This is a genomic window from Microbacterium thalassium (assembly GCF_014208045.1).
GTDB classification, from domain to species: domain Bacteria; phylum Actinomycetota; class Actinomycetes; order Actinomycetales; family Microbacteriaceae; genus Microbacterium; species Microbacterium thalassium.
This window is the reverse complement of sequence record NZ_JACHML010000001.1, coordinates 1600144-1657814: the sequence shown is the minus strand read 5'-3', so window position 1 is coordinate 1657814 and position 57671 is coordinate 1600144. Positions and strand designations below refer to the sequence as shown.

General features: G+C 71.4%; 48 protein-coding genes (2 of these 48 only partly in view). 21 read left to right on the top strand and 27 right to left on the bottom strand.

The genetic code is table 11. The features are described from left to right. On the bottom strand, positions 1 to 551 hold the 5' portion of the coding sequence (locus HD594_RS17845) for a helix-turn-helix domain-containing protein (protein ID WP_184750366.1). The gene continues 370 nt to the left of window position 1, outside the view; the window shows 551 of its 921 coding nt (coding positions 1–551); it begins with the start codon at positions 549 to 551; the stop codon falls past the left edge of the window. 147 nt (positions 552 to 698) lie between these two features. On the opposite strand from HD594_RS17845, the gene HD594_RS07605 reads away from it, so the two are divergent. The 4 genes from HD594_RS07605 (at position 699) to HD594_RS07590 (ending at position 6012) form a co-directional block, all read left to right on the top strand. After that, entirely contained in the window at positions 699 to 2171 is a 1473-nt protein-coding gene (locus HD594_RS07605; protein ID WP_246413922.1) for an aldehyde dehydrogenase family protein, read from the top strand. Positions 2172 to 2287: 116 nt separating this feature from the next. Further along, on the top strand, positions 2288 to 3373 hold the full coding sequence (locus tag HD594_RS07600; RefSeq protein ID WP_184750365.1) for a sugar ABC transporter substrate-binding protein: 1086 nt from the start codon (positions 2288 to 2290) through the stop codon (positions 3371 to 3373). 60 nt (positions 3374 to 3433) lie between these two features. Further along, entirely contained in the window at positions 3434 to 4957 is a 1524-nt protein-coding gene (locus HD594_RS07595; protein WP_184750364.1) for a sugar ABC transporter ATP-binding protein, read from the top strand. Further along, the gene (locus HD594_RS07590; protein WP_184750363.1) at positions 4954 to 6012 is read left to right on the top strand and encodes an ABC transporter permease; all 1059 of its coding nucleotides are present in this window, start codon (positions 4954 to 4956) and stop codon (positions 6010 to 6012) included. The genes HD594_RS07595 and HD594_RS07590 overlap by 4 nt, the downstream gene beginning before the upstream one ends. A gap of 16 nt (positions 6013 to 6028) precedes the next feature. On the opposite strand, the gene HD594_RS07585 is transcribed toward HD594_RS07590, so the two are convergent. From HD594_RS07585 to HD594_RS07555, 7 genes are all read right to left on the bottom strand, one after another. Then, complete coding sequence (locus HD594_RS07585) at positions 6029 to 7576, bottom strand: hypothetical protein (protein WP_184750362.1); 1548 nt, start codon at positions 7574 to 7576, stop codon at positions 6029 to 6031. A gap of 106 nt (positions 7577 to 7682) precedes the next feature. Further along, positions 7683 to 8462, bottom strand: a complete 780-nt coding sequence (locus HD594_RS07580; RefSeq protein ID WP_184750361.1) for a glucosamine-6-phosphate deaminase — start codon at positions 8460 to 8462, stop codon at positions 7683 to 7685. Beyond that, complete coding sequence (locus HD594_RS07575) at positions 8455 to 9390, bottom strand: ROK family protein (protein ID WP_184750360.1); 936 nt, start codon at positions 9388 to 9390, stop codon at positions 8455 to 8457. The genes HD594_RS07580 and HD594_RS07575 overlap by 8 nt, the downstream gene beginning before the upstream one ends. A gap of 43 nt (positions 9391 to 9433) precedes the next feature. Continuing rightward, positions 9434 to 10405: a carbohydrate ABC transporter permease gene (locus tag HD594_RS07570; protein ID WP_184750359.1), complete on the bottom strand. Its 972-nt coding sequence runs from the start codon at positions 10403 to 10405 to the stop codon at positions 9434 to 9436. Further along, positions 10402 to 11379, bottom strand: coding sequence for a carbohydrate ABC transporter permease (locus HD594_RS07565; RefSeq protein ID WP_184750358.1), 978 nt, complete (start codon positions 11377 to 11379; stop codon positions 10402 to 10404). The genes HD594_RS07570 and HD594_RS07565 overlap by 4 nt, the downstream gene beginning before the upstream one ends. Before the next feature lie 228 nt (positions 11380 to 11607). Then, the gene (locus tag HD594_RS07560; protein ID WP_184750357.1) at positions 11608 to 12885 is read right to left on the bottom strand and encodes an extracellular solute-binding protein; all 1278 of its coding nucleotides are present in this window, start codon (positions 12883 to 12885) and stop codon (positions 11608 to 11610) included. Positions 12886 to 12957: 72 nt separating this feature from the next. Next, the gene (locus HD594_RS07555; protein WP_184750356.1) at positions 12958 to 14151 is read right to left on the bottom strand and encodes an ROK family transcriptional regulator; all 1194 of its coding nucleotides are present in this window, start codon (positions 14149 to 14151) and stop codon (positions 12958 to 12960) included. A gap of 275 nt (positions 14152 to 14426) precedes the next feature. On the opposite strand from HD594_RS07555, the gene HD594_RS07550 reads away from it, so the two are divergent. Next, positions 14427 to 15911 (top strand): L,D-transpeptidase family protein, encoded by a 1485-nt coding sequence (locus tag HD594_RS07550; RefSeq protein WP_184750355.1) that lies wholly within the window; start codon positions 14427 to 14429, stop codon positions 15909 to 15911. A 90-nt stretch (positions 15912 to 16001) separates the two neighbouring features. Here HD594_RS07550 and HD594_RS07545 read toward each other — a convergent pair whose 3' ends face one another. Then, positions 16002 to 18224, bottom strand: coding sequence for an NADP-dependent isocitrate dehydrogenase (locus HD594_RS07545; protein ID WP_184750354.1), 2223 nt, complete (start codon positions 18222 to 18224; stop codon positions 16002 to 16004). A gap of 149 nt (positions 18225 to 18373) precedes the next feature. Here HD594_RS07545 and HD594_RS07540 point away from each other — a divergent pair, with 149 nt between their 5' ends. After that, entirely contained in the window at positions 18374 to 18826 is a 453-nt protein-coding gene (locus HD594_RS07540) for a GNAT family N-acetyltransferase (protein WP_184750353.1), read from the top strand. Positions 18827 to 19067: 241 nt separating this feature from the next. After that, positions 19068 to 19949: an endonuclease domain-containing protein gene (locus tag HD594_RS07535; protein ID WP_221446578.1), complete on the top strand. Its 882-nt coding sequence runs from the start codon at positions 19068 to 19070 to the stop codon at positions 19947 to 19949. A 157-nt stretch (positions 19950 to 20106) separates the two neighbouring features. Here the strand turns inward: HD594_RS07535 and HD594_RS07530 are convergent, their stop codons facing one another. The 5 genes from HD594_RS07530 to HD594_RS07510 all read right to left on the bottom strand — a co-directional run bounded on the left by HD594_RS07530 (position 20107) and on the right by HD594_RS07510 (position 26879). Further along, positions 20107 to 21924 (bottom strand): ABC transporter ATP-binding protein, encoded by a 1818-nt coding sequence (locus HD594_RS07530; protein WP_184750352.1) that lies wholly within the window; start codon positions 21922 to 21924, stop codon positions 20107 to 20109. After that, a complete protein-coding gene (locus HD594_RS07525) occupies positions 21921 to 23765 on the bottom strand; it encodes an ABC transporter ATP-binding protein (protein ID WP_184750351.1) in 1845 nt (614 codons plus the stop codon). Before HD594_RS07525 ends, HD594_RS07530 begins: the two co-directional genes overlap by 4 nt. 385 nt (positions 23766 to 24150) lie before the next feature. Beyond that, complete coding sequence (locus HD594_RS07520; protein ID WP_184750350.1) at positions 24151 to 24642, bottom strand: methylated-DNA--[protein]-cysteine S-methyltransferase; 492 nt, start codon at positions 24640 to 24642, stop codon at positions 24151 to 24153. Beyond that, positions 24639 to 26111: a DNA-3-methyladenine glycosylase 2 family protein gene (locus HD594_RS07515; protein ID WP_184750349.1), complete on the bottom strand. Its 1473-nt coding sequence runs from the start codon at positions 26109 to 26111 to the stop codon at positions 24639 to 24641. Before HD594_RS07515 ends, HD594_RS07520 begins: the two co-directional genes overlap by 4 nt. A gap of 99 nt (positions 26112 to 26210) precedes the next feature. After that, entirely contained in the window at positions 26211 to 26879 is a 669-nt protein-coding gene (locus tag HD594_RS07510; protein ID WP_184750348.1) for a TetR/AcrR family transcriptional regulator, read from the bottom strand. 94 nt (positions 26880 to 26973) lie between these two features. Here HD594_RS07510 and HD594_RS07505 point away from each other — a divergent pair, with 94 nt between their 5' ends. From HD594_RS07505 to HD594_RS07495, 3 genes are all read left to right on the top strand, one after another. After that, entirely contained in the window at positions 26974 to 28011 is a 1038-nt protein-coding gene (locus HD594_RS07505) for an NAD(P)-dependent alcohol dehydrogenase (RefSeq protein ID WP_246413919.1), read from the top strand. Positions 28012 to 28082: 71 nt separating this feature from the next. Continuing rightward, entirely contained in the window at positions 28083 to 28823 is a 741-nt protein-coding gene (locus HD594_RS07500) for a DUF4386 domain-containing protein (protein ID WP_184750347.1), read from the top strand. A 97-nt stretch (positions 28824 to 28920) separates the two neighbouring features. Then, complete coding sequence (locus HD594_RS07495; protein WP_184750346.1) at positions 28921 to 30345, top strand: dihydrolipoyl dehydrogenase family protein; 1425 nt, start codon at positions 28921 to 28923, stop codon at positions 30343 to 30345. Between the two features lie 22 nt (positions 30346 to 30367). Here the strand turns inward: HD594_RS07495 and purH are convergent, their stop codons facing one another. The 4 genes from purH to HD594_RS07475 form a co-directional block, all read right to left on the bottom strand. Beyond that, positions 30368 to 31975 (bottom strand): bifunctional phosphoribosylaminoimidazolecarboxamide formyltransferase/IMP cyclohydrolase, encoded by a 1608-nt coding sequence (gene purH / locus HD594_RS07490; protein WP_184750345.1) that lies wholly within the window; start codon positions 31973 to 31975, stop codon positions 30368 to 30370. Positions 31976 to 32007: 32 nt separating this feature from the next. Next, positions 32008 to 32610, bottom strand: coding sequence for a phosphoribosylglycinamide formyltransferase (gene purN / locus HD594_RS07485; protein WP_184750344.1), 603 nt, complete (start codon positions 32608 to 32610; stop codon positions 32008 to 32010). A gap of 9 nt (positions 32611 to 32619) precedes the next feature. After that, the gene (locus HD594_RS07480) at positions 32620 to 34026 is read right to left on the bottom strand and encodes a cell division protein PerM (RefSeq protein ID WP_184750343.1); all 1407 of its coding nucleotides are present in this window, start codon (positions 34024 to 34026) and stop codon (positions 32620 to 32622) included. Between the two features lie 177 nt (positions 34027 to 34203). Continuing rightward, a complete protein-coding gene (locus tag HD594_RS07475) occupies positions 34204 to 34644 on the bottom strand; it encodes a nitroreductase family deazaflavin-dependent oxidoreductase (protein ID WP_184750342.1) in 441 nt (146 codons plus the stop codon). 65 nt (positions 34645 to 34709) lie between these two features. Between HD594_RS07475 and HD594_RS07470 the strand changes: the two genes are divergently transcribed. Beyond that, a complete protein-coding gene (locus HD594_RS07470) occupies positions 34710 to 37307 on the top strand; it encodes a hypothetical protein (protein ID WP_184750341.1) in 2598 nt (865 codons plus the stop codon). A gap of 80 nt (positions 37308 to 37387) precedes the next feature. Here HD594_RS07470 and sucD read toward each other — a convergent pair whose 3' ends face one another. Further along, positions 37388 to 38290, bottom strand: a complete 903-nt coding sequence (gene sucD, locus HD594_RS07465; RefSeq protein WP_184750340.1) for a succinate--CoA ligase subunit alpha — start codon at positions 38288 to 38290, stop codon at positions 37388 to 37390. Between the two features lie 36 nt (positions 38291 to 38326). Next, positions 38327 to 39490, bottom strand: coding sequence for an ADP-forming succinate--CoA ligase subunit beta (gene sucC, locus HD594_RS07460; protein ID WP_184750339.1), 1164 nt, complete (start codon positions 39488 to 39490; stop codon positions 38327 to 38329). 153 nt (positions 39491 to 39643) lie between these two features. On the opposite strand from sucC, the gene HD594_RS07455 reads away from it, so the two are divergent. After that, positions 39644 to 40315, top strand: a complete 672-nt coding sequence (locus tag HD594_RS07455; protein ID WP_184750338.1) for a TetR family transcriptional regulator — start codon at positions 39644 to 39646, stop codon at positions 40313 to 40315. Positions 40316 to 40345: 30 nt separating this feature from the next. Here HD594_RS07455 and HD594_RS07450 read toward each other — a convergent pair whose 3' ends face one another. After that, the gene (locus HD594_RS07450) at positions 40346 to 41572 is read right to left on the bottom strand and encodes an acetyl-CoA C-acetyltransferase (RefSeq protein WP_184750337.1); all 1227 of its coding nucleotides are present in this window, start codon (positions 41570 to 41572) and stop codon (positions 40346 to 40348) included. Between the two features lie 168 nt (positions 41573 to 41740). On the opposite strand from HD594_RS07450, the gene HD594_RS07445 reads away from it, so the two are divergent. The 9 genes from HD594_RS07445 (at position 41741) to HD594_RS07405 (ending at position 52800) form a co-directional block, all read left to right on the top strand. Then, complete coding sequence (locus HD594_RS07445; RefSeq protein WP_184750336.1) at positions 41741 to 42385, top strand: QsdR family transcriptional regulator; 645 nt, start codon at positions 41741 to 41743, stop codon at positions 42383 to 42385. 55 nt (positions 42386 to 42440) lie between these two features. Continuing rightward, positions 42441 to 45134 (top strand): cation-translocating P-type ATPase, encoded by a 2694-nt coding sequence (locus HD594_RS07440; RefSeq protein WP_184750335.1) that lies wholly within the window; start codon positions 42441 to 42443, stop codon positions 45132 to 45134. Positions 45135 to 45188: 54 nt separating this feature from the next. Further along, the gene (locus tag HD594_RS07435; protein ID WP_184750334.1) at positions 45189 to 46358 is read left to right on the top strand and encodes an AI-2E family transporter; all 1170 of its coding nucleotides are present in this window, start codon (positions 45189 to 45191) and stop codon (positions 46356 to 46358) included. Positions 46359 to 46498: 140 nt separating this feature from the next. Further along, positions 46499 to 46705 carry a hypothetical protein gene (locus HD594_RS07430; RefSeq protein WP_184750333.1) on the top strand — a complete coding sequence of 69 codons (207 nt, stop codon included), beginning with the start codon at positions 46499 to 46501 and terminating at the stop codon, positions 46703 to 46705. A gap of 61 nt (positions 46706 to 46766) precedes the next feature. Further along, entirely contained in the window at positions 46767 to 46961 is a 195-nt protein-coding gene (locus HD594_RS07425; RefSeq protein WP_184750332.1) for a hypothetical protein, read from the top strand. A gap of 270 nt (positions 46962 to 47231) precedes the next feature. Then, on the top strand, positions 47232 to 50189 hold the full coding sequence (locus tag HD594_RS07420; protein WP_184750331.1) for a helix-turn-helix transcriptional regulator: 2958 nt from the start codon (positions 47232 to 47234) through the stop codon (positions 50187 to 50189). A gap of 4 nt (positions 50190 to 50193) precedes the next feature. Further along, positions 50194 to 51240, top strand: a complete 1047-nt coding sequence (locus HD594_RS07415) for an ATP-dependent DNA ligase (protein WP_184750330.1) — start codon at positions 50194 to 50196, stop codon at positions 51238 to 51240. Further along, positions 51237 to 52514 carry a threonine/serine exporter family protein gene (locus HD594_RS07410; protein ID WP_184750329.1) on the top strand — a complete coding sequence of 426 codons (1278 nt, stop codon included), beginning with the start codon at positions 51237 to 51239 and terminating at the stop codon, positions 52512 to 52514. Before HD594_RS07415 ends, HD594_RS07410 begins: the two co-directional genes overlap by 4 nt. Positions 52515 to 52590: 76 nt before the next feature. Next, positions 52591 to 52800 carry a hypothetical protein gene (locus HD594_RS07405; RefSeq protein WP_184750328.1) on the top strand — a complete coding sequence of 70 codons (210 nt, stop codon included), beginning with the start codon at positions 52591 to 52593 and terminating at the stop codon, positions 52798 to 52800. Between the two features lie 19 nt (positions 52801 to 52819). Here HD594_RS07405 and HD594_RS07400 read toward each other — a convergent pair whose 3' ends face one another. The 6 genes from HD594_RS07400 to HD594_RS07375 all read right to left on the bottom strand — a co-directional run. Beyond that, positions 52820 to 53287: a nitroreductase family deazaflavin-dependent oxidoreductase gene (locus HD594_RS07400; RefSeq protein ID WP_184750327.1), complete on the bottom strand. Its 468-nt coding sequence runs from the start codon at positions 53285 to 53287 to the stop codon at positions 52820 to 52822. Further along, complete coding sequence (gene ligD, locus HD594_RS07395) at positions 53280 to 54305, bottom strand: non-homologous end-joining DNA ligase (protein ID WP_184750326.1); 1026 nt, start codon at positions 54303 to 54305, stop codon at positions 53280 to 53282. The genes HD594_RS07400 and ligD overlap by 8 nt, the downstream gene beginning before the upstream one ends. After that, positions 54295 to 55182 carry a hypothetical protein gene (locus HD594_RS07390; RefSeq protein WP_184750325.1) on the bottom strand — a complete coding sequence of 296 codons (888 nt, stop codon included), beginning with the start codon at positions 55180 to 55182 and terminating at the stop codon, positions 54295 to 54297. The genes ligD and HD594_RS07390 overlap by 11 nt, the downstream gene beginning before the upstream one ends. A gap of 75 nt (positions 55183 to 55257) precedes the next feature. Beyond that, complete coding sequence (locus tag HD594_RS07385) at positions 55258 to 56283, bottom strand: SseB family protein (protein ID WP_184750324.1); 1026 nt, start codon at positions 56281 to 56283, stop codon at positions 55258 to 55260. 42 nt (positions 56284 to 56325) lie between these two features. After that, complete coding sequence (locus HD594_RS07380; RefSeq protein ID WP_184750323.1) at positions 56326 to 57084, bottom strand: TetR/AcrR family transcriptional regulator; 759 nt, start codon at positions 57082 to 57084, stop codon at positions 56326 to 56328. A gap of 370 nt (positions 57085 to 57454) precedes the next feature. Beyond that, positions 57455 to 57671: the final stretch of an ATP-dependent helicase gene (locus HD594_RS07375; protein WP_184750322.1), read on the bottom strand. It continues 2228 nt past the right edge of the window; the window shows 217 of its 2445 coding nt (coding positions 2229–2445); the start codon falls outside the window, past its right edge; its stop codon occupies positions 57455 to 57457.

The following is a 57671-nucleotide window of genomic DNA, read 5'->3' as shown; positions in this document are numbered from 1 at the left end:
ATCATCACCGCGGCGAGGTCGCGCAGCGTCTCGGCGACCTGGACGCGACCATGCTCCAGGGGCAGCGCCCCCGCGTATGAGAACAGATTCCGCGCCGCGCGGGCGTCCCAGCCGCCCGGCACCGCGAGCCGCTGCATCGCCTGCTCGATCATCGCCGACGGCGCCCCGAGCGACGAGCGCGAGACCTGCACGATCAGCTGCTGCTGATCGCTCCAGGAATAGTCCAGGTAGTAGGGGCGATCGGTCGCGTAGACGCTCACCGAGCCCGGCCGGACCGACGCCGCGTGACCCTCCTGCGACACGATGCCGCGCGAGGACCGCTGCAGCGACAGATGGATGTCGTCGCTCTCGGCACGGTCGGCCAGCCGCTCGGTGCGCTCGGCGCTCGTGCCGCACGTGGTCACGAGAGACACCGACAGCCGCTCGTCGAGCGACTCGTGCTCCATCCGGCCCGCGAAGCGCGGCTCGAATCCCGCACAGCGCAGCGGCACGAAGCATCCGCTGACGATCGTCTCCCAATCGTCGGCGCTCTCCACATCGAGAACAACCACGTTGAGGCCTCCTGGTGCTCCCGGAGCCTAGCCCGGGACCGCGACGGCGGCCAGCCCGTTTCCGTCACGAGTGGGTAACGCGCCCCCGCACTGCACAAAACGCCGGTTCGCCGCAGGGGATCGCTGGAACCGTGGCAGACACCGACGATGGCGACGGGAGAGACGATGACGTTCTTCGCACAGGAGCTCTGGGAGGGCCGCGGCTATATCGGCGGCTGGGTCCGACTCGACGGGACGGCGACGGTGACGTCGCCCCAGACGGGCTCCGCGGTGGCCGAAATCGGCGTCGGCAGCGCCGCCGACATGGCCGAGGCGATCGAACGCGCCGATGCCGCGCAGCGCGAGTGGGCGCGCCGTCCGGCGCAGGAGCGCGCCGACGTCATGCACCGCGTCGCGGGGCTGCTGGAGGAGCACGCAGACGTGCTGTCGCGGTGGCTGATCGACGAGGCGGGCTCGGCACAGGGCAAGGCCGCGTTCGAGGTCGGCCTCGTGGTCTCCGAAGCTCGCCAGGCGGCGGCGACGGCCGTGATGCCGTACGGTCAGCTGCTCACGTCGATTCACCCGCGCCTGAGCCTGGCCCGTCACCGCCCCGTCGGCGTGGTGGGCGTCATCTCGCCGTTCAACTTCCCCGCGATCCTCGCGACGCGGTCGGTCTTCCCGGCGCTCGCACTCGGGAACGCGGTCGTGCTCAAGCCCGACCCCCGCACGTCGATCGCCGGCGGCCTGTTCCTCGCCGCGATCCTCGAAGAGGCCGGCCTTCCCGCGGGCCTGTTCGCCGTCGTCCCGGGAGGCGTCGACACCGCGACCGTGATGATCGACCACCCCGGCGTCCCGGTGATCTCGTTCACGGGCTCCACGGCGGCCGGCCGCGCGATCGGCGAGCGCGCCGGGAAGAACCTCAAGCGCGCGCACCTGGAGCTCGGCGGCAACAACGCCATGATCGTCATGCCCGACGTCGACGTCGCCGCCGCGGCCTCGGCGGGCGCCTGGGGGTCGTTCCTCCACCAGGGGCAGATCTGCATGACCACCGGACGGCACATCGTCCACGCGGACGTGTACGACGAGTACCTGTCCCTGCTGAGCGAGAAGGCGCGCGCGCTGAAGGCGGCGGACCCGTCCACGGGAGCGCCGCTGGGGCCGATCATCGACGTCCGCCAGCGCGACCGGGTGCATGACCTGGTCACCGCCACGGTCGGCGCCGGCGCAAGCCTGTCCGCGGGGGGCACGTACACCGACCTCTTCTACCAGCCCACCGTGCTCGGCGACGTCCGCCCCGAGCACGTCGCCTTCACGGACGAGATCTTCGGCCCCGTCGCCCCGGTGCTGCGCTTCGACGACATCGACGAGGCGATCGACATGGTCAACGCGACCGAGTACGGGCTGTCGGTCGCGATCCTGGCCGGCGACGCGTTCCGCGCGTTCGAGCTGGCCGACCAGATCGACAGCGGCATCGTGCACATCAACGACCAGACCGTCGACGACGAGGCGCAGGCGCCGTTCGGCGGCACCGGCCACTCGGGCACCGGAGCGCGCTTCGGCGGGCACGAGGCCAACATCGAAGCCTTCACCGACACGCAGTGGGTGACGGTGCAGTCCTCGATCCAGCAGTACCCCTTCTGACCCCGTCCGCACGGGCGGGGTCCCACCTGAAAGGCACCAGGAAGAAAGGAAATGCGATGATGCATGGACGATCGACGCGAACGGCGAGGGCTGCCGTTCTCGTAGCCACCGGCGCGGTGGTGCTCACCGCGTGCTCCGGCGGAGGCGGCGACACCGACTCCACCGACACCGGCTCCGACAGCGGCGACGCGGTCTCCGCCGCCGAGGAGTTCATCACACCCTGGCTGGGCGAGGGCGAGAAGAACCTCCTCATCACCGAGCCGCTCGACGAACCCGTCCCCGAGGGGACCCACGTCATCTACCTCGACGTGGGCACGCCCGTGAGCGCCGTGATGTGGGGCAACCTGCAGACGCCGGCCGAGATGCTGGGACTGGACCTCGAACGCGTCGAGGTCGGACGCGACGCGCAGAGCATCAACTCCGCCATGAACACGGTCGTCGAGCTCGAGCCCGACGGCGTGATCAACATCACGCTGGACCCGATCTTCTTCGAGTCCCAGATCGAGCAGCTCGACGCCCTCGGCATCCCCATCGCCAGCGGCTCGGTGATGAACACCGTGGAGTACGGGCTCCCCGAGGCGTTCAACGGCCCGGACTGGATGACCTCGAACGGCGAGGCGCTGGGCGCCGCGGCCATCGCGCGCTCGGGCGGTGCGACCGAGTACGTGTTCTACAACATCCCCGAGTTCCCGTTCTCGCCGTACGAGATGGAGGGCGTGCAGTCCAAGATCGGCGAGCTGTGCCCCGACTGCACGGTGCGCACGGTGGACATCCCCATCGCCGAGCTCGGCTCCACCGCCGCCGACCGCGTCGTCAGCGACCTGCAGGCGAACCCCCAGACCGAGTACTTCATCTCGGCCGTCGACGAGGTGCAGATCGGTCTTCCCGCGAAGCTCGAGCTCGCCGGCATCGATGTCAAGGGGATCGGCATGTGGACGGCGCCGCCGAACTACGAGCAGATCGCCGCGGGCGACGAGGACGCGACGCTGTCGGTCGACCTGAACCTCATGATGTGGACGATCCTCGATCAGCTGCTGCGTGAGATGGCCGGCCAGGAGTACCAGTGGCCCGACGCCCAGACACGGGCATCGACGCTCACGCGGATCACCGACCAGTCGAACGTCCCCGACGACCCGGTGACCGGCTACGTCTCCATCCCCGACTACCAGGACCAGTTCGCTGCGATCTGGCTCGTCGGCTGACGACCGCCGGGGAGGCGCCCAGCGCCTCCCCGGCACCCCTTCCCCCACAGGAGCACCCGAATGACGGAACCGGCCGCCGCACCCCCGCTGCTGCACGTGACCGGCCTGGTCAAGGTCTTCCCCGGACTGACCGCGCTCGACCACGTCGATCTCGACGTCCGCCCCGGAGAGATCGTCGCGATCGTCGGCCACAACGGCTCGGGCAAGTCGACGCTCGTGAAGATCCTCTCGGGCGCCTACACCGCCAACGCCGGGCGCATCTCGCTCGCCCCCGGAACAGAACTCCACTTCATCCACCAGGACCTCGCCCTCGTCGAGGACCTGTCGGCCACCGAGAACCTCGCGCTCGCCCGCGGCGGCGGTGCGGCCGCGCTCGCCCCGTACGGCGGACGCGGCAAGAGCGAGCGCACGCGCGAGCTGATCTCGCGCTTCGGGCCCCCCTTCGACGTCGACTGCCCGCTGCGACGGCTGAGCCCCGCGCAGCGCGCGATCGTCGCGATCAGCCGCGCGCTGGACGGCTGGACCCACACCGAGAACGTCCTCGTGCTCGACGAGCCGACCGAATCACTGCACCGCAGCGAGGTGGACGTGCTGTTCTCGGCCGTGCGGCGGCTCGCCGCCGACGGGGCCGGCATCATCTTCGTCTCGCACCGCCTCGACGAGGTGCTGGACCTCGCCGACCGGATCGTGGTGCTGCGCGACGGCGTCAAGGTCGCCGACGACCCCGTCGAAGACGTCGACGAGTCCCGGCTCGTCGAGCTGATCACCGGGGCGGATGCCGCGGCGATCGCCCACGAGCGCGGCGCGACCCGGCGGGGCGACGACGAGCCCGTGCTGACCGTCCGGGGACTGCACGGCGGCAGCGTCGAGCATCTCGACCTCGACCTGCGGCCCGGCGAGATCGTGGGCGTCGCCGGCGTGCTGGGCTCCGGCCGCGAGGCCGTGCCGTCGCTCCTGTACGGGGCGACCGCGGGGACCGCCGAGCGCTTCAGCGTCGCCGGCTCCCCCTACCCCACTCGGACGCCGGCCGAGAGCATCCGTCGCGGCATCGCGTTCGCGCCGGCCGACCGCGCCCACCTCGGGATGGTCCGCGAGCTCAACGCGCGCGAGAACCTCACGCTCCCGCAGCTGCGCACCCTCACCGGCCCGCTCGGCCGTCTCTCGCTGAGGCGCGAGCGCGCGGAGGCGGCGCAGCTGCTCACCGACTACGACGTCAGACCGCCCCGCGCCGAGCAGCGCATCTCGCTGTTCAGCGGCGGCAACCAGCAGAAGATCGTGATGGCCCGGTCGCTGCGCGACCGTCCCGCCGTGCTGCTGCTGGATGAGCCGACCCAGGGCGTCGACATCGGCGCCAAGTCCACCATCTACCGCGCGCTCGAGCGCGGCGCGGCGGAGGGCACTGCCGTACTCGTCAGCTCCTCCGACGCGAAGGAGCTGCTGACGATCTGCGACCGCGTCGTCGTGATGCGCGACGGACGCGCGGCCGCCGTCCTCAGCGGCCCCGACCTGACCGAGCATCGCCTCGTCGCCGAAGGCTACGGCCTGCCCGACTCCCCCGCATCCCGCCCAGAGGAGCACCCGTGACCCGATCCCGCGCCGACATCCTGCGCGCCCTGTCGTTCCGCAACATGAGCGCGATCTACATCTTCATCGCGCTGTTCGCCGTCTTCTCACTGTGGATCCCCGAGAAGTTCCTCCAGGTGGGCGTGTGGCGCTCGCTCCTGGACGCCGAGGCACTCACCGGACTCGCCGCGATCGCCGCGCTCATTCCCCTCGTCGCCGGTTCGCTCAACCTGGCGGTGGGCGCGCAGGTCGGCTTCTCGGCGATCCTGTCGGCCTGGCTGCTCGCCAAGGCGGGGCTCCCGATCGCCCTCCAGCTGCCGGCCGTCCTGATCGTGGGCGCGTTCATCGGCTACGTCACGGCGCTGGTGATCACGAAGCTGCGCGTCGAGCCGATCATCGCGACGCTCGGCATGAGCTCGATCCTGCTCGCCGGCATGGCCTGGGTCTCGGGCAGCCAGCAGATCCTCGGGCTCGACCCCGCCTACCGCGAGATCGCCACGACGCAGTTCTTCGGCATCACGGTGCCGGTGTACATCCTGCTGCTGGTGGCCGTCGTCACGTGGTACGTGCTGGAGCGGACCCCGGTGGGACGCCGCATGTACGCCGTGGGCTTCAACCCCGAGGCCGCGAAGCTCGCGGGCGTCGACGTCGAGCGGCTGCGGATCGGCTCGCTCACCGCCGGCGGGGCGCTGGCCGCCCTCGCCGGGGCCCTTCTGACCAGCCGGCTCAACGCGGGCGACCCGACCGTCGGCCCGAGCTTCCTGCTGCCGGCGCTGACGGCGGTCTTCCTCGGGTCGACGCAGTTCCGGGGCGGGCGGTTCAACGTGCTCGGCACCATCGTGGCGATGTACGTGCTCGCGGTCGGCATCAAGGGCCTCCAGCTCGCCGGGCTCCCGCGCTGGGTCAACGACCTGTTCTACGGCCTGTCGCTGCTCATCGCCGTCGCGCTCTCGCAGTGGGACAAGACCGCCAGCCGCGGCTCCGCGATCGATCGCGTGCTCAAGAGCGTCGGCAAGAAGGACGGCGCCCCGCCGCCCGAGCAGCCGGCCCCGGCATCCGCCTCCCGCGAGTCCTGAGCCGCCGAACGGACCGCTACGACCAGATCTGCGCGAGGTATGCGTCGGTCGGCTCGGGGGTGACGGCGTCGAACGTCTCGCTGGTCCATCCGGCGAGCGTGCCGTCGAACTCCCAGCCGCCCGGCGCGTCGCTCGCGCTGCTCGCTTCGGAGACCGTCGAGTTCTCGCCCTGCCAGTCGTTGCTCTCCGAGATCGAGCCGAACACGTGCGAGTCCCGCGCGTACATGTTGCCGGGGTCGCCGGTGCCGTTGATCGCCTGGGTGCGCTTGGGGTCGTAGGCGCCCTCGGGCAGCCCGAACCGCACGGTGATCGCCGTCCGCTGCGAGGTGAGGATGCTGTGATCGAGGGTCACGAACGGCTCGCCGGATCGAGGGTCCGACGGGCTCACGCCCCCGATCTGAAGCGCCGAGTTCAGAGAGCCGAAGAGCGTCGAGTCGCGGACCGTCAGACCCCGGTACCAGCCGGAGCCGTACATCTGCAGCGTGTCGTCGTGCGACTTGTTGCCCGATGCCCGGAACACCGGGGCGCTGTAGCAGCCCTCCCACACGCAGGAGTCCAGGACGCAGCCGTCCCCGGCGGCGTACCAGGAGATGTCGCCGCCGCCGACCCGCGGGTCGCGGACGACGACCTCATAGGCTCCGCAGTTCTCCGTGACGGTCGTGTACGAGGAGGTCATCCCGAATGCGCGGGCGAAGGTCGATTGAGCCCACGCGCTCCGCGAGCAGTTGGTGAGGAGCATCGCGCGCCCGTCGATGCGCGCGAAGGTGACCCCGTGCACGCTCCGCAGTCGCGCGGAGTCCGTGATGGTCACCGTTCCCCGGCCGTCCCGAGGGGACACCAGCACGTTCTGCGCCCATGAGACGCTGCCGGCGGTGTCGATCATTCCGTCGGCCGAACTGCCGGCACCGTCACCGGGAAGCGTCCCCGGCCGCACGCGGATGTGGACTCCCTCGGCGGCCTGCTCGTCGCTGACCGACCGGATCGCCGCCGCGATGGCCGGCCACGTGCAGTCCACCTCGAGGACGTTCGGCGCCACCAGCCCGATCCAGGGGGTGTGGGCGGGCCAGTGCGTGCCGTTCGGCCCGAACGAGCGCACGAGGTCCGGCCGCTCGCCGGTGTAGCCGGGGATCGTCACGGTCGCCAGGGCCACGACCTCCCCGTCGTCGATGACCGTCACCGTGAGCACGTCGCCGGTCGGCGCCGGGCGCGCATCGACCTGCAGCGTGAAGCCGATCTCCTCGCCGGGGAGCACCGCCCCCAGCGCGCGCACGCCGTCGGCGGCCGCGGGCGTCGCCACCGAACCCGACGACGCGGTGATGCCCAGGATCTGCGACCCGCCGTGTGTCGTGAGCTGCCACACCGCCGACGTCGACGCCACGGTCGCCGACGCGTTGGAGATCACGAGGTCGATGTCGTGAACACCGCTGGCGCTGACGGGGGCGAAGGACGCGCTGAGCTGCGCCGAGGCGGTGGGCTCGCTCGCGACGGCCGCGGGGACGGCCGAGACGGCCATGACCACGGGTGCCGCCCATACGCCGGCTGCGAGCAGTGTTCTGCGTGGCACGTCCACCGGCGCCCCTCCCCCAAGGTGCTGATGTCCTCAGATTAGGGGCGCCGGTCGCCCCGCTCGTTGCCGGTGTGTTTCAGCTGCGTGATGATCGGGAGAAGCCTCAGAGGCCCTGCCACTCCGGCTTGTTCGCGAAGGTGTAGCGGTAGTAGTCCGCGTGGGCGAGGCGTGATGCGGCGGCCTCGTCGACGACCACCGTGGCGTGCGGGTGCAGCTGGATCGCCGACCCCGGCACCGAGGCGCTGAGCGGGCCCTCGACGGCGCCGGCGACCGCCGCCGCCTTGCCCTCGCCGAACGCCAGGAGCACGAGGTGGCGCGCCCGCAGGATCGTTCCCAGGCCCTGCGTGATGCAGTGCATCGGGACGTCGTCGATCGACGGGAAGAAGCGCGCGTTGTCCTCGCGCGTCTGCGCGGTCAGGGTCTTCACGCGCGTGAGCGACGCGAACGAGGAGCCGGGCTCGTTGAAGCCGATGTGCCCGTCGGTGCCGATGCCGAGGATCTGCAGGTCGACGCCGCCCGCGGTCTCGATCGCCGCCTCGTAGTCGGCGCCCGCGTGCTCGATGCCCTCGAGCGACCCGTTCGGCACACGGATGCGCGCGGGGTCCAGGCCCAGCGGCTCGACGACCTCGCGCGTGATGACCGAGCGGTACGACTCGGGGTGGGCGGGATCGATGCCGACGTACTCGTCGAGCGCGAAGCCGCGCACCCGCGACACGTCGACGCCGGCGATGCGGGGCCGCAGCGCCTCGTAGACGGGCAGCGGCGTGGAGCCGGTCGCCAGCCCCAGCACCGTCTCGGGGTTCGCGCGGACGATCCGCACGATCTCGTCGGCGACGAGGGCGCCGGCATCCGCGGCGTCGGGCACGATGACGATCTCAGCCATGGGCGAGGACCTCCTCGGGGTCACGGGTGGCTCCCACGATCGCGGCGCCGAGCGCCGCCGCGGGCGACCCGACGGGCAGCACCTCGACGCGCTCGTCGAGGTGCAGGGAGCGCATGAAGGCGGATGCCGCGGCAGCGGTCCGCAGCTCCGCGCGGATGTCGTCGAGCAGGCGGTCGCCGAGCGCGGTCAGACCGCCGCCGAGCACGACCGTGTCGACGTCGGCGGTGAGCACGAGCACGCGGATCGCGGCGGCGACGCCGCTCGCGAGACCCGCACGCAGCTCGCGCGCCCGCTGGTCGCCGGCATCCGCGGCGTCGAAGACGTCGAGCACCGGGTACGGGGCCTCGCGCCAGCGTGCGGCGATGGCGCCGCCGCCGGCGAGGGCCTCGACGCAGCCGCGCTGGCCGCACCGGCACACGGGGCCGTGCAGGTCCACCGGGATGTGGCCGACCTCGCCCGCCGCCCCGCGCGAACCGCGCCACAGTACGCCGTCGGCGACGATGCCCGCCGCGACGCCCGTCCCCAGGTTGAGGTAGGCCATCGAGGCGACCTCGCGCCCCGCGGCACGGTGGATGGCATCGGCGCCGAGCGCCGCGGCCTTCACGTCGTTCTCGACCTGCACCGGCACGCCCAGCCGCGGGCCGACGGCCGCCGCGAGGTCGAGGTCGTCCACGCCGAGGTTCACCGCGTGCACGACACGGGTGGTGCCGGGCTCGACCTGGCCGGGGATGCCGACCCCCACGGAGCTGATGCGCTCGGACTCCATGCCCGGCTCGGCGGCCAGTGCCGCCACGACATCAGTGATCGTGCGGGCGACGGCATCCGGCCCCCACCCCGTCGGGCGGCGCAGGCGCGCGACGATGTCGCCCGAGGGCGCCACCGCGACGGCGTCGGTCTTGGTGCCGCCGACGTCCAGTCCCACTCTCATCGGCCGCCCTCCCCTCGGGAGGCGGCTGCGTTCCTCGCGCGCATCAGCCCTTGACCGCCCCGGCGACGAGGCCGCCGGTCATGCGTCCCTGGACGATGAGGAAGAAGATCACGACGGGGATCGCGATGAGCGTGGAACCGGCCATGACGGCGCCCCAGTCGACGGAGCCGCCGACGCTCGACGACTGGAACGCGTTCAGCCACGGCATGAGGGGCAGATTGTAGCCCTTCATCAGCAGCAGTGCCATCGTGAACTCGTTCCACGACTGGATGAAGGCGAAGATGCCCGTCGAGATCAGGCCCGGGGCCAGGAGCGGGAAGGTGACCTTCCAGAACGCCTGCGACTTGGTGCAGCCGTCGATCATGGCCGCCTCCTCGAGGTCGGCGGGGACGCCCGCGACGAAGCCGCGCAGAGTCCAGATCGTGAACGGGATGACGGATGCCACGTACACGATGCCCAGGCCCAGCAGGGTGTTCATCAGACGCCAGTCGTCGATCATGCCGTAGATCGTGAACATCATCGCCTCGCCGGGGATCATCTGGACGATCAGCACCGAGATGATGAAGCCGCGACGGCCCTTGAAGTGGAAGCGGGCGACGGCGATCGAGGCGAGGAAGGCGAACAGCAGCGTGACGATCAGCACGCCCGCCGTCACCGTGATCGAGGTCATCAGCGCGTGCGGGAAGTCGGTCTGCCCGGGGGCCGCCTCGCGCGTCCACGCCGTGACGTAGTTCTGGAGCGTCAGGTGGAACGGGAAGAAGCTCGGGTCGCGGCTGACGATCTCGCTGTTGGGCGTCAGCGACATGTTCACCATCCAGTAGACGGGGAACACGCTCAGGCCGAACACGATCGCGGCGGCGATGTTGAGCAGGGTGCGGTACACCGTGCGCTTGGCGGAGGGGCGGCGGGCGCGGATCGAGCGCTTCTTCGGCGTCTTGGCCTGGCCGACCTCGCCGAGGACGTCGTCGACGCCGACCGTCGACAGCTGGGTGGGGACGCTGACCTGGGTGCTCACAGCTCCTCCTCCTTCAGGGTGGTGCGCACGTATCCCCACGAGAGGGCGAGCAGCAGGATGACCATGACGACGCCGATCGCGGCGGTCGCGCCGAACTCGCCGACGCCCTGGCGGAACAGGTACGTGCCGAGGACGTTGGTCTCGGACGCGAGACCGCCGCGGCTCTGGAGCGCATAGACCTGCGTGAAGATGCGGAGGTTCCAGATGATCTGGAGCACCAGCACGACGGTGAGGATGCTGCGCAGGTACGGGAAGACGATGAGGCGGAACCGCTGCCAGCCGGTCGCGCCGTCCAGCGACGCCGCCTCGAGCACCTCGCCGGGCACCTGGCCGAGTCCGGCGTAGGTCGTGAAGGCGACGAACGGCACCGACTGCCACACGATGATGATCGTCAGCACGAGGTAGAACGACCACGGGTTGAGCAGCCATGAGTGGTTCGTCCAGTCGCTCGTGCCGGTGACGGTGTTCAGAAGCCAGTTGACGACGCCGTACTGGGTGTCGAAGATCCAGCCCCAGACGACGGTAGCGGTCAGGGGCGGCATCGCCCACGCCAGCAGCAGGCCCACCGAGACGACGATGCGCCATGCCTTGCTCAGGCGGGTCATGAGGACGGCGACGAGGATGCCGAACGTGAGGTTCAGCACCGTCAGGACGACCATGAGCCCGAGGCTGCGCATGAGCACGGCGGGGAAGTCGGACTGCGTGAACAGGTCGATGTAGTTCTCGAGGCCGATGAAGTCCGGAAGGGTGCCCTGGACCTTGTTCTTGACGGTGTAGTCGGTGAACGACTGGATCACCATGAGGACGGCCGGGTAGCCGACCATGACGCCGAGGATGATCAGCGACGGGCCGAGCAGGGTCCACGCGCCGCGCGCCTCGCGGCGGCGACGCGACTTCTCGCGCGGGTTCAGGGGCGCCCGCTGGCGCGATCGGCTGTCATCGGTCGGGGTGATGAGGGCTGCGGTCTCGCTCATGTCGCCTCCTCTCTGGATGTTGCGAAAGTACCGGGGGATGCGCAGGGCACGACAGGTGCCCCGCACGACGGGGATGGGCTTGTTGTGTTGGGGGGGACCGATCTCCGGGACAGGTGCAGCGGCGGTGCGGCTGAGCCTGTCCGAGGGAGCGGTCCGCGATCGGGCCGCGATGGGCCCGGGGGCAGGGGGTCCCGGAGGACGGGACCCCCTGCGCGGGTCCTGAGGGGATCAGGAGTTGAGGATGGCCTCGATCTGCTCGTCGAGCTCCGCGGCGATCTCGGCGACGTCGCCGCCCTGGGCGATCTTCACGAGAGCGTCGGGGATGATCTGAGCGGCCTCGACCTCAGCCCAGTTGGGGCTGGCCGGGGTGCCCTTCGAGTTCGCCAGCGCCGCGGCCTGAGCCTGGGCGACGGCGGTGTCGGGCAGGTACGACGCGGCCGAGACGATGCCCGGGGTCAGACCCTGCTCGGCGAGGAGGGCCTGGTAGTCCTCCGAGAGCATGATCTGCAGGGCGGCCTTGGCCTTGTTCGGGGCGTCGGACTTGGTCGCGACGGCGATGTTCGAGCCACCGGCGAAGATCGGGGCGGTCGTGCCCGCCTCGAGGCCCGGCAGCGCCATCGCGCCCAGGTCCTTCGCGTAGGTGTCGGGGCAGCCCTCCGAGTTCTGGCCGGCGGCCTCGTCGGCCCACGGCCACGCGCCGGTCAGGTTGCCCGCGGCCCACGCCGGGCTCGACAGGAAGCCGGCCTCGCCGGCGCAGAAGGCGATGTTGCCCATCAGCTCGTTGCCGTCGGCCGGAGCGATCGTCGCGTTGACGTAGACGTCCTGCAGCTGCTCGAGGCCGGCGAGGCTCTCGGCGCTGGAGAACTGCGCGTCCCACGTGTCGCCGTCCTGGACGGCGATCTCGCCGCCGTGCGCCCAGATGTAGGGAAGGGCGTTGTACCAGTCCTTGCCCGGAGCGTAGATGCCCGAGACCGTGTCGGTGGTCAGCTCCTTGCCGAGCGCGACGTACTCGTCGAGCGTCGTCGGGACCTCGTCCACGAGCATCGGGCTGTAGAAGACCACGCGGCCGCCGGCGTAGTAGGGAGCGGCGTACAGCGAGCCCTCGTAGGTGCCCGCGTCGACGAGGCCGCCGAGCAGGTCGTCGCCGCCCAGGTCGCCCTGGATGTCCGAGATGTCGAGGAAGAGACCCGCGTCGGCGAAGCCGAGCGCCTGGGTGTTGCCGACCTCGACCACGTCGGGCGAGTCGTTGGACGACAGCGCCGCGGTGTAGGTGTCGGACACGTCGGCCCAGGTCTTCTCCTCGATGGTGAGGGTCCAGCCCTCGTTCTCGGACTCGAACGTCTCGACCAGGTAGTCGCGAGCCGTCTGAGGCGTGTCCGCACCGACCAGCCACACGGTCAGGTCGCCGGTCTCCGGCTCGGGCGCTGCCTCGGGCGTGCCGGCGCAACCGGCGAGGACGACGGCCGAAGCACCCAGGAGCGCGAAGGCGCCGAGCTTCTTGTTCATCGTGTTGTTCCTTCGTTTTTCTTGGTGAAGACGGGCCGGGTGACCCATCCGGGGGGGGAATTGGTGGGATGCCTACGACACCCCGAGCTGTCCTGACAGGACCATGACGGCCGCGCCGCGCAGGACGATGTCCTGGCCTTGCGCCGTCATCCGCACCCGCACGCCGTCGTGGAACTGCGCGAGCGTTCGTGCGCGGAGAGTCTCGACCGCCTGCTGCGCGAGCGGGCCGTCGAGGAGTTCTTCGGGGCCGGAGAGGACGACCTCCGACAGGTCGAGGGCGCCGACGACGGGCGCGAGGGCGATGCCCAGCCGCTCCCCCGCGTCGCGGAGGATGCCGTCGCGGTCGGCGACGGCGTCCAGGCGCGCCGTGAGCGCGGGGACCGAGAGCCAGGCCTCGAGGCATCCGACCTTGCCGCAGACGCAGACGGGCCCGCCGTCGGTGCCGACCGTGACGTGCCCGATCTCGCCCGCGGCGAAGCGGCTGCCGCGCAGCGGCTGGCCGGCGGCGAGCAGACCCGAGCCGACACCGCGGCCGACCTTGACGAGGATCACGTCGTCGCCCGCGCCGCCGAAGGTGTACTCCGCGAGCACCGCCGCGTTGGCGTCGTTGGCGACGAGGACGGGAAGACCGAGCGCGTCTTCGAGCGCGCTCTCGAGGTCGAAGCCGGCCCAGCCGAAGTTGGGGGCGGTGAGGATGACGCCCCGGTCGTCGACGACGCCGGGCGTGCCGACGCCGATGCCGAGGACCGGTGCGTGCGAATCCGCGACGAGGTCGCGGGCGAGGGCGACGACCGTCGCGACGACGTCCTCGGTGGCGGGTGCGGCGACCTCGCGCCGCACCACGATGTCGCCGTCGAGGGTGAGCACGGCGCCGATGAACGACTCGCTGCCCGAGAGGTCGATCCCGACGATGCGGTGGCCGTCACGGTCGAGGTCGACCAGGATCGCGGGCTTTCCGGGACCGGATGCCTCGCGCACGCCCTTCTCGGCGATGAAGCCGTCGGCGATGAGCTCGGCGACGAGGTCCGAGATCGTCACGCGGGTCAGCCCCGTCTCACGGGAGATGTCCGCGCGGCTCATGGCGCCCTGGTGGAACAGGGTCTGCAGCACGAGCGAGCGGTTGTGGGCGCGGGCGTGCTCGGGCAGGACCTTCGCGCCGTGGCGAACCGCCTTCACGCGACCGAACGAACGCGGTGCGCCAGGGCTCTGAGTGTGCGGCGGCTCGGTTGTGGTGGAAGAGCCGCGCTGCACTTCCGATGCAGACATGTTTGTTAGTAGACCTTACGAACAAAGCCCGCGCAACCCTTTTCGGCAATTTGCACGGCTCATTTACAAAACCGTTACATTGCGGTGCACGAGCGTGGTCGATCGCGGATCGACCCGCCGGGACCGCGCGGACACGCCGGCGGACATGCGCCGTCCGTCAGCGCGCGTCGGCCTCCGGCGACGCCGCCGCAGGCCCGCCGCAACGCATCCCCTGGCGCACGCGGGCGTCCCTTACCATAGACGGGACGCTTATCGCATTTTCGGGGGGTGGTGGCGTGACGGATCTGGCGACCAGGTCGAGCGCAGACGACGCGCAGTCCGACGACGCCGTGCAGGACGCGGCGGACGCCCCCGACGGGGGCGGTCCCGATGCTCCCACGTACGCCTGGGCGCCGGCTGAGCCCGCACCCCGCCGCCGACGCACCGGCCTGTGGATCGGCATCGCCGCCGGCGCAGCCGTGATCGGCCTCGTCGTCTCGTCCCTCGTCCTCATCGCGCCGGGCACCACCGTCGCCGGAGTCCCGATCGGCGGCATGACCGCCGGCGCCGCGGCCGACGCGATCGACCAGAGCTTCGCCGGCACCGTGGTCGTGCTCACCGGGGAGGGAGGCGACGTCGAGCTGACGGCCGCCGACCTCGGCGCGACGGTCGATTCGCGCACCCTGGCCGAGGACGCCTTCGCCGAGCGGCCGATGTGGAACGTCTCGCAGTGGTTCACCGAGCCAGCCGACGTCGAGGTCACCATCGACGAGGCCACGGCAGAGGCCGCCCTGCGGGCCGCGGCACCCGACCTCTACGTCGACCCCGTCGACGCGACGCTGGCCTACGACTCACAGCAGGTCCGCTACGTCTGGACCGCCGCCGAGGAGGGCGCGGGCGTCGACGTCGAGTCGATCCGCGTCGCCCTTCAGGACGCGTTCGCCGAGGGCAGCCCACGCGTCGAGCTGACCCCCGCGCCGGCGGCGATCGCACCCACGGTCACCACCGAGAGCGCCACGTCGACGGCCGACACGCTCAACAACATCCTCGAGCACGCGGGGTTCTACGTCGGCGACCAGCGCGCAGTCAAGGTGTCGCCGGCGACGGCGGCATCCTGGCTCACGGTCGCGCAGACCGCCGACGGCGGATTCGAGATCTCGGCCGATGAGGCGGCGATCCAGGAGGTCGTCGACACGCTCCCCGACAAGATCAACCGTGATGCCGTCGACGCGAAGGTCATCACGGACTCCGGCGGCGCCGTGCTGCAGACGAACGTCGCCGGCGTCGCCGGGCGCGAGCTCGGCAGCACCGCGTCGGTCGCGTCGGACTACGCCGCGCAGCTGGCGACGGGCAAGGCCAAGTTCAAGCTGCCGGTGAACGTGACCGACTACGAGACGATCGCGACGTCCCGTCGCATCGACGTGAACCTGAGCACGCAGACGACCACGCTGTACCAGAACGGCAAGGTGTACCGCTCCTGGGCGATCTCGTCGGGCCTGCCCGCGACGCCGACGCCGACCGGCAACTTCCGCGTCTTCGCCCACACGGCCATCCAGGACCTCGGCGCGCTCTGCTACGACCCGACCCGCACCGACAGCTACTGCACCGAGGACGTGCCGTGGCTGACGTGGTTCGCCCCGGACATCGCCTTCCACGGCGCCTACTGGCACAACAACTTCGGCAACCAGATGAGCCACGGCTGCGTGAACATGCCCATCAACGTCGCGAAGTTCGTGTACGACTGGGCCCCCATCGGCACCGAGGTGTCGGTCCACTACTGACCCGCGCCCGGACGGCCGCTGCGCGCCGTCCGACATGCGAAAGGGAGCGGATGCCTCGGCTGAGGCATCCGCTCCCTTCTCGTCGGCGCGTCAGGCGCCGAGCGCGTCGATGATCCCGTTGAGGGTGGCCGAGGGCCGCATGACGCCCGCGACGAGCGCGGGGTCGGGGCGGTAGTAGCCGCCGATCTCGACGGCCTTGCCCTGGACCGCGTTCAGCTCGCCCACGATCGTCTCCTCGTTCGCCGCGAGGGCCTCGGCGACGGGGGCGAAGGCGGCGGCGAGTTCGGCGTCCGCGGTCTGCTTCGCCAGCTCCTGCGCCCAGTACAGGCCGAGGTAGAAGTGGCTGCCTCGGTTGTCGATCGTGCCAAGCGCGCGGCCGGGCGACTTGTCGTTCTCGAGGAACGTGCCCGTCGCGGCATCCAGCGTGTCGGCGAGGACCTGCGCCTTCGCGTTGCCGGTGTAGGTCGCATAGTGCTCGAGCGAGGCCGCCAGCGCGAAGAACTCGCCCAGCGAGTCCCAGCGCAGGTAGTCCTCGGCGACGAGCTGCTGGACGTGCTTGGGGGCGGAGCCGCCCGCACCCGTCTCGAACAGTCCGCCGCCGGCGAGCAGCGGCACGATCGAGAGCATCTTGGCGCTCGTGCCGACCTCGAGGATCGGGAACAGGTCGGTGAGGTAGTCGCGCAGCACGTTGCCGGTCACCGAGATGGTGTCCAGGCCGTGGCGCATGCGCGCCAGCGTGTAGCGCGTCGCCTCGGCCGGGGCGAGGATCGTGATCTGCACGCCCGTCGTGTCCAGCAGCGCGAGGGCCTGGTGGACCTTCGCGATCAGCTGCGCGTCGTGGGCGCGGTTGACATCGAGCCAGAACACCGCGGGAACCCCGGTCGCCTTGGCGCGGGTGACCGCGAGCTTGACCCAGTCGATGACCGGGATGTGCTTGGTCTGCGTCGCGCGCCAGATGTCGCCGGTGCCGACGGTGTGCTCGATGACCACCTCGCCGGAGCCGTCGAGGATCTGAACGCGCCCGGGCGCGGCGATCTCGAACGTCTTGTCGTGGCTGCCGTACTCCTCGGCGGCCTGCGCCATGAGGCCGACGTTCGGCACGGTGCCGATGGTCGCCGGGTCCAGCGGGCCGTTGGCGATGACGTCGTCGATCACGGCCTGGTAGACGCCGGCGTACGACGAGTCGGGGATGACCGCGAGGGTGTCGTCCTCGCCGCCGTCGACGCCCCACATCTTGCCGCCGTTGCGGATGAGCGCCGGCATCGAGGCATCCACGATGACGTCCGACGGGACGTGCAGGTTCGTGATGCCCTTGTCGGAGTTCACGTACGACAGGCGCGGGCCCTCGGCGAGCTTCGCCGTGATCGCCGCGGCGATCTCGTCGCCGCCTTCGACCGCGGCCAGGCCCGACAGGATCGAGCCGAGCCCGTTGTTCGGGGTGAGGCCCGCGGCGGCGAGCTTGTCGCCGTACTGCGCGAACACGTCGGCGAAGAACGCCTTGACGACGTGGCCGAAGATGATCGGGTCGCTGACCTTCATCATCGTGGCCTTCAGGTGCACCGAGTACAGCACGTCGTCGGCCTTGGCCGTCTCGAGCGTCTCGGCGAGGAACGCGTCCAGCGCCGCGGCCGACAGGAACGTCGCGTCGATGATCTCGCGCGGCAGGACCTTGAGGTTGTCCTTGAGCACCGTGACGGTGCCGTCCTCGGCGATGTGCCGGATGGTCAGCACGTCGTCGTGGGCGGCGATCCACGACTTCTCGTTGCTCTTGAAGTCGTCGTGGCCCATGGTCGCGACGCGGGTCTGCGAGCCCTCCGCGAACGCCTTGTTGCGGTGCGGGTGCTTGCGCGCGTAGTTCTTCACCGACAGCGGCGCACGGCGGTCGCTGTTGCCCTCGCGCAGCACCGGGTTCACGGCGGAGCCCTTGATGCGGTCGTAGCGTGCGCGGACGTCCTTCTCCTCGACGCTCGCCGGCTCGTCCGGGTAGTCGGGGATGTCGTAGCCCTGCGCCTGAAGCTCGGCGATCGCGGCCTTCAGCTGCGGGATCGAGGCCGAGATGTTCGGGAGCTTGATGATGTTCGCCTCGGGCAGCGTCGCGAGACCGCCGAGCTGGGCGAGGGCGTCACTGACGTGCTGCTCCTCGGTCAGGTTCTGCGGGAAGGCCGCGAGAATGCGGCCCGCGAGCGAGATGTCGCGCGTCTCGATGTCGACGCCGGCGACACCGGTGACGGCCTGGACGATGGGAAGGAACGAGGCGGTCGCCAGTGCGGGAGCCTCATCGGTGTACGTGTAGATGATCGTCGAATCGGTCACCACTGCATCTTTCGTTCGGGGACGGCGATCAGCCTATCGCACGAGGTGGTGAACTATCTTGACGTCGAGATAGTTCAGCTGGTGACGCACGAGTGAAACATGTGTCGACCCGTGTGTCGGCGGCATCCGGACGCGTTAGCCTGTCCGGTATGGGCGAACTGCGACTCGAGGAACTCTCCGCCGGGACCATCGTGGCGGTCAACAACATGTCCCTCAAGCCCGGGCAGGAGGAGTTCCTCTCCCCGGTCAGCTACGGCATCGCCGCGACCGTCGTGAACCCGCAGACCTCGTGGCAGCGCGTGGTGCTCGACGACGATGAGGTCGTCGGGTTCGTCAGCGCCAACTTCGACCCCGAATTCCCCCAGTCGCACTTCCAGTCGGTGCTGTGGCGCATCAACGTCGACGCCGGCGAGCAGGGCCGAGGCGTCGGCCGCTTCGCCGTCGAGAAGCTGATCGACGAGGCGCGGGGGCGCGGCATGGACCACGTCAGCGTCATCTACGAGGCCGGCGAGGGCGGCCCCGAGGCCTTCTTCGAGCGCGTCGGCTTCACCGTCGTCGGCGAGACCGAGTACGGCGAGGTCGTCGCCGAGATCCGGCTGTAGGCCACCATCCCCCTCCCCCTCTAGGCGCCTCCCCCTGGCACCCGCGACGCTCCGAAATTCGGACTTCGGCCCCGAATTCGGAGCTCTCGTCGCTGTTCGTCCGAGAATCGCGCGACGCTCCGAATTTCGGATGCTGACGCGTGCGCCTCATCGTCCCCTCCCCCGTCGCGCAGAGCCGTCACCTCCCCACAGAACGACGCGAGCTGCGTCCTCCCCACCGGCTCGCCCACAGGATCGCGGCATGACACAGCACCCGCTCGAGGACCCGCCCGCCGACCCTGTCCTGGCGCTCGCGTCGTGGGTCATCCAATCGGGCGGGATCGTCCACCGCCGCGCGGCTGAACGCGTGGGCTATACGGTCGCGCTGCAGCGCTCGGCGGTTCGTCACGGCGCTCTGGAGCGCGTCCGCCGGGATTGGCTCGCCACCGCGAATGCCCCCGCCGATCTGCGGACGGCCGCGATCAACGGCGCAAGCCTGACGTGCGTCTCCCTCGCCCGCCGCCGCGGGTGGTGGGTGCCCGAGACCGCACCGGTCGACACTCACCTCCGAATCGCACCGCATGGCGCGTCCCCGGTGTCGGACGAGGTCACGGTGCATTGGACTCGCCGCATCGCCCCGGCGCCGGGCTACGCGCTCACCGAGTCGACCGAGGACGCGCTCTCCCACATCGCGGTCTGCCTGGACCCTGAGGGCGCGCAGGTGCTCTGGAACTCGGCCGTCAAGATCGAGGGAATCGCCCTCGACGCCCTACGGCGCGTGCAGTGGCCGCACACGCGCGCCCGGGCGTGCGCGGAACGCGCCTCCGACCAGTCCGATTCGGGCCTCGAGACCATTGCGTGCGTCCGGCTCACCGCCCTCGGGCTACCCGTCGTCCAGCAGGTGGAGATCGGCGGCAGGCCGGTGGATCTGCTCATCGGCGAGCGGCTCGTCGTGCAAGTCGATGGGCACGAGTTCCACTCGTCGTCCGCTCAGCGGACGAAGGACGTGGCGTTCGATGCCGAGCTCACGCTCCGCGGCTACACGGTCCTGCGGTTCACGTACGCCCAGGTCGTCCACGACTGGGATTCCGTCGAGCGCACGATCGCGCGTTCCGTCGCCTCGGGCGCGCATCTCGCGCGCTGACGGCCAGGCCCGGACTCCGAATTTCGGACTCACGCACGCAATTCGGACTGCGGACCCAGCGACGTCCGAAATGCGCGCGGCGATCCGAATTTCGGATCCACGCAAACACACCGGATGCCGGGCCCCGCGGACGGCGGGGGCCCGGCATCCGGAGCGTTCAGACCAGCGACTCCTGCCACGCGGCGTGCAGCTTCGCGAACTTGCCGTCGCCGCCGATGAGCTCGGCGGGGGCGTCGTCCTCGATGATGCGGCCGTGCTCCATCACGAGCACGCGGTCGGCGATCGCGACCGTCGACAGGCGGTGCGCGATGATGATCGCCGTCCGGTCGGCCAGCAGCGTCTGCAGCGCGTCCTGGATGAGGCGCTCGCTCGGGATGTCGAGCGACGCCGTCGCCTCGTCGAGGATCAGCACCGCCGGGTTCGCCAGGAACGCGCGCGCGAACGAGATCAGCTGCCGCTGCCCCGCCGACACGCGCCCGCCGCGCTTGTTCACGTCGGTGCCGTACCCGTCGGGCAGCGCCTCGATGAACTCGTGCGCCCCCACCGCGCGGGCCGCGGCCTGGATCTCCGCAAGCGTCGCGTCGGGCTTGCCGAGCGCGATGTTGTCGGCGACGGTCCCGCTGAACAGGTACGCCTCCTGCGTGACCATGACGATCGCGCGGCGCAGGTCCTTCGGGTGCATCGAGCGCAGATCGACGCCGTCGAGCGACACGCGGCCCCGTGTCGGGTCGTAGAACCGCGACACGAGCTTGGCGAGCGTCGACTTGCCGGCCCCGGTGGTGCCGACCAGCGCGATCGTCTGCCCGGCCGGGATGTCGAGCGAGAAGTCCGGCAGGATCACCTTCGCGTCGGAGTACCCGAACGTGACGTCCTCGAAGCGGATGCCGCCGCGCGCGGTCCACAGGTCGACCGGGTTCACCGGGTCGGGAACCGTGGGCTCCTCCTCGAGCACGCCCGAGACCTTCTCGAGCGCGGCCGTTGCCGACTGGTACGAGTTCAGGAAGAACGCGACCTCCTGCAGCGGCGAGAAGAAGTTGCGGATGTACAGCACCGCGGCCAGCAGGATGCCGACCTCGATGCCGCCTCCGACGACGCGGATGCCGCCCCAGAGCAGCACGAGCGCGATCGAGGTCGACGCCACGGCCATGAGAGCCGGCTCGAACGTGCCGAACAGGCGGATCGAGCGCATGTTGACGTCGCGGTAGTCGCTGGCGAGCTTGCCGAACTCGTCGTCGTTGCGCGGCTCCTTGCGGAACGCCTTGACGGCGCGGATGCCGGTCATCGTCTCGACGAACTTCACGATCACCTGCGCGCTGATGACGCGCGACTCGCGGTAGACCACCTGGGAGCGCGTGTAGAACCACCGCATCAGCAGGAACAGCGGGACGCCCATCGCCACGAGGATCAGCCCCGACTGCCAGTCGATCAGCAGCAGTGCGACCAGCGTGAAGACGCCGTAGAGGATGCCGGTGACGAGCTCGTTGAGCCCGCCGTCGAGCAGCTCTCGGATCGAGTCCAGGTCACTGGTCTGGCGCGAGATGATGCGGCCCGACGTGTAGGACTCGTGGAACTCCAGGCTCAGCCGCTGGGTGTGCAGGAAGATGCGCTTGCGCAGATCCAGCATCACCGCCTGCGTCAGGCGCGCCGAGACGACGACGTACCAGCCGATGAGGCCCGCGCCGCCGATCGCGGTGACGAGGTAGACGACCACGACGCCGATCGCCGGCATCCAGTCGAGGCGGTCGATGACAGCCGGCAGGGCGTTGTCGATGCCGTACGCGATCAGCGCGGGGCCGGCGACGCGGAACGCCGTCGACACCACGAGCACGGCGGCGGCCAGCACGAGCTGCCACCGCAGCGGCGACACGAGCGATCCCAGCAGGCGCAGCGAGCGTCGGCGGATCGCGCGGCTCTCCTCGCGGGTGTAGTCGGAGCGGTCCTCGCCGCTGGTTCCGGTGACGGATGCGGTGCTCACAGGGCCACCTCCTTCTGTCGCTGGTCGAGTTCTCTCTCGCGCTGCTCGGCCTCGGCGTCCTCGAGGCTCGAGATCACGTGCCGGTAGTGCTCGCTGGAGTGCAGCAGCTCGGAGTGCGTGCCCACCGCGGTGATGCGGCCGCGCTCGAGGAGCGCGACACGGTCGGCGAGCATCACGGTCGAGGGCCGGTGCGCGACCACCAGAGCCGTCGTGTCCGACAGCACCTGCCGCAGCGCATCCTCGACGAGCGCCTCGGTGTCGACGTCGAGCGCCGACAGCGGGTCGTCGAGCACGAGCACCGCCGGTCGCGCCGCGACGGCGCGCGCGAGCGCGAGGCGCTGGCGCTGGCCGCCCGAGAGCGACAGGCCCTCTTCGCCGATGATCGTGTCGACGCCCTGCGGCAGCTCGTCGACGAACCCGGCCTGCGCGACCGCGAGCGCTTCGCGCAGCACGCGTTCGGCCTCGGCCGATCCCGGTGCGAGGTCCTCGCGCCCGAGGAGCACGTTGTCGCGGATGGTCTGCGAGAACAGCGTCGCGTCCTCGAAGGCCATGCCGATGTGCCGGCGCAGCTCCTCGAGCGTCAGATCGCGCACGTCGACGCCGTCGAGCGTGACGCGCCCGGCGGTGACGTCGTACAGCCGCGTCGGCAGGGTCGTGAGGGTCGTCTTGCCCGACCCGGTCAGGCCGACGAGCGCCATGGTCTCGCCCGGCCGGAGCACGAGGTCGATGCCGTCGAGCAGATCGCGTTCGGATGCCGCGGCGTCCTGGTAGCGGAAGTGCGCGTCCTCGAACGCCAGCTCGCCGCGCACGTCGTCGACGGTGTGCACGTCATCGGCATCCGTGATCGTGTTCTCCTCGTCGAACACCTCGAAGAGGCGATCGGTCGCGGTGCGGGCATCGAGCATGAACGAGAACAGGAATCCGATCGACTCCATCGGCCAGCGCAGCACGGTCGCCATGGCGAAGAACGCCACGAGCTCGCTGGTCTGCAGCTGGCCGAGCTGGACGAGGTAGATCCCCGCTCCGAGGCACAGCGCGAACGCGATGTCGGGCAGCAGCACGAGCCAGAACCAGATCCAGCCGACGGCGCGGGCCTTGCCGAGCTCGGTCTCGCGCAGCGTCTCGGCCTGGCGGGCGAACTTCAGCAGCGCGTGCTTGCCGCGGCCGAAGGCCTTGAGCACGCGGATGCCGTGGACGCTCTCCTCGACGGCGGTCGCGAGGTCGCCGGCCTGGTCCTGGCTGCGGCGGGCGAGCGTGCCGTACGTCTTCTCGAACCGGTAGCCCGCGTACCACAGCGGCGCCGACGTGATGAGGAACACCGTGCCCAGCAGCCAGTGCCAGCGGAAGAGCAGCACCGTGCCCACGGCGATCGTCAGGACGTTCACCACGAGCAGCACGAGGCCGAATGCGAGCCAGCGGCGCAGCATGCTGATGTCCTGCATCATGCGGCTGAGCAGCTGCCCGGACTGCCAGCGGTCGTGGAACGCGACGGGCAGGCGCTGGAGCCTCGAGTAGAAGCCCTGGCGCAGCTCGTACTCGACGCGCGTGGCCGGTCCCAGGATGAACCAGCGGCGCAGCCACACCATGAGGGCTTCGGCGAGGCCCAGCCCCAGGACGGCGGCGGCGCCCAACGCGATCTGGGCGATGTCGCCGGAGGCGATGGGGCCGCCGACGACGACCTCGAGCACGAGCGGGATCGACAGCGCGAGCAGGCTCGCGGCGAGCGCGCTGCCGGCGCCGAGCATCAGGCGCGGCAGGACCGGGCGGGCGAACGGAAGAAGCCGCGCGAGGGCGCGGAGGGTGGACAACTCGGACCGTTGCGGTTCAGCGGTGGTGGTCATGATCCTTGTGGGGAGGGTGGAGCGAACGGCCCGGATCGGGCCAGGAGGGTGCGCGCAGCGCGCCGGAGCGTGGATTCTCCTTGTGGGGAGGAACGCTCCGAGGGACGGCGATATGCCGGAAGACGGATGCCCGGGGCGACCCGGGGACGGGGAGCGACTACCCCTGAATGCGAAGGCGCTCGACCCCGGCGGCGCCCCCGAAGGCGGCGGGGAGGAACGTGGTCTTCGCGGCAGTGGCGACGATGTACATGTCTACCTCCCAGGTTGAGCGGATGCGTCGCGATCGCGACAGCCCTCCAGCATATGGCTGAGAGACAGCTGAGTGCAAGCGCTATCCGACGCGGGCGCGCCCGGGCGGCTCACGCCGCTTCGCGCGCCGAGCGGTTCACGCCGCTTCGCGCGCGAGGAGGCTGCGCTTGACCTCGATCCCCCACGCGAATCCGCCGAGCCCGCCGCCGGTGCGCAGCACGCGGTGGCACGGGACGAAGAGCGCGGGGGCGTTGCGCGCGCAGATCGACGCCGCGGCGCGCACGGCCGAGGGCGATCCGAGCTCCGCGGCGAATTCGGCGTACGTCAGCGGGCGTCCGGGCTCGATGCCGCGCAGCGCCTCCCACCCGGCACGCTGCATCGCCGTGCCGTCCTGGCGCACCGCGACGCGCGAGACCGCGTCGAGGTCGCCGGCGTAGTAGGCGGCGACGGCGCCGGCGGCATCCGTCGTGCCCTCGGCCACCTCGGCGGGACGAAGAGCGGGGCGGATGCGGCCGAGCACGGCGGCGGCGTCGGCGGTCCAGCCCGCGGCGAGCACCGCGCCGTCGTCGTCGGCGACGAGGGTGAAGGCGCCGTCGGGGGTGTCGATGGTCTGGACGATGGCGGTCATGACGGGTCCTTCCGGGGCCGGGTCGAGGGTGCCGCGCGCCACAGGTGCGCGGTGAGATAGCTGCGCCACGGCGCGAGCCGCTCGGCCCACGCCGCGAACCCCTTCGGGTCCGACGGGATGCCGAGGGCCGCCGCGCCGGCGCGCACGGCGACATCGCCGGGCAGGGTCACGTCGGGGTCGCCGAGCACGCGCATCCGCACGTAGTCCGCCGTCCACGGCCCGATGCCGGGCATGGCCAGCAGAGCCGCACGCTGATCGGAGCCGTCGTCGCCCGGGGTCAGCACGAGGTCGCCGGCGGCGAGCGCGCCGGCCGCCCCGGTGATCGCGCGGATGCGGGCGGCGGGGCCGCGCAGCACCTCGGCGCCGCGCTCGGCGATCGCCGCCATCGTGGGGAACAGCACGGCCTCGCCGCCGGCGTGCGGCATCCGCTCCCCCAGCGCGTCCGCGAGACCCGTGAGGGCGGTGCGCGCCGCGGCGACGGAGATCTGCTGCCCGACCATCGCGCGGATGAGCATCTCGTGCGGGTCCGCCGCTCCGGGCACGCGGATGCCGGGCAGCGCCGCCACGCGGGCGGCGAGCTCCGGATGCCGCGCGAGCGCGTCGTCGACGGCGTCGGGGTCGGCGTCGAGGTCGAACAGGCGCCGCGCCCGCGTGACGAGCGGCGCCAGGTCGCCGAGGTGGGTCAGGTGCGCGCGCAGCCGCATCCGGTCGCTCTCGGCGCGCACCTCGAACCAGGCGGGTCCGCCCGGCAGGCGCAGCGTGCGCGAGAACGACGCGGGCCCGGACTCCTCGACGCCGGGGACGGCGCGGGCGTCCATCCAGGCGAACAGGCCCGCCGCGTCGAACGGGGCGCGATGCGGCAGCACGAGGTCGATCGCGCCCGCGGCCTGCACGTCGCCGCCGCGCCGGCGTGCGCGCAGTTCGAGCGGGGTCAGCCCGAAGACCTCGCGCACCGTGTCGTTGAACTGGCGGACGCTGGCGAACCCGGCCGAGAAGGCGACGTCGGATGCCGGCAGGTCGGTGCCGACGAGCAGCATGCGGGCGGTGTGCGCCCGGTGCGCGCGGCTGAGCGCGAGCGGCCCGGCGCCGAGTTCGGCCGTCAGGAGCCGCGTGAGGTGACGCGGCGAGTACCCGAGGCGCCGCGCGAGACCGGGGACGCCCTCGCGCTCGACGACGCCGTCGGCGATGAGCCGCATGGCGCGCGCCGTGGTGTCGCCGCGCAGGTTCCAGGCGGGCGAGCCCGGTGCCGCCTCGGGGAGGCACCGCTTGCACGCGCGGTAGCCGGCCTCGTGCGCCGCGGCCGATGTGGCGTAGAAGGTGACGTTGCTCTCCTTCGGCGTGCGCGCGGGGCAGCTGGGCCGGCAGTAGATGCCGGTCGAGCGCACCGCCGTCACGAACTGGCCGTCGAAGCGGGCGTCGCGCGCGTGGATCGCCCGGTACCGCTCATCGAAGGTCATCGCCAGGGTCATGACTCCACCCTGTCACGCGCCACGGACGCCGGCTGGCGGAAATCGGACACGGCCCTGGCGGATCGCGCGCCCGCCGGGCAGCCCCCGGAGCCGCCGGCGCTACGCCGATGCCTCCGCCTGTCGCGCCGCCTCCAGCCCGTCCAGCAGGAGGTCGAGGCCGTATTCGAAGGACGCGCCGAAGTCGAAGCCGGGCTGCATCGCGTGATCGGCGGCGAAGCGCACGAGGTGCGGGTACTCGCCGGGCGAGAATCCCGACGAGATCTCGGCGACCCTCTCGGCCGAGTCGTCGCCCTGGATCGGCATGCTCGCCTCCTGGATGGCGTACCCGTACACGTAGCTGTCGAGCACGGCGTAGGCGTGCGCGGTCAGTTGCAGCGACATCCCCGCTCCGAAGAAGCATGCGAGCATCGCCTCGTGGTGCCCGAGGGTCGCCGGCCCCGGCGAGGTGCGCGATTCCAGCAGCGGCACCGACCACGGATGCTTCACGAGCACGCTCTTGGCCGACACGCAGCGGGCCCGCACGGTCTCGCGCCACGGCAGCGCCGGATCGGGGAGCGCGATCTTGGCGAAGACGGCGTCGACCATGCCGTCGAGCACGGTCTCCTTGCCGTCCACGTAGTGGTACAGCGTCATCGGCCCGACGCCCATCTCGCCCGCCAGCGCGCGGATCGTCAGGGCCTCGATGCCCTCGCGATCGGCAAGTTCGACAGCGGTGGACATGATGCGCTCGCGCGTCGGCCTGACGCGCGTCGCGGTGCTCTTCGACATGGATCCCTCTTTCGTTCTTGACCCATCGTACTAAGTACGGCTATGGTGATGCCAGAACTCGTACTTAGTACGACAAAATCCACGGGAGGATGCCATGACCGCCACGACCACCACCACCGACCAGACCGTCTCCACCTCGGCCCGCACGATGCGCGCGGTCGCCCAGGACAGCTACGGCGACGCCGACGTGCTCGCCGTCCAGACCCTGCCGATCCCCGAGCCCGCCGCCGGCCAGGTGCTGCTGCGCGTCCGCGCCGCCGGCGTCGACCGGGGCGTGTGGCACCTGATGACCGGCAAGCCCGCCCTCGTGCGGGTGCTGGGCTTCGGGTTCCGCCGCCCCTCGCAGCCGGTGCGCGGCATCGACGTGGCCGGCACCGTCGTCGCCGTCGGCGAGGGCGTGGACCGCTTCGCCCCGGGCGACGAGGTGTTCGGCTTCACGAACGGCTCGTACGCCGAGTACGCCGTGGCGGATGCCGACAAGCTCGCCGCGGCCCCCGCGGGGCTCTCCCCCGCGGAGTCGGCCGTGCTCGCCGTCTCGGGTGTCACGGCCCTGCACGCCGTCGAGGAGATCGCCGACGTCCGGGCCGGCGAGCGCGTGCTGGTGCTCGGCGGCTCCGGCGGCGTCGGATCATACGTCGTGCAGCTCGCCGCGTCCCGCGGCGCGCACGTCACCGCCGTCGCCGGCGCCGCCAAGGCCGACTTCGTGCGCGGCCTGGGCGCCGAGCGCGTCGTCGACTACCGCACCGAGGACATCACGGCCTCCGGTGAGATCTTCGATGTGATCATCGACATCGGCGGAAGCACGCCGGTGCGACGGATGCGACGCATCCTCGCCCCTGAGGGAACGCTCGCGATCGTGGGCGGCGAGGGCGGCGACTGGCTGACCGGAGGCATGGGGCGCCAGATCGGCGCATCCCTGCTCTCGATGTTCACGAAGCAGAAGCTCGCCTTCTTCATCTCGCCGGAGGACCAGGCATCTCTGGCTCGCCTGGCCGAGCACGTCGAGGCGGGCCGCGTGCGCCCCGCCGTCACCCGCACCTATGCCCTCGCCGAGGCCCCGCAGGCCATCGCCGACCTCGTGGCCGGCCGCATCGCCGGCAAGGCCGCGATCGAGATCGAGGCGGCGTCATGACCGCCCCCTCGCCTACCGCACGGCGGCGGACCGCACCCGACACAGCTCACCAGACCCCGAACGACAAGACCATGACACTCACGAACCCCACCCCGACCGACACCAGCCGCGCCACCGCCGCCCTGTGGGCCGGCATCGGCTACGCCGCCCTGTTCGTCCTGGCGATCCTGGCGAACTTCACCGTCGTGCAGCCGGTGAAGACCGCCGGCTCCGCGACGGCCAGCCTCGAGGCGATCGCCGCAGACCCCGGCGCCTTCCGCCTGGCCACCCTCGCTTTCGCCGCGATCTTCGTCATCGACGTCGTCATCGCGTGGGCGCTGCATGTGATCCTCCGTCCCACCGGCGAGATGCGCTCGCTGCTGGCCGCCTGGATGCGACTGACCTACACGGTGCTCCTCGGCGCCGGCGTCGCCTTCCTGCACCTGGCCGGACAGCTCGCGACGGGTGCCATCGAGGCCTCCGACTCGTCGGGCCTGGTCGCCCTGCTGCTCGAGGCGTTCGACATCACGTGGCTCGTGGGCCTCATCGCCTTCGGGGCGCACCTGCTGGTGATCGGCTGGATCCTGTTCCAGGCGCGCCTGGCTCCGCGGATCCTCGGAATCGGCCTCATGATCGCGGGCGCCGCCTACATCGCCGACACCGCCCTGCACCTCGTGGTCGCCGACTACGCCGCGATCGCCGGCGTCATGCTCGCGGTCGTCGCCATCCCCTCCATGCTGTCCGAACTGGGACTCACCGTGTGGCTGTTCGTCGCCGCGCGCCGGTTGCGCACAGCCGGCCGCGTCGCCGGGCAGGTCGCAGCGCGGGTCTGACCCGCACCTCCCGTGGCCCCGCCTGTTCTCCGGAGCAGGCGGGGCCTTCGCGTCAACCCCCGGTTCGGGCGTCCCGGGCGCCGCTATGTTGGGGCGCATGACCGCGCGCGAGTACGACGTCATCGTGATCGGAGCGGGCGCCGTGGGCGAGAACGTCGCCGATGCCGCGGTGCAAGGCGGCATGTCGACGCTCATCGTCGAGGCCGAGCTCGTCGGCGGCGAGTGCTCGTACTGGGCGTGCATGCCCTCCAAGGCGCTGCTGCGGCCCGCGTCGGCCCTGCGGGCGGCGCACGACGTCGGCGGCGCCCGCGAGGCGGTCACCGGCGGCGTCGATCCGTCCGCCGCCTTCGCGCGGCGCGACCGCATCGCCCATGGCTGGGACGACTCGGCCCAGGTGCGATGGCTCGACAAGACCGGCATCGCCCTGCTGCGCGGTCTCGCGCGGTTCGACGGACCACGGCAGATCGTCGTCGCCGGCGACGACGGCGCCGAGACGCCGGTGTCCGCTCGTCATGCGGTGGCGATCTGCACCGGATCGGCCGCGCTGCTGCCCGACATCCCCGGGCTCGCCGACATCGCACCGTGGACGAGCCGCGACGCCACGAGCGCCCGCACGGCGCCCCGGAGCCTCGCGATCCTCGGAGCCGGGCTCGTCGCGACCGAGATGGCGGCCGCGTACGCGAGCTTCGGCACCGAGGTCACCGTGATCGGCCGCTCCGGCGTGCTGCGAGGCCAAGAGCCGTTCGCCGTCGAACTCGTCACGGAGTCGCTGCGCCGCTCCGGCGTCACCGTCCGCACCGGGACCGAAGTGCTCTCGGCGCGCCGCACGCCGGCCGGGGCGACGCTCGAGCTGTCCGCGGGCGACCCGGTCACCGCCGAGGAGGTGCTCGTCGCGACCGGTCGCATCGCCCGCACCGGCGATCTGGGGCTCGAGACGCTGGCCCTTCCCACGGGCGACTGGCTCGACGTCGACGACACGCTGCGCGTGCGCGGGTTCGACTGGCTCTACGCCGTCGGCGACGTCAACCACCGCGCACTCTCCACCCACCAGGGCAAGTACCAGGCGCGCGCCGCGGGCGCCGCCATCGCCGCCCGCGCGGCCGGCATCCCGGTCGACGACACCCCCTGGAGCGCGTACGCGGCCACCGCCGATCACAGCGCCGTCCCCCAGGTGGTCTTCACCGATCCCGAAATCGCGACGGTGGGGCTCACGGCGGATGCCGCGACGGCCGCGGGCCGCAGCATCCGCATCCTCGACTACGACCTGAGCTGGATCGGCGGCGCCACCACACGCGCCGACGACTACCGCGGCCACGCTCGCGCGATCGTCGACGAGGACCGCGGGGTCCTCATCGGGGCGACGTTCGCCGGCCCCGACGTCGCCGAGCTCCTCCACGCCGCGACGATCGCGATCGTCGGCGAGGTGCCGCTGGAGCGCCTGTGGCACGCGGTCCCGGCGTACCCGACGGTCAGCGAGGTGTGGCTGCGCTGGCTCGAGGAGTACCGCGGCACCGGCACGTGAGAGCGCCCCGGCGCGGGCCGGGTCAGTGGAAGAAGTGACGCTCCCCTGTGAAGAACATCGTCACGCCCGCCTCGCGGGCCGCATCGATGACCTCCTGGTCGCGCACCGACCCGCCGGGCTGGACGATCGTCTTGATGCCGCCCTCGATGAGCACAGCGGGGCCGTCGGCGAACGGGAAGAACGCGTCGGATGCCGCGACGGACCCCGCCGCGCGGTCACCGGCGCGCTCGACCGCGAGGCGGCACGAATCGACGCGGTTCACCTGTCCCATGCCGATCCCGACCGTGGCCGAGTTCTTCGCCAGCACGATCGCGTTCGACTTGACCGCACGGCACGTCTTCCACGCGAAGATGAGGTTGGTCATGTCGGCGTCCGAGGGACGCTCGCCCGAGACGAGCTCCCAGTCCTTGGCGACCGACTCGATGTCGTCGGGGAACCGGTCGGCGTCCTGCAGCAGCAGGCCGCCCGAGAGCAGACGCACGTCCATGCGCTCCTGCTTCCAGTCCTCGGGGAGCTTGAGCACGCGCAGGTTCTTCTTGAGCTTGAACACCTCGAGCGCCTCGGGCTCGAAGTCGGGCGCCACGATGACCTCGGTGAAGATGTCGCGCAGATTCTCGGCCATCTTCAGCGTCACGGTGCGGTTGGCGGCGATCACCCCGCCGAACGCCGACACCGGGTCGCACTCGTGGGCGCGCAGGTGGGCGCTGGCGATCGGGTCGAGCGCCTGCGGGGCGGTGACCGCGATGCCGCACGGGTTGGCGTGCTTGATGATCGCGACGGCCGGCTTGACCAGGTCGAACGCGGCGCGGAGGGCCGCATCCGCGTCGACGTAGTTGTTGTACGACATCGCCTTGCCCTGCAGCTGCGTGGCCTGGGCGATGCCGTGTCCGCCGATCGTGGTGTAGATGGCGGCGCGCTGGTGCGAGTTCTCGCCGTAGCGCAGGACCTCCAGCCGCTCCGCCTTGATCGTCAGGTGCTGCGGCAGGTCGCCCTCGGGAGCGAGTGTCTCCTCGGCGAACCACGTCGCGACCGCACGGTCGTACTGCGAGGTGTGGGCGAAGGCGCGGGCGGCGAGGTCGCGGCGCTGGGCGAGCGTCGTGCCGCCCTGGCCGAGCGACTCGATGACCCCCGGGTAGGACTCGGGCGAGACGACGATCGCGACGTTGGCGTAGTTCTTCGCCGACGCGCGCACCATCGCGGGCCCGCCGATGTCGATCTGTTCGACGACCGCGTCGCCCTCGGCGCCGGAGTGCACGGTCTCGACGAACGGGTACAGGTTCACCACGACGAGTTCGAACGGCTGGATGCCGAGCTCGGCGAGCTGGCGCTCGTGGTCCTCGAGGCGCAGGTCGGCGAGCAGCCCCGCGTGCACGGCGGGATGCAGCGTCTTGACCCGGCCGTCGAGGCTCTCGGGGAACCCGGTCACGCTCGACACATCCGTCACCTCGTACCCGGCGTCGCGGATCGTCGCGGCGGTCGATCCGGTGGACACGATCTCGACCCCCGCTCCCGCGAGCGCCGCCGCGAGCGACAGCAGGTCGGTCTTGTCGCTGACCGAGACCAGGGCGCGCCGGATGGGCACGACGTCGCGCGGGCGGTAGAGGGCGGGGTCGTGGCTCGGGCCGGCCATGCGGAGCTCCTTGGGGGTGGGACGAGGGGGGGTCAGGTGGTCTGCGGCGCCGCGACGGCGGCGAGGTCGATGTCGCCGGTCGCGATGCGACGGACGACGTCGATGAGGAGGCGGCGTTCGACGGGCTTGATGCGCTCGTGCAGCGTGTGCTCGTCGTCCGAGGGCAGGACGGGGACGCGCTCCTGGGCGAGGATCGGACCGGAGTCGACGCCGTCGTCGACGACGATGACGCTCGCTCCGGTCTGCGAGACGCCGGCGACGAGCGCGTCGCGCACGCCGTGAGCGCCGGGGAACTCGGGCAGGTACGCCGGATGCGTGTTGATGATGTGCGGCGCTCGCGCATCGACGAGCGCCGGCGGCAGCAGCCGCATGAGCCCGCTCAGGACGACGAGGTCGGGGTTCCAGACGTCGAGCTGGCGCGCGAGCTCCTCGCCCCAGGCCTCCCGCGAGGGGAACTGCCCATACGGCACGAGGAATGTCGGGATGCCGAAATCCTCGGCGTGCGCGAAACCGTCGGCCTCGCGATCGGCGCCCACCGCCACGACGCGCGCCGGGAATCCGGGGTCGGCCGCCGCCTCCAGAAGGGCCCGCATATTCGACCCCGTGCCGGAGATGAGGACGGCGACAGTCAGCACTCGCACAGTCTAACCACGCGAGTCTCGCTCGCCCGGGGCGATGCCCTTCCACGACGCGGGCATCGACGGCAGCGGCACGGTCTCGTGCTCATCGGCGGGAGTCGCTCCGTCGCCGGACTCGGCGACCGGCTCGTCGGCGCCGTCGGCGGATGCGTCCGGGGGTTCGTCGGCGCGGCGTCGGCGCGGCGAGAGCAGGATGATGCCGGCTCCGACGGCGATCTCGAGGCCGACCGCCAGCGCGACCGGTCCCGGCTGCGGGCCGGTCTCCGCGAGGCGCCCGGGACCGAGCGACCCGGAGGCGAGCCAGGCGAGCAGCGCCGCGGCGCCCACCGCGAGCAGCGCGATGCCTCCCGTGATCGCCAGCCGGGGAAGCGCGGGGTCCGGTTCGCCGTCCTCCGGGGCGTCGCCGCGGGTCGCAGCGACGCCGTCCGCGCCGAGGGCGACCAGCCGGGACCGGGCGATCCACCCCGCCAGCACCCCCACGGCGACCGGCCCGAGAGCGAGCAGCAGCAGCCACGGCGTCGTCGACTCCGGTACGGCGCCGAGGATCGGGATGCCGGGGACGACCCCGGCCTGAGTGCCGGCGGCGGAGAATGCCGTCCCGGTGCCGAGCGAGAAGCCGGGGCCTGCGACGAATGCGAGTCCCCACACCACGACGGTCGGCAGATACGCCAGCTGCGCGAGCGTGATCACGGTGGCCCCGAGGACGTCGACGTGTCCGGCCTCGAACAGCGCGATCATCTCGTCGGCGCCGAGGACGACCGCGACGGCGACCAGGAGCGCGCCCAGCCCCACGATCCCGGCCACCGCGAGCGCACCGGCGCGCGCCGTGAGCGCGGGCACGGGCCCCCACGCGGGCGAGGCCTCGACGCGGTCCCGCAGCCGCGCGATGCCGCCGGACCCGGCCTCGGACCACTCGGTGACGACGGCCGCGACGACCGCGGGCAGCGCGAAGAACAGCGTCGGCAGCACCACCGCCTGCCAGGTCTCGGTCGTGGCGACGGCCGATGCGGACGTCAGCGCCGCGAGGGCGGCGAGCCCCGCGAAGACGACCGTGCCCGTGACGACCCCCGTCAGCCACGCCTCGGCGCGCGACGAGCGCATGCCCGATCGAGCTGCGAACACGGCGGTGAACGCGCCGAACGCGAGCGGCGGCAGCGACATCACGAACGACTCCGCGGACGGGTCGATGCCCGTGGCGGCGATGTACTCGCCGGGAAGCGTCACCGCGACGGGCACCGCGTGCCCGAACTGCCAGATCGTCGCCGCCGCCGGCCACAGCGCACCCCAGTCGGCCGCGCCGCCGAACCCGAGCACCCACAGCAGGGTGAGCGGGGCGAGAACGGCCGCGACGCCGACGGCCACCGCGATGGCGGCGTCGACGGCGGCGAGGATGACGACGGTGAGGCGATGCATGCGCCATCGACCCTACCCGCGCGGCGCCCTCCGGCCCGTGAGCCTCGCTCTGGTCCGCACCATCGCGCGGCGCTGCCGTGGCTGCGGTGGATCGACGCGGCCGGTTTCGCCGTCTCGTTCTCCCGCCGACCGATCGAGGCGGCGCGCGGCGTGGCGATCCGACCGCGTGCCGGGCGGCTACGCCTCGATCGGCTCGAGTTCGAACACCGCGATGAGGCGGTCGGTGCGCGTCTGGTACACGTCGTAGTCCGGCCACACCGCCGCTGCGCGCTCCCACCACAGCGAGCGCTCGTCCCCCGAGAGCTCGCGGGCGCGGTAGTCGCGCTTGACGGCGCCGTCCTGCAGCTCGACGTGCGGGTGGCGCCGCATGTTCTCGGCCCACACCGGCTCATCGGGCGCGCCGCCCTTCGAGGCGACGACCGCGTACGCGCCGTCGTGCTCGACCCGCATGAGCGCCGTCTTGCGCAGCGCGCCGGTCTTGGCGCCGACGGTCGTCAGCACGATGATCGGCACTCCCCGCAGCGTGTTCGCCTCGGCCCCGCCCGAGGCCTCGTACTTCTCGGCCTGCGTGCGGGCCCACTCTGCGGTGGACGGCTTGTACTCTCCGTGAAGCGGCATCTTCCCACCGTACGGCCCGCTGGCTAGCATGGCGCCCAATCGCGCTGGGGACGACGGGAGACGCCATGGGTCTGAGGGACGTGCTGCGGGGCGGGGACGCCGAGCCCGACGTGCTCGAGCTGCGGGTGCACGGCGTCAACAACACGACAGCGCCCGCGCTGCTGGACCTGCGACCCGAAGACGTCGAACTCGTCGCCGGCGACAAGCTCGGCAGCTTCTGGCGGCCGAAGAAGTCCGCCGCCGACGCAATCGAGCAGGGCGGGCGCGGGTACGTTCCCAGAGGCATCCTGCGGGAGGCCTACTCCTGGGGCGGCATGGTGCGCACGACGCCGGACGTCGGCAACGCGGGCGCGTTGAGCATCGTCGCCGGCGCTGCCGTGCGCGTCGTCTATGCGCTCCTGCTCCCCTTCAGCATCGCCAATGCCGTGCACTGGACGCGGCGGCTCCCCGCGGCCGATGACCGGCGTCCGCGGGTCACGGCCGGCCTGACGCGGCTGTTCGGCCTCATGCTCACGCTGCTGTTCACCAGCGCCGCGGCCACCGTCGCCCTCGATGTCGGCGCCGCGCAGTGCGGCGCGAATCCGGCGATGTGCGGTCCGCTCGAAGGACTCTTCGCGCCGATGCCGGGGTGGGACGTGGGCGTCCGCTTCGCGCTCCTGGGTCTGGCGCCCGCTGCCGCGGTCGGCGTGCTGTGGCTGATGTCGGCGGTCGCGCGCGTCCGGTACGACGTGCTCCCGGGCATGCGCCGCGACGCCCTCAGCCTGCCGCGGTCCGTCGCGCCACGGGATGTCGGCGAGGAGACCGAGCCGTCCGCGCTGCTGTCCCACCCCCACTTCTGGTCCACCCGGGCGGCGCGACACCTCTCGCGCGTCCATCTCGCGGCGGCGCTGCTGCTGACGTCGGCCTTCCTTTCCGCCCACGCGGCCTTCGACTGGTACACCGCGTGCGAGGGATTGGGCGGGTACGGCGCCTGCGTCGGCGACGCCTTCGGCGACGGGATGTTCGCGACCTTCTTCTGGTTCGCCGCCGCATCGCTGGTCGGGCTCGCCGCCACCACCGTCCTCGCCGTCCTCCTTCCTGCTCCCGGGGTCTCGGCGCCGGAGGCACCGCGGAGACCTCGATCGGCGACGCTGAGCGCGTGGTTCCTGGGCGGTTCCGTCGTCGTCTTCGCGAGCGTGGAGCTCGTGCTCGCGATCGCCACCACGCCGGACGAGGCGCAGGTCGGCGTGAGCCGCCTGTACGGCGCGGGAGCGACGCCGCTGGTCATCATCATGATCGCGACCGCGATCGCGCTCAGCGGAGTGTTCTGGCGAGGACGCGCGTCGCGCCGGGCTGCGGCGTGGGGCGGCTGCGCGCCCGCCGTGTTCATGATGGTGTCGCTGACGCTGGCCATCGGGGTGAGCGCGATCGCGACCGTGACGGCGGGCGACTACCTCAACGGCGGGCTGGGCGCCGCGACGCTCGTGCGGCAGAAGGAACCCGCCGAGAACGGACTCCTGATCTCGAGTTCGTACATCGCGGGCGGCACGGCCGTGCTCGCCGGCGTCCTCGCGGCGGCCCTCATCGTCGCGGTGGCGGTGTTCGTCCGCACGCGCGACATGCAGGACCGCGCGCGGGCATGGGGCGCTCCCGCGGGGCCTGACGACGACATCGTCCCGCAGGGCCCGAGCGTGCTCCCGCCGTCACCGGCGACGCTGCTCGCACGCATCCGCACCAAGCGTGTGAACGCGGCGCGGCTGCACCTGATCGAACCCGTCGTCGCGATCGTCGCGATCACGTCGGCCCTCGCCGTCGTCGGGTCGATCGTCTGGAGCTGGGTGACGTACTCCGAGGAGGCCAACACGCTCACGTCGGTCACCGGCGCCGAGGAGCTCACGGTGAACATCCTCAACCTGGCCCTCCCGATCCTCGCGGTCGTCGGTCTCGGCCTGATCGCGATGCTCGCCGGGGGCTCGATGCGCGAAGGCACGCGCCCACTCGGCGTGGTGTGGGACATCGTCAGCTATCTCCCGCGCGCCGGGCACCCGTTCGGCCCGCCGCCCTACTCCCAGCGGGCCGTGCCCGAACTCGCCGGCCGACTCTTCACGTGGCTGTCGGACCGGCCCGGCCGCCGCGCCGTCCTGGCGGCCCACTCGATGGGCGGTGTGCTGGCGGTGTCGTCACTCGGCCTGCTGGCCAGTTCACCCGAGACGCGCCCGGTCCTGCGTCGCATCTCGCTGCTCACCTTCGGCGTTCAGCTGAGACCGCTGTTCGGACGACTGCTGCCGGAACTGCTGGGGCCCGACGTGCTGGGCACCCACGCATCCCAGGCGCCACGGCCGTTCGCCGCCGACCCGTGGGGGGACGACTTCACCGCCGAGGGCGGCGACCCGAACCGGCCGGCGCCCGACCCGGCCAGACCCGCCGGGGAGCTCGCCGGGCACCTCCTGCGCGGGTGCGCGGTTCCGTGGGTGAGCCTGTGGCGCCTGACCGACTACCTCGGCTACCCCGCGATGAGCACGTCGCCATCGGATCCCGCCACGGGCTTCGTCAATCGCGTCGACCGCTTCGCCGAAGAGCTGGACCTCAGCGGCTACATGGTCGAGGTCGGCACCCACGGCGCGTACTACCGGGTTCCCACCTACGAGCGCGCGGTGCTCAAGCTGGCGGGGCTCCGCCGCTGAGGGCTGCTCCCCGAAACGGCCGAGGGGCGGATGCCGCGCGATGCGGCATCCGCCCCTCGTGAGAGCTCAGCGTCTCCGGATCAGAGCGCCTCGATGATCTCGCGCATGAGCGCGGCGGTCTCGGACGGGGTCTTGCCGACCTTGACGCCCGCGGCCTCGAGGGCCTCCTTCTTGGCCTGCGCCGTGCCGGCCGAGCCCGAGACGATGGCGCCGGCGTGGCCCATGGTCTTGCCCTCGGGCGCGGTGAAGCCCGCCACGTAGCCGACGACGGGCTTGGTGACGTTCGCCTGGATGAAGTCGGCCGCGCGCTCCTCGGCGTCGCCCCCGATCTCGCCGATCATGACGATCGCCTTCGTCTCGGGGTCCGCCTCGAAGGCCGCGAGCGCGTCGATGTGCGTCGTGCCGATGACCGGGTCGCCGCCGATGCCGATGGCGGTCGAGAAGCCCAGGTCGCGCAGCTCGAACATCATCTGGTACGTGAGCGTGCCCGACTTCGACACGAGGCCGATCGGGCCCTTGCCGGTGATGTTGGCGGGCGTGATGCCGACGAGCGACTCGCCGGGCGTGATGATGCCGGGGCAGTTCGGGCCGATGATGCGGGTGGTGTTGCCCTTCGACTTCGCGTACGCCCACGCCTCGGCGGTGTCGCCGACGGGGACGCCCTCGGTGATGACCACGAGCAGCGGGATCTCGGCGTCGATGGCCTCGACCATCGCGTCCTTCGTGTACGCGGCGGGGACGAAGGCGATCGACACATCGGCGCCCGTCTTCTCCATCGCCTCGGCGACGGAGCCGAACACCGGCAGCTCGATGTCGGCGCCCGCGGCGTCCTTGTGCAGCACCGTCGTGCCGGCCTTGCGCGCGTTGACGCCGCCGACGACCTGGGTGCCGGCCTTGAGCATCAGCGCGGTGTGCTTGGTGCCCTCGCCGCCGGTGATGCCCTGGACGATGACCTTCGAATCCTTGTCAAGGAAGATCGACATGTTTGTTTTCCAGTCCTTCTCGGATGTCTCGGCGGGTCAGGCGTTGGCCAGCTCGGCGGCCTTGTCGGCGCCCTCGTCCATGGTCGCGGCGAGGGTCACCAGCGGGTGGTTCGCCTCTTCGAGGATCTTGCGGCCCTCGTCGACGCGGTTGCCGTCGAGGCGCACGACGAGCGGCTTCGACGCGGTCGAGCCGAGCTCGGCGAGTGCGCCGACGATGCCCTTGGCGACGGCGTCGCACGCGGTGATGCCGCCGAAGACGTTGACGAACACGCTCTTGACCTGCGGGTCGCCGAGGATGACGTCCAGTCCCGCGGCCATGACCTCGGCCGAGGCGCCGCCGCCGATGTCGAGGAAGTTGGCGGGCTTGACGCCGCCGTGGGCCTCGCCGGCGTAGGCGACGACGTCGAGCGTCGACATGACCAGGCCCGCGCCGTTGCCGATGATGCCGACCTGGCCGTCGAGCTTGACGTAGTTGAGGTCGTTCTCCTTGGCCTTGGCCTCGAGCGGGTCGGCCGCGGCCTTGTCCTCGAGCAGGGCGTGGCTCTGGTGGCGGAACTCGGCGTTCTCGTCGAGCGACACCTTGCCGTCGAGGGCGATGATGTCGCCCTCCTCGGTCTTGACCAGCGGGTTCACCTCGACCAGCGTGGCGTCCTCACCCTTGTAGACGTCGAACAGCTTGACGAACACGTCGGCCACCTTGGGGGCCAGCTCGTCCGGGAAGTTCGCGGCCTTGGCGATCTCGAGCGCCTTCGCGGCGTCGATGCCGGCGATCGGGTCGACCTCGATGCGCGCCAGCGCCTCGGGACGCTCGACGGCGAGCTCCTCGATCTCCATCCCGCCCTCGACCGAGCACAGGCTCAGGTAGGAGCGGTTGGCGCGGTCCAGCAGCACCGAGAAGTAGTACTCCTCGGCGATGCGCGCGCCCTGGGCCACCATGACCCGCTTGACGATGTGGCCCTTGATGTCGAGGCCGAGGATGGCCTTCGCGGCCTCGTACGCCTCGTCGGGGGTCTTGGCGACCTTGACGCCGCCGGCCTTGCCGCGGCCGCCGGTCTTGACCTGGGCCTTGACGACGACGACGCCGCCGATCTTCTCGGCCGCCGCCTTCACTTCTTCCGGGGTGTCCGCGATGATGCCGGCGAGCACCGGCACCTCGTACTTCTCGAACAGATCGCGTGCCTGGTACTCGTAGAGATCCACGTGCAGTCCTTCGCTGTGGCGAATGGGCGGCGCCGGCAGCCGGCGCCGGATTGTCTTGACGTCGAGAGACTCGACCAATTGCCCAGCCTACTACCGGCGGCTGGGCGCTCATGACCGTGTGACCGTCGCACGGCCTCGGACTAGGCTCGGGCTATGAGCGATGTGGCGACATCCGCACCGGCGGCGCGCACGGCGGTGGTCGCCGCCGCCCTCGAGCTGTTCGCGACGCAGGGCTTCGACCAGACCTCGGTCGAGCAGATCGCACAGGCCGCGGGCGTCTCGCGATCGACGTTCTTCCGCCAATTCGGCGGCAAGGACGATGTCGTCTTCACCGACCACGAGCAGCTGCTCGAAGAGCTGCGCGACTTCCTCGCCCGCCCCCATGCGAATCCGTGGGCGGCCGTGTGCGAAGCATCCGTCCGCGTCTTCACGCACTTCGCGGCCGACCCCGAGCTGGCCCGGCGTCGCTACGGCGTCGTGCGCGAGGTGCCGGCGCTGCGCGAGCGCGAGATCATCACGGTCTTCCGGTACGAGCGCCTCTTCGACGAGTACCTGCGCGAAGCGCTGCCCGGCATCGACCCGCTGGACGCGGTGGGCTACGCCGCACTCGTGACCGCCGTGCACAACCACGTGCTGCGCCAGCTGCTGCGCGGGCCCAAGCGCGTTCCGGTGGCGGCCCTGCGGCGCGCGCTCGACGACGCCATGCGCCGTTTCGGCGTGCTCGACGACGCCGAGCCGGCCGACGACGACGTCGTCGTCGCCGTGTTCCCGAAGCGCATGCCGCGTGCGGAGATCGCCCGACGTCTGGGTGAGCAGCTGGACTGATCCCTCCACGGCGCCGTTCGCCGATCCTGCCTAGACCCGTTCGACGACCAGCGCCATGCCCTGGCCGCCCGCGACGCACATGGTCTCGAGGCCATAGCGGCCGCCGGAGTCTGCGAGGCCGTGGATGAGCGTCGTCGTGATGCGGGCGCCGGTCATGCCGAAGGGATGGCCGACGGCGATCGCGCCGCCGTGGACATTGAGTCGCTCCGGGTCGACGGCCAGCTCGCGTGCCGACGCGATCACCTGCACCGCGAACGCCTCGTTGATCTCGACCAGGTCGATGTCGTCGATGCCCAGGCCGGCACGCGCGAGCGCGTCGCGACTGGCCTCCACAGGGCCCAGCCCCATGATCTCGGGAGACAGCGCACTCACGCCCGTCGACACGATCCGCGCGAGGGGCTGAAGCCCGAGCTCGTCCACGACCCGGTCGGAGACGATCACGAGGGCTGCGGCGCCGTCGTTGAGCGGGCAGGCATTGCCCGCCGTGACCGTGCCGTCGGGACGGAAGACCGGGTCGAGCGCGGCGAGCCCCTCGTGGGTCACCCCCGAGCGCGGGCCGTCGTCGGCATCGACCACCCGCCCGTCGGGCAGGGAGACCGGTGTGATGTCGCGCTTCCAGAAGCCCGAGGCGATGGACGCCTCGGCTCTGTGCTGCGAACGCTCCGCGAACGCGTCCTGCTCTTCGCGCGAGATCCCGTGCAGCTGCGCGACGTTCTCGGCGGTCTGCCCCATGGCGATGTACGGGTCGGGCAGGAGCCCGTCCGCGCGCGGGTCGGCCCATCCGGTCGCTCCGCCCTCGGCGCGACGCGCCGAGCGCGCGACCGCGTCGGCGAACACCGGATTCTCGACGCTGTGGCCGGGGAAGAAGTCCGCCGCACCCTGGGCGTAGTGAGTCACCGACTCGACGCCGGCGGAGACGAAGACATCGCCCTCGCCGGCCAGGATCGCGTGGAACGCCATCCGCGTGGTCTGCACCGACGACGCGCAGTAGCGGTTCACGGTCGTGCCGGGCACGGTGTCCAGTCCCAGCATCACCGACACGATGCGCCCGATGTTCATCCCCTGCTCACCGGCCGGCTGTCCGGTCCCGATCATCAGGTCGTCGATGCGCCGGGGATCCAGCTGCGGGACCTCGTCGAGGGCGGCGCGCACCATCCGCGCGACAAGGTCGTCCGGACGCAGGTCCACGAGGGAGCCCTTGCGGGCGCGGCCGATGGGCGAGCGGACGGCGGCGACGATGTAAGCGGCGCGGCTCATGCGGACGCCGACGATCGGGTGCGGGCGCGGAGGCCAGGGTCCGCTTGTGTGAACGTCATCGTCTCTCCGATCGGTCGTCGTGCACCCGATTATGCATCATAATCAGAAACGTTGCACAACATTCTCGAATATGTTGCAGGCCTGCCTGAAAGCGATAGAGTGCCGGGCATGACGACGGCCGCTGCGCCGCGAGAGCTCGGCGAGGTCGGCCCGGTGGCCGCTCCGTCCACGCTCTCCGAGCGCCTGAGCTCGGGAGCGCACCCCGACGCGCAGCGGGCGTTCGCCGCCGCGCGCGAGCAGTTCCTCGATCGGAGCCGCATCGACATGGGAGCGCTGGCGACGACCCTGGGAATCGATCGGACGTCGCTGTTCCGCTGGGTCGGCAATCGCGATCAGCTGCTGACCGAGGTGCTGTGGTCGTTCGCGGCCCCCACCCTCACGCACGCGGACCGGGCCACGGCGGGGATCTCCGGCGGCGAGCGGATCGCGGCGGTGTTGACCCGGTTCGTCGACGACCTGATCGCCGCCGGGTTCTTCCGGGAGTTCCTGCGCAGCGAACCCGCGCGGGCCCTGCGCCTGCTCACCACGAAGGCGAGTCCCGTGCAGCGCCGCTACGTCGCGACGGTGGAGTGGCTGATCCATCGTGAACTCGGCGATCGTCCGCTCGCCGGGGCGATCGACGCGCGGGATCTGGCGTACCTGCTGGCGCGCGTGTCGGAGTCGTTCATGTTCTCGGACCTCATCACCGGCGATCCGCCGAGCTCCGAGCGCGCCGGCGTGGCCTTCCGGCTGCTCCTGCGCGTCGACGGCTGATCGCGCACCGCGCTCGGCCACCACGACATGTCGCCGCGCGAGTATGTTCGGATCCATGACCGCGACGGAGACCTCGTCCACAGCTCCCTGGTTCGCTCGCGACGCCGACGACGTGCTCGCCTCCCTGGGCTCCGACCGCGAGCGCGGTCTGAGCACCGCCGAGGCCGACAAGCGCCTCGCCGAACGCGGCCCGAACGCCATCGCCTCCGAGCCGCCGCCCTCGGTGTGGCAGGTCGCGCTGCGCACGCTGGCGGACCCGATGAACATCATGCTGGTCGCCGTCGCGATCATCAGCATGTTCATCAACCAGATCAGCGTCGGCATCCTCGTCGGCGCTCTGGTGATCCTCAACGTCGTGCTGGGGACGCGCCAGGAGATGAAGGCGCTCGCGTCGGTGGACGCCCTCGCGAAGATGCAGATCCCGCAGGCGCGCGTGACCCGCGACGCCTCGCTCAAGCAGGTGGATGCCACCACCCTCGTCCCCGGCGACGTCCTCCAGCTCGAAGCGGGCGACGTCGTGCCGGCCGACGCGCGCATCCTGCGGTCGGCGACGCTCGAGACGCAGGAGGCGGCGCTCACGGGCGAGAGCGCGCCGATCGCGAAGGACGCCGCGACGGTCGCCGACCCCGAGACGACGCTCGGCGATCGCTCCGACATGGTGTACCAGAACACCCAGGTCACACGCGGCACCGCGACGGCGGTCGTCACCGCGACCGGCATGGACACCGAGATGGGGCGCATCGCCTCGATGCTCTCGGCCGTCAAGCACGCCAAGTCGCCGCTGCAGCGCGAACTCGACTCGCTCACCGGCGTGCTCGGCTGGATCGCGTGGGGCGCGGTGGCCGTCATCATCGTCGTCGGGCTCGTGCGCGGGCAGGAGATCGCCTCGGTCGTCCTGCTCGGCATCTCGATGGCCATCTCGGCGATCCCGACCGGCCTTCCCACCTTCGTCCAGGGGATGCTGTCGTACGGCTCGCAGCAGCTGGCCGAGCACAACGCCGTGGTGAAGAACCTCACCGATGTCGAGACGCTGGGCGCGACCAGCGCCATCAACTCCGACAAGACCGGCACGCTCACCATGAACGAGATGACGGTCGAGTCGCTGTACTACCTCGGCGACTGGTACTCGGTCGCGGGCTCCGGGTACGCCAAGTCCGGCGAGATCCGCGGCTCCGCGGGGCATCCGGTGCCCGACTTCGAGCGCCTCGCCTACGGGCTCACGCTCTGCAGCGACGCCACGGTGTCCGACGACGGCGAAGTCGTGGGCGACCCGACCGAGGCCGCCCTGATCGTGCTCGCGGCGAAGATGGGCGTCGACGCCGAGCTCACGCGGGCCGAGTACCCGCGCCTGGCCGAGGTGCCCTTCGACTCCGAGTACAAGTTCATGGCGACCTTCCACCGCGTGAACTTCACCGACACCCCGGTGCAGGGCGCTTTCGTCAAGGGCGGCCCCGATGTCGTCCTCGCGCGCTGCACCACCGCCGCGACGTCGTCGGGCGTGGTGCCGATCGACGAGCAGCGCGACGCGATCGTGGAGGCGAACCGCAAGCTCTCCGAGCAGGGTCTGCGCGTGCTCGCCTTCGCCGTGCGGCGCTTCGAGCTGGACGCGCCGCTGCCCGCCGACCCGATGTCCGCCGTCGAGGAGCTCACGTTCGTGGGTCTCGTCGGGATCATCGACCCGCTCCGCCCCTCGTCCAAGGAGGCCGTCCGCATCGCGAGCGAGGCGGGCATCGAGGTCCGCATGATCACCGGCGACCACGCGATCACGGCCGCGGCGATCGGCGCGAAGCTGGGACTCGGCCCGGGAGCCGCGAGCGGCGCCGACATCCAGGCGATGAGCGATGAGGAGCTGAAGAAGAAGCTCCCCGATCTGCATGTCTTCGGCCGGGTCACGCCGCAGGACAAGCTGCGGCTGGCGCGACTCATGCAGGAGGACGGCGCCATCGTGGCGATGACCGGCGACGCCGTCAACGACGCCGCAGCGCTCAAGCAGGCCGACATCGGCGTCGCGATGGGGTCGGGCAGCGAGGTCACGAAGCAGGCGGGGAAGATGATCCTCGTCGACGACAACTTCGGCACCCTGGTCACGGCCGTCAAGCTCGGCCGCGCGATCTACGACAAGGTCGTCGGCTACGTGCGCTTCCAGATGTCGCAGCTGTTCGCGCTGGTGATCCTGTTCCTGGCGGCGTCCCTCTTCGACATCAACAACGGCGTTCCGCTCTCGCCGATCATGGTGCTGTTCCTGAACTTCTTCATCACGGTCTTCCCCGTCATCGTGATCATGCTCGATCCGGCGCCGGCCGACATCATGCGCAAGCCACCGCGCGACCCCAAGAAGACGATCGCGAACCGCGGTGCGGTGACGGCGTGGCTCATCTACGGCGGCCTGCTGTTCATCGCGACCCTCGTGCCCCTGCTGGCGTTGCCCGGCCAGCTGAGCTCGACCGAGCCCAACGTCCCCGTGACGATGGCCTTCGTCGTCATGGCGCTCGGGTCGGTGTTCTACGGCCTCGTGCTGCGCCGCGACCCCGAGTCGGGGCTGTCCGCCCCGATCCTCGGCGCCGTCAAGTGGCTGGCGATCCCGTTCGCCCTGACGATCGTCGCGGTCGAGGTCGGCTTCATGCAGGCCTTCGTGGGCACGACGAGCCTCACCGGCACCGAGTGGCTGGCGAGCCTCGGCCTCGCGGTCGCCCCCGCGGTGCTGATCGAGCTCGGCAAGGCCGTGCGCCGCTCCCGCGCCCGCTCATAGCGCGTCGCGGGCGATCTGTCGCCCAGACGCGCGCGGGGTGGCTACTGTCGGCTCATGGGATTGTTCACCCGCACACCGTCCAGGGTCTCGCTGACCTCGAACGACGCCGACCTGAAGGCGACCCGCCCGCCGTGGAGCCTGTGGGCGGACGGCTTCGGGCGCCTGGCCATCCGCGCGCTGCAGATCATCCTGATCGTGGCCGTCGCCGCCGGGATCATCTGGGCGATCCAGACCGTGACGCTCGTGACGATCCCCCTCGCCATCGCGCTGATCCTCGCCTCGGCGTTCGCGCCGGCGATGTCGTGGATGCGGCGCCGCGGAATCCCCTCGGTGCTCGCGACGATCATCGCGCTGTTCGCGGTGCTGCTGATCCTCACCGGCGTGGGCTGGCTCATCACGTGGGCGGTGCGCGATCAGTGGGATGAGCTGTACGCCCAGGCCGAGGAGGGGCTCCAGTCGCTGCTGGCCTGGGTCGACACCCTCCCGTTCGCCCCGAGCGACAACCAGATCGCGGAGTGGACCGACCAGCTGATCGACTTTCTCACGAGCGCCCAGTTCGGGTCGGGGGCGCTCGCCGGAGTCGGCGCGGTCGCGAGCTTCATCACCGGGCTCGTGCTGATGGTCGTCATCCTGTTCTTCTTCCTGAAGGACGGCCCGCAGATGTGGGAGTTCCTGCTGCGGCCGTTCCAGGGCCGCGCCTACGAGCGCGCGCAGCGCATCGGGGACAAGACGGTCGTGACCCTCGGCTCGTACGTGCGCGGAACGGCATCCGTCGCGCTCGTCGACGCGGTCGGCATCCTCATCGGACTGCTCATCCTGCAGGTGCCGCTGGCCGTCCCGCTCGCGGTGCTGGTGTTCCTGCTCGCCTTCATCCCCATCGTCGGCGCCACGATCGCGGGCGCGCTCGCGGCCCTTGTCGCCCTGGTGGCCAACGGCTGGTTCAACGCCGTGCTCGTGGTCGGCGTGATCGTGCTCGTGCAGCAGCTGGAGGGCAACTTCCTGCAGCCGGTGCTGATGGGCCGCCAGACCAAGCTCAATGCCTTCGTCGTCCTGGTCGCTCTGGCCGCGGGCACCGCCGTCGGCGGGATCCTCGGCGCGGTGCTGGCCGTTCCGATCACCGCCGTGGCGTGGGGGATCGTGCAGGTGTGGGACGGCCCGAACCAGCCCGCCGCGTGGGCGAGGCCCAAGCCGGCGCCGCAGGTGGCGGTCGATCCACCGGACTGAGGTCGCACCCGCGCCCGTCTGAGGCGGCTGGACGCCGAAGATAGGGCATCCTCCCGATGGGGAGCACCCCCCTTAGGGAGCATCGTCGTTCCTGTCAGCACGACTCGCCGGCACCCCGGCTTCGACAGGGAGACGAACCGATGGACAGCACGACCTTCACCGCCTACCGCCTCGACCAGCACCGCGCACAGCAGCTCGCCCGCGAGAGCGAGCTCATCCGCCGCCAGCGCGAGCGCGCCTCGGTGACGGCGGCGCCGTACACGAACACGCACACGGGCCTGATCGCCCGCCTGCTGCGCGCAGCCTCGCACCGCGGCGGGCGCAATCGCGTCGCATCGGCGCACTGACGTATCAGCCGGCCCGTTCCCGGCTCTTCATAGTCAACGGACCGAGCGAAGGGAGATCGCCATGTACACGGTCTACACAGCACAGAAGCTGGATGCGCATCGGGCCGCAGAACTCGCCCGCGAGAATGAGATGATCCTCGCCCAGTACGAGCGCGGCGCCGCGAAGAAGCGGCCCTCGGGCTTCGCCGTCGTGACCGAATGGTTCGCGGGTCGCGCGCGGCCCCGCACGCCGCTGGTCGCGGCACACGCCGGCTGACAGCGATCGCTGGGGACGAGCGGGGTGGGACGAGCTCCCACCCCGCTCCCTGTGTCCCGCCGACCCGGCGGCCACCCGGGTGCCGACGTCGTCCGACGAGCACTCTCGCGGGAAGGCGGTTCCGGTCGGAGCCCGCCGGTGCCACGATGGGTGCATGCCCTCGTCGCGGGGAACCACGAGGAAGCACGGGCGCCGGATGGGGACCGGCGCCCTCCGCCGCGCGCCGCAGGAAGCGCGTCCGCGGTGACCGCCGTCCGGCAGAGTCCCGTGATGGTCGGCAGAGACGCCGACCTGGCCGTCCTCGCCGCGGCGTTCGCCGACAGCCGCGACGGCAGGACCCGCACCGCACTCGTCCGAGGAGACGCCGGCATCGGGAAGACCCGCCTGCTGCGAGAGTTCCTCGGCGGCGTCCCCCGCGGAGCTGACGACGGTGCGCTGCCGGTCGTGGTCGCCGTCGGCCGCTGCGTCGATCTCGGGCCGATCGGCACCCCGTTCACGCCCGTCCGTCGGCTGCTGCGCGAGATCCGCGCCGCCGTCGGCGACGACCGGCTGCGCTCCGCGGCCGGCTCGCCCACGGTTCTCGCCACGCTCGCGACCCTCGTGCCCGACCTGGAGAGCGACGCTCTTCCCCCGCCCCGCGGCGGCGACTACGTCGTCGAGGCGGTGGAGCGCGTGATCGAGGATCTCAGCGTCGACCATCACCTGCTGCTCATCATGGAGGACATCCACTGGGCGGATGCGGCCACGACGGCGCTGCTGAGGACTCTCGCCACGACACTGCAGGCGGAGCACGTCACGATCGCCCTCACCTATCGCACCGACGACATCGGCGACGACCATCCGCTGCGTCCGTTCGTGACCGAGCTGGAGCGATCCCGCTCCGTCGACGTCATCGATCTGGCGCCGCTCGGTCCGGACGAGATCCGCGAGCAGATCGAGCATCTGGGTGCCGACCGCCTCGGCCCGAACGAGATCGATGCGGTCGTCGCACGCAGCGCCGGCATCCCGTTCTTCGTCGAAGAGCTCGTGCAGCTGAGCAGCGGGGCTCTGCCTCCCACCCTGCGCGACGTCGTCCTCGCGAGCGCGGATGCGTGCGATCCCCCCACGCGGCGGATGCTGGACGCACTGTCGGTCGCCGTGGACCGCGCCGACAGCGCCCTGCTCGCCGAGGTGACGGGCGCGGACGAGTCCGCGGTGCTCGAGGGACTGCGCCCCGCCGTCACACGCGGGATCGTCGTCCCCGTCGACGACGCGTTCCAGTTCCGGCATGCGCTCATCGCCGAAGCGCTGCGCGACCGCCTGCTGGCGCCGGAGCGGACCGGGCTCCATCGCGCCTATGCGCGCGCTCTGGAGAGGCGGGCCGACAGCGGCCGGACCGGGCTGTTCAGCGCGATCAGCGAGCACCTCCTCGCCGCCGGCGAAGAAGCCGCCGCGTTCGAGGCGACCCGGCGCGCGCGACGCGAAGCGATGTCCGCGAGCGCACCGGTGATCGTCGGCAGACTCACCGAGCGACTCCTCGAGCTGTGGGACCGCGTCCCGGACGCGGCCGAGCAGGTCGGGATGTCGCGCGCGGCTGTCGCGCTCGAGCTCATCGACGCGCTCACGTCCTCGGCCGACCCTCGCGCCATCGATGTCGCCGACGACGCGCTCGCGCGACTGGATGACGACGACGTGATGCGCGCGCGTCTCCTCCACGCCCAGGCACGCGCGTACGCGAATCTCGACGAGCCTCAGCACGCGATCGAGTGCGACCGCGAGGCGCTCGCACTCCTCGACGGCGCGACCGAGCCTGAGCCGCTCGTCCTGCGAGCGGGCGTGGTGGCGTGCATCGCCTACGAAGACGACGAACGCCCGGTGCCCGAGCGCCGCGCCGAGCTCGAGTGGGCGGTCGCGGTCGCCGAGGAGCACGCGCAGGGTGACGCGCTGGAGCTCGTGCACAACCGCATGTCCGCGTTCCTGACGATCACGGGCGACCGCCGCGGCGCCCTCGAGCATTCCCGCAAAGCCCTCGAAGCGGCATCGTCGCTCTCACGTCGCTTCGTCGCCACCCTGAACTATCTCGCCGACCTCGGCGACAACGGCATGCTCACGGAGTCCATCGAGCTCGCCGAGCAGACGCTCGCCTACTGCCGCGAAGTGGGCTGGGAACGCGGCATCCCCGCATACTTCGCGCTCGATCTGCTGATGAGCCTCATGCCCCTCGGGCGCTACGACGAGGCGCGCGCGCTCGCGCATCGCTGCATGCGCCTGTTCGCCGGGCAGCCGACCATGCAGAGCTGGGTGGCCCGGTGCATCATCCTCCTCCACGCGATGAACGACGAGGTCGACATCGCCGAGGACGCCTGGGACGAGTATGCGCACCTTCGCCCCGACCCCCATGCCGACCCGAAGCTGATCTCGAATTGGGTGATCACCGAGGTCCAGCTCCGCATGGCCGAGTGGACGCACGCGGCCACCCCCGATGCGCGAGCCGAGGCTCTCCGCGCGGCGCTGACCGCGGCGGCCGGGTATGCCTCGGCTTCGCGGGAGGACCTCCCCTGCCCCGACCTGTTCCTCCCCTGGCTCGCGCTCCTCGTCACGACCGCGCGCTCCACGGGGCTCGACGACGAGAACGTCGCCGTGGTCGACGGCGTCGTGCAGCACGGTGTGGCGACGATCACGGACGACATCCTCGGCCAGGGCAACCGAGCGGTGACCGAAGCCGAGCTCGGTGCGACGATGTCCGACCCGTCCTCCTCCCGCGCGGCGTGGGAGCGCGCCGTCGCCGCGCTGGATCCCGCCGTCCACGACGTGTGGGTGCATCACCTGGCCGCCTATCGGCTCGCGGGGGCGGAGCTCCGCTGCGGCGCCCGCGAGCAGGCCGCTGATCGGCTCGACCGCGTCGCGACCGCCGCGTCGCGAGACGGCATCGGGCTCGTCGCGCGCTGGGCGCGAACGCTCACCCACGACGCCGGACTGGCGCACGGCGACGACGCGCCCGTTCCCGCTCCGGCCGCACCGTCGCTCACCCCTCGAGAGCTCCAGGTGCTCGCCCTCGTGGCCGAGGGGCTCACGAACGCGCAGATCGGCGAGCGACTGTACATCGCGCCGAAGACCGCGAGCGTGCACGTGTCGGCGATCCTCGCCAAGCTCGGCGCCGCGAACCGCGCCGAGGCCGCCGCCGTATACACCGCCGGAGCGTTCCCGCCGGGTGATCTGTCGGACGCCGGGGGGCAACCGGCAGGATGAGATCATGCCGTACGAGATCCCCGCGCCGATGCTCGCCAAGGCCGTGCCGGCGGTGCCCGATGCCGCGAAGCACCCCGGCGGGCTCAGCTTCGAGCCGAAGTGGGACGGCTTCCGCGCGCTGGTGTCGTGGGACGGCGAGCGCGTCGACATCGGCAGCCGCGGCGCGAAGCCGCTGACCCGGTACTTCCCCGAGCTCGTCGAGGCGTTCGCGCGACTGCTCCCCGAACCCTGCCTCATCGACGGCGAGATCGTCGTGCCCACCGGGGACCCCGGATCGCAGCGCCTGGACTGGGAGGCCCTGACGCAGCGCATCCACCCGGCCGAGTCGCGCGTGAACATGCTCGCCGAGACGACACCGGCGATGCTGATCGCGTTCGACCTCCTCGCCCGCGGCGACCGTGACCTGCAGGGCGAGCCGTTCGCCGTGCGGCGCGCGGAGCTCGTCGACCTGCTCGGCGGCGTGCCGCATCCGGTCCACGTCACCCGCACCACCGAGGATCCCGACCTCGCGCGCCGCTGGCTCGACGAGTTCGAGGGCGCGGGGCTCGACGGTGTGGTGGCCAAGCCCCTCGACCGGTCGTACGAGCCGAACAAGCGGTCCCAGTTCAAGATCAAGCACGCGCGCACCGCCGACGTGGTGGCCCTCGGCTACCGCATCCACAAGTCCGGACGCGGACTCGGGTCGCTGCTGGTCGGCCTCTACACCGACGGCGGCGAGCTGGTGAACGTCGGCGGCGTCGCAGCGTTCACCGACAAGCGGCGCCTCGAGCTGATCGACGAGCTGGCGCCGCTCGTGGAGCGGGATGCCGACGGCGGGGCGGCGACGGGCGAGACCGATCGATCGCGCTTCAGCGGGTCGAAGGACGTCTCGTTCGTGCGGCTGCGTCCCGAGAAGGTGCTCGAGGTGCGCTACGACCAGCTCGAAGGGTGGCGGTTCCGCCATACGGTGCAGTTCGAGCGGTGGCGTCCCGATCGCGACGCGCGCTCCTGCACGTACGATCAGCTCGAGACCGTGTCGGCCTACGACCTGGGAGACGTCCTGGATTCATGAGCGACGACGAGCACGAGGGCACCTCGGAACTGCACCTCGAACCGGTCCGCTTCATCGCCCGGGTCGACGCCGTGCTCCGCCTCGGCGCCATGATGCTGGGAGCCGGCGCGTCGTCGGCTCGCGTGCGTGCCGTCATGTCGCGCACAGCCGTCGCGCTCGGCATCGACCGGCTCGACATCCGCGTGGGCATGACCGAGATCGTCGTCACCGCCCGGCGCGCGGGGCTGTACCGGACCCGCGTCGCCGAGGTGCGGCCGGCCGTCGACGCGATGAAGATCACCGCCCTCAAGCGGCTGTCGCACGACGTCACCACCGAGACGACCGTCGAGCAGCTGCAGCAGCGCCTGGACGACATTGCGGCCGCCGGACCCCGGTACCCCCTGCTGGTCCGCGCCCTCGCCGCCGGCGCCGCGTGCGCGGCGTTCGCCGTGCTGCTCAACGGCGGCTGGGCCGACGCCGTCGCCGTCGGCGTCGCGGCCACGCTCGGTCAGCTGATCCGCATGATGCTGATGCGCAGCGGACTGAACGAGTTCCTCGTGGTCTTCCTCGCCGCGGTGGCGTCGCTGGTGTCGTTCCTCGGCGGCACGGCCCTGCTCGACCTGCTCGGCGCGCCGTCGAGCGCCCACGACACGGTGCTCACCGCGGCGGTGCTGTTCCTCGTCCCCGGCTTCCCGCTCGTCACCGGAGCCCTCGACCTCGCACGGCTCGATCTCGCCGCGGGGATCAACCGCGTCGTCTATGCGGCGCTCGTGCTGCTGGCGACCGGCACGGCGGTGTGGTCGGTCGCGGCGATCGTGCGTGCGAGCGCCACCGCCACGGCCGCACCGCTGATGGACGAGCCGCTGCTCACGGCGGCGCGACTGGTCGCCGGGTTCGTCGGCGTCCTCGGATTCGCACTGCTGTTCTCCACGCCGTTCGCGGTGGCGGCCACGGCCGCGGCGATCGGCACGGTCGCCAACGCCGGGCGCCTGCTGCTCACCGACGCGCACGTCGAGGCCGGCGTCGCCGCCGTCGCGGCGGCTCTCGCGGTGGGCCTCATCGCCTCGCTGGTCTCGGATCCGCTGCGGGCTGCGCGGGTCACGCTCACGGTCCCGGCCGTGCTGATCATGGTTCCCGGCGCCGCGACGTACCAGGCGATCGCCGCCACGATCGAAGGCGACACCCTCGCGGCCGTCCAGCAGGGCTTCGAGGCCGTCTTCGTGGTGGTCGCCCTCGCGGCGGGTCTGACGGTCGCCCGCGTGCTCACCGAGCGCGAGTGGAACCGCGCGCGCTGACGGCGCAGCGCCGACGTATCAGCGACGGGGCACGGCCCTCTTGATGAGAGAGTCCGATCCATCGTTGGAGGCCGACATGTACCACGCCATCTTCGCGCAGTCCCTGTTCACCCCGGCGCGACCGCATCCCAACGCCGAGGTCGCGCATCTGCAGCGCATGGCACGTCATGCGGCCCCCGTCGTGCGCCGCCGAGCGCGGGACGAGGGGCGCTCCGCGCGCCCCGCATGGTCGTTCCGGCTGATCCACCCGATCCGCGCGCACCGCGCCGCGGTGATGGCGCACTGACCGGCCGCGCCGTCGCGGATCAGCCCTGCGGCGGCGTGAACTCGATGACGGGGATGACCGCCTCACCGCCCGCGGCGTAGTCCATCGCGCTCTTGAGGTGCTTCCACGCTTCGGGATACTCCTGCGCGTAGTGGTCCAGGGCCTGCTGCGACTCCTCCTCCGAGAGGATGCGCACGTGCGCCGGCACGCGCCGCGCCTTTCCGGTGCTGAGGAACGCCACGCCGTTGGCCTTGAGGTTGCGGTACCACTGCGACTTCGTGCCGAGACCCGACGCGACGCGGATGACGTTCGGCTCGCGCCCCATCACCTCGACGACGGCGTAGCGCGGCTCGCCGGAGGTGCGCCCCAGGTGCTCGATCATCACGAACCGATCACCCAGCATCCAGCCCAGTCCCGCTTTGAACATCGGGATCGGAAGCCGCATCAGCCAGGGGGTCTTCAGGGCCTTCGCCATCGCGCGGTCGGACCAGCTGGGCTGATCAGTCATCTGCTCTCCTCGCTCTGCTCGGCTGCACGCGGGGCGGCTCCCCGGGCATCTTTGGGAATTCGGGCGGGAACGGCAGCTCGCCGAGCCCCGCATCGAGGTCGCGCTGCCACCACTCCAGCAGGGTGTCGATGCGGCCCGGGGACGCGGACATGTCGGCCCACGGGTCGCCGATGTCGGCGAGGCGCTGCGGCACGGTGCGCACCGTGAACGCGGCGGGGTCGGCATCCGCCAGCTCGTCCCACGTGATGGGCGTCGCCACCGTCGCGCCCGGCAGCGCGCGTGGACTGTAGGCGCCCGCCATCGTGCGGTCGCGGTTGGCCTGGTTGAAGTCGACGAAGATGCGCTCGCCGCGCTCTTCCTTCCACCAGTTCGTCGTGACCCTGTCGGGCATGCGGCGCTCGAGCTCGCGGCCGGCGGCGATGACGGCGTGACGGACGTCGAGGAACTCGTGCGCGGGCTCGATGGGGCAGAACACGTGGATGCCGCGACTGCCGCTCGTCTTCAGGAACGCCGTCAGCCCGGCCTCGGCGAGGACGTCGCGCAGCGCCGGCGCGACGGCCGCGGCATCCGAGAAGTCCGTCCCGGGCTGGGGATCCAGGTCGATCCGCAGCTCGACGGGATTGTCGGTGTTCGCGGTACGGGAGGCCCACGGGTGGAACACGACGGTGTTCATCTGCGCCGCCCACACGATGGCGGCCGGCTCGGTGAGGACGATCTGCGGATGCCGCCGGCCGCTGTTGTACCGCACCGTGACGGTCTCGACGAACCCCGGCGCTCCCTTGGGCGGGTTCTTCGAGAAGAAGCTGTCACCGTCGATGCCGTCGGGGAAGCGCTCGAGGGACACCGGCCGGTCGCCGTTGGCGGCCAGAAAGGCGCCCGCGACCGCGATGAAGTACTCGGCGAGCTCACGCTTGGTGATGCCGAGCTCTGGCCACAGCACGCGGTTCGGGCTCGACAGCCCGACCTCGCGATCGCCCTCGGGGCCCGGGACGGTGAGGGTGACGCGCTCAGAGACCATGTGCGCCTTCGACCTCGACCGGCAGGTAGGCGGCCGGCACCTCGTAGAACCGCTCATCGCGCTGGTACGCGCGGAAGAAGGTCATGATGTAGCCCATGCGGTCGTCGTAGTCCTCCCACTTGAGGGCGTTCGAGGCCGCGGCATCCGCGCCCGTGGACTGCCCGAACCTCACGCACGCCGCGCACAGGTCGGGATTGACCAGGTCGCTGAGGACAGCTGGGAAGAGCTCCCCGGCAAGGTACGCGGGCGGAGCGACGTCCTCGCAGACGTCCAGGGGACCGTCGGGGGTGTCGATGCGCACGAAGCGCGTCGTGATGAGGCCGAACAGGCACCCGAGCGGCATGGCCGCATCGATGAAGCGGTCGACGACGGTCTGCTCGTGCTCGCCCAGGAGCAGGTTTCCCAGCAGCACCAGCTCGGCGATGTCCTTGTCGGACGCATTGTCATCGGCCGCCGCCGCGCGCAGCTCGGCGGCGGCGTGGTAGCACCTGATCGCGGCGCCGAGCTTGGGCGCCGCCTCGAACAGGGGATCTTCGAGCGCACGGTCGCGCGCGTCGATCGTGGGGCCGCCGGCGTGCTCGACCTCGCGGAGCCAGCGGATGAACGCCGGGGCCACGTCGCGGATGATGGCGAGGTTGCCCGCGGCGACGTTCCGGGATGTCCCGAGATCCAGCGGCAGGCCCTCGCCGCGGATCGCCGCCCCCGCCGTGCCGCTGGCCCACACCCCGAAGACGAACCAGTTGAGGTCGCGGCGCCCCACGATCTCGGCCAGCCCCTCCGCGAGGTCGCGGTAGCAGAGCGTGATCATGCGATTGCGCGCGACGGGGTCGCCGGAGATCAGGATCTCCTCCAGCAGAGCCTGGGTGCGCTCGATCACCGCGGCGTGCTCCTTCGGCCGTCTCGGGCGGGGGTTCGCCTCGCGCTTCAGGATGCCACAGCGAGCCGCCGGGGGTCAGTCGGTGAGCGCGAGCAGCTGCGTCAGATCGTCGCGCCGCAGGCGGATCCACGGCCCTCGCGGGTCGACGATCACGCCCGTGAGCCCGTCGTCGCCGTGCAGCGCCTTCGCGAGCTGCGCCGCCGTGATCGGCGCAGCCTGATCGCTGCGGCCCCCGGCGACGACCTCGAGCGGGTGGGAGTACACCTCGAGGAACCGCTCCCCGGACTTCGTGCGGGACTCGGCCACGCCCACCGGGCCGCCCTCGGCCGCCCGGTTGACCGCGACCCACAGCTTCACCTTCGTGAGCGCGTCGGCGACCTGGGCCGCTGTCTGCGGTGTGCGTTCGGCGGCCAGCGCCTGCTTGATGGTGAGCTGCTCGTCGTAGGCCTCGACCATCTTCTCGAGCAGCGGCCGCGGCAGCACGGCTCGCGCCGGCGCCGAGGCGTGGTCGAGGATGAGCCCGTCGTAGGTTCCGGCGAGGACGTGGCGGATCACGGCGAGGACCGGCTGGCCCATCGCCGATGTCTGCGCATCGCCGTCCTGGCGGACACTGGCCTGCAGCGCGGCGCCGCTGCTGTACGCGAGCGCGAAGCGCTTGCCGCGCAGCGTGGCCACGGCCAGCGGCAGGTCCTTGCCCTCGGAGATGAGCGCGCGGGCGTCGCCCTTCACGCGCAGGAAGACATGCCCCTGCATCAGCTGGCGCGCGACGTTGAGAAGATCGATCGAGTCGGGCTTCTCGGGCAGCGCTGCCAGCGCCGCGCGGAGCACGACGTTGTCGCGCAGCCCCGGGATGGTCTCGGTCTGCGCCGGCGCGGTCTCGTTGGTCTGCGATCGCGGCTGCGTGCTCGTCCCCGGCGTCGCGACCTGCGGCGCGGAGGCTGCCTGTCCGAAGGTCGAGACCGAGATGCCGACGTGCGGCACCGATTCATCGCCGGCGCTCTCCGCCGCGGCTGCGGCTTCGGTCGCCTCGGCCGCGGGCTGAGCAGCCTCAGCGGTCGTGTCGTCGTCGCGCGTGCGCTTTCCACGGGAGAAGATCGCCATCGTTCGAGCCTAACCCGATGCGGTGACGCGTGCGGGACGCGCTCAGGTCTCCTCGGTGAAGGTGATGAAGATGGCGAAGAGCGCGAAGGCTCCGATCTCCCACTCCTGCGGCTCGCCGCCGCCCACCGCGAGCGTGCGGGGTGGCAGCGGGTCGGAGAACACCCGACGCTCGACGATGCCCTCGACCAGCGCGGCACTGCAGATCGCGATGTCGCGCGGGGTGATGCCGGGCACCATGCGGCGCTGGAACAGCTCGGCCCACGTGGCGTACATCTGCTCCATGCGCGAGCGGAAACGCTCCTCGAGGGCCAGCAGGGCCTCGCGGACCGCGTCGTCGGCGACCGCATCGGCCCCGCTCATCGCCGCCGACAGGATGCTGCGCTGGATCGCCCAGGGCCGCGAGTGCGACACGGCCGCGAGATTGCGCGCGCCCCCGATGCGAGCGGCCTCGGCGATGAGCTTCACGCGCCCCTCGGGCGTGCGCAGATCATCGGCGTTGTCGGCGATCACCTGCTCGACGATGCGGAACGTCTCCTCGTCGAACCCCTGCCCCATCTCGGGGTTGGATTCGAACAGGGCGCTGATCAGGTCGGCGACGAAGGCGCGCCGGTCCGGCCAGATGCGGAACACCGTGCTGCGGGGCACGCCCGCCACACGGATGAACTCCTCGAGGTTGAGATTGGCGAAGTCGAGTTCGAGACCCTGCTCCTTCACCTGACGCACGGCGGCATCGAGCATCTTCCGACGTGTCTCGTCGGCAGGCTGACGCTTGCTCCGCGTCCCGAACGACTTTTCGTCCATGGCTTCCTCAGACGGAGGGTAGGGGGGTTGCTCCGCCGTGGGCCCCACTATTCCACGATCGGCCGCGCGGCCGGGCGATCTGTTCGGCGTGCTGTGGATCGCGGCACCGGCGGGCTGTCCCGCGCCCGCCGGCACCTTTCGATCCCCGGCATCGAGCGACGACGGGCGCAGGCCCCCCGACCGCGCCTCGACGTCGCTTCCCCCGATGCAGATCCCCCGATCGTCGAAACATGAGACTTCACATCTCATGTCGCGACCCATCATATACGCGGAGCGAACGGCGATTCACACAGGCGACGACCGGACCGAGCCACGACGAACGCCGGGGACGCGGCATCCGCTCTCGTCGGGACGACGCCGAGCGCGAGGGTCAGAGCTTCTCGATGGGGGCGATCTTGATCAGCAGCTTCTTCGCACCGGCCGTCTCGAACCGCACATGAGCGACGCGCTTGGCGCCCTCGCCGGTCACGGCGTCCACACGGCCCTCGCCGAAGTCCTCGTGGCGGATGCGGTCGCCGGGCGCGAGCTGCATGTCGCCGTTGTCGCGCACCTTGGCCGGAATGCGGTTTGCGAACTTGTTCATGTTC

Bases quoted from the DNA above. Each gene is read 5' to 3' on its own strand.
- HD594_RS07525 (WP_184750351.1), bottom strand. From the start codon at position 23,765: ATGACCACCACCGCTGAACCGCAACGGTCCGAGTTGTCCACCCTCCGC.
- HD594_RS07420 (WP_184750331.1), top strand. From the start codon at position 47,232: ATGGTCGGCAGAGACGCCGACCTGGCCGTCCTCGCCGCGGCGTTCGCC.
- HD594_RS07540 (WP_184750353.1), top strand. From the start codon at position 18,374: ATGGGCGAACTGCGACTCGAGGAACTCTCCGCCGGGACCATCGTGGCG.
- HD594_RS07410 (WP_184750329.1), top strand. From the start codon at position 51,237: ATGAGCGACGACGAGCACGAGGGCACCTCGGAACTGCACCTCGAACCG.
- HD594_RS07445 (WP_184750336.1), top strand. From the start codon at position 41,741: ATGACGACGGCCGCTGCGCCGCGAGAGCTCGGCGAGGTCGGCCCGGTG.
- HD594_RS07400 (WP_184750327.1), bottom strand. From the start codon at position 53,287: ATGACTGATCAGCCCAGCTGGTCCGACCGCGCGATGGCGAAGGCCCTG.
- HD594_RS07380 (WP_184750323.1), bottom strand. From the start codon at position 57,084: ATGGACGAAAAGTCGTTCGGGACGCGGAGCAAGCGTCAGCCTGCCGAC.
- HD594_RS07495 (WP_184750346.1), top strand. From the start codon at position 28,921: ATGACCGCGCGCGAGTACGACGTCATCGTGATCGGAGCGGGCGCCGTG.
- HD594_RS07500 (WP_184750347.1), top strand. From the start codon at position 28,083: ATGACACTCACGAACCCCACCCCGACCGACACCAGCCGCGCCACCGCC.
- HD594_RS07605 (WP_246413922.1), top strand. From the start codon at position 699: ATGGCGACGGGAGAGACGATGACGTTCTTCGCACAGGAGCTCTGGGAG.
- HD594_RS07440 (WP_184750335.1), top strand. From the start codon at position 42,441: ATGACCGCGACGGAGACCTCGTCCACAGCTCCCTGGTTCGCTCGCGAC.
- HD594_RS07430 (WP_184750333.1), top strand. From the start codon at position 46,499: ATGGACAGCACGACCTTCACCGCCTACCGCCTCGACCAGCACCGCGCA.
- HD594_RS07415 (WP_184750330.1), top strand. From the start codon at position 50,194: ATGCCGTACGAGATCCCCGCGCCGATGCTCGCCAAGGCCGTGCCGGCG.
- sucD (WP_184750340.1), bottom strand. From the start codon at position 38,290: ATGTCGATCTTCCTTGACAAGGATTCGAAGGTCATCGTCCAGGGCATC.
- HD594_RS07475 (WP_184750342.1), bottom strand. From the start codon at position 34,644: ATGCCGCTTCACGGAGAGTACAAGCCGTCCACCGCAGAGTGGGCCCGC.
- HD594_RS07520 (WP_184750350.1), bottom strand. From the start codon at position 24,642: ATGACCGCCATCGTCCAGACCATCGACACCCCCGACGGCGCCTTCACC.
- ligD (WP_184750326.1), bottom strand. From the start codon at position 54,305: ATGGTCTCTGAGCGCGTCACCCTCACCGTCCCGGGCCCCGAGGGCGAT.
- HD594_RS07405 (WP_184750328.1), top strand. From the start codon at position 52,591: ATGTACCACGCCATCTTCGCGCAGTCCCTGTTCACCCCGGCGCGACCG.
- HD594_RS07515 (WP_184750349.1), bottom strand. From the start codon at position 26,111: ATGACCCTGGCGATGACCTTCGATGAGCGGTACCGGGCGATCCACGCG.
- HD594_RS07595 (WP_184750364.1), top strand. From the start codon at position 3,434: ATGACGGAACCGGCCGCCGCACCCCCGCTGCTGCACGTGACCGGCCTG.
- HD594_RS07565 (WP_184750358.1), bottom strand. From the start codon at position 11,379: ATGAGCGAGACCGCAGCCCTCATCACCCCGACCGATGACAGCCGATCG.
- HD594_RS07510 (WP_184750348.1), bottom strand. From the start codon at position 26,879: ATGTCGAAGAGCACCGCGACGCGCGTCAGGCCGACGCGCGAGCGCATC.
- HD594_RS07470 (WP_184750341.1), top strand. From the start codon at position 34,710: ATGGGTCTGAGGGACGTGCTGCGGGGCGGGGACGCCGAGCCCGACGTG.
- HD594_RS07480 (WP_184750343.1), bottom strand. From the start codon at position 34,026: ATGCATCGCCTCACCGTCGTCATCCTCGCCGCCGTCGACGCCGCCATC.
- HD594_RS07385 (WP_184750324.1), bottom strand. From the start codon at position 56,283: ATGGCGATCTTCTCCCGTGGAAAGCGCACGCGCGACGACGACACGACC.
- HD594_RS07455 (WP_184750338.1), top strand. From the start codon at position 39,644: ATGAGCGATGTGGCGACATCCGCACCGGCGGCGCGCACGGCGGTGGTC.
- HD594_RS07580 (WP_184750361.1), bottom strand. From the start codon at position 8,462: ATGGCTGAGATCGTCATCGTGCCCGACGCCGCGGATGCCGGCGCCCTC.
- HD594_RS07505 (WP_246413919.1), top strand. From the start codon at position 26,974: ATGACCGCCACGACCACCACCACCGACCAGACCGTCTCCACCTCGGCC.
- HD594_RS07555 (WP_184750356.1), bottom strand. From the start codon at position 14,151: ATGTCTGCATCGGAAGTGCAGCGCGGCTCTTCCACCACAACCGAGCCG.
- HD594_RS07450 (WP_184750337.1), bottom strand. From the start codon at position 41,572: ATGAGCCGCGCCGCTTACATCGTCGCCGCCGTCCGCTCGCCCATCGGC.
- purH (WP_184750345.1), bottom strand. From the start codon at position 31,975: ATGGCCGGCCCGAGCCACGACCCCGCCCTCTACCGCCCGCGCGACGTC.
- HD594_RS07535 (WP_221446578.1), top strand. From the start codon at position 19,068: ATGACACAGCACCCGCTCGAGGACCCGCCCGCCGACCCTGTCCTGGCG.
- HD594_RS07425 (WP_184750332.1), top strand. From the start codon at position 46,767: ATGTACACGGTCTACACAGCACAGAAGCTGGATGCGCATCGGGCCGCA.
- HD594_RS07575 (WP_184750360.1), bottom strand. From the start codon at position 9,390: ATGAGAGTGGGACTGGACGTCGGCGGCACCAAGACCGACGCCGTCGCG.
- HD594_RS07435 (WP_184750334.1), top strand. From the start codon at position 45,189: ATGGGATTGTTCACCCGCACACCGTCCAGGGTCTCGCTGACCTCGAAC.
- HD594_RS07560 (WP_184750357.1), bottom strand. From the start codon at position 12,885: ATGAACAAGAAGCTCGGCGCCTTCGCGCTCCTGGGTGCTTCGGCCGTC.